At 55.7% G+C, this 57,671-nt stretch carries 49 protein-coding genes, 2 tRNA genes, 1 rRNA gene and 3 pseudogenes (1 of these 55 running past the window's edge); 24 read left to right on the plus strand and 31 right to left on the minus strand.

Features of this window, described 5'->3' with window-relative positions:
* A 16S ribosomal RNA gene (locus A3220_RS12005) occupies window positions 1-699 on the minus strand; the annotation flags it as partial.
* Window positions 700-1,109: 410 nt separating this feature from the next.
* Between A3220_RS12005 and A3220_RS12010 the strand changes: the two genes are divergently transcribed.
* Window positions 1,110-1,712: a cytochrome c peroxidase gene (locus A3220_RS12010; protein WP_252860469.1), complete on the plus strand. Its 603-nt coding sequence runs from the start codon at window positions 1,110-1,112 to the stop codon at window positions 1,710-1,712.
* A 40-nt stretch (window positions 1,713-1,752) separates the two neighbouring features.
* On the opposite strand, the gene A3220_RS12015 is transcribed toward A3220_RS12010, so the two are convergent.
* The 6 genes from A3220_RS12015 to A3220_RS12040 form a co-directional block, all read right to left on the minus strand.
* Entirely contained in the window at window positions 1,753-2,745 is a 993-nt protein-coding gene (locus tag A3220_RS12015) for an adenosine deaminase (RefSeq protein ID WP_062375054.1), read from the minus strand.
* Between the two features lie 31 nt (window positions 2,746-2,776).
* Complete coding sequence (gene cydC, locus A3220_RS12020) at window positions 2,777-4,483, minus strand: thiol reductant ABC exporter subunit CydC (protein WP_062375055.1); 1,707 nt, start codon at window positions 4,481-4,483, stop codon at window positions 2,777-2,779.
* Window positions 4,480-6,156 (minus strand): thiol reductant ABC exporter subunit CydD, encoded by a 1,677-nt coding sequence (gene cydD, locus A3220_RS12025; protein ID WP_062375057.1) that lies wholly within the window; start codon window positions 6,154-6,156, stop codon window positions 4,480-4,482. The genes cydC and cydD overlap by 4 nt, the downstream gene beginning before the upstream one ends.
* Before the next feature lie 3 nt (window positions 6,157-6,159).
* Complete coding sequence (gene cydB, locus A3220_RS12030) at window positions 6,160-7,161, minus strand: cytochrome d ubiquinol oxidase subunit II (RefSeq protein WP_062375059.1); 1,002 nt, start codon at window positions 7,159-7,161, stop codon at window positions 6,160-6,162.
* 3 nt (window positions 7,162-7,164) lie between these two features.
* Entirely contained in the window at window positions 7,165-8,580 is a 1,416-nt protein-coding gene (locus tag A3220_RS12035) for a cytochrome ubiquinol oxidase subunit I (RefSeq protein WP_044628268.1), read from the minus strand.
* A gap of 220 nt (window positions 8,581-8,800) precedes the next feature.
* Window positions 8,801-9,775, minus strand: coding sequence for a calcium/sodium antiporter (locus tag A3220_RS12040; RefSeq protein WP_062375060.1), 975 nt, complete (start codon window positions 9,773-9,775; stop codon window positions 8,801-8,803).
* Between the two features lie 227 nt (window positions 9,776-10,002).
* Here A3220_RS12040 and A3220_RS12045 point away from each other — a divergent pair, with 227 nt between their 5' ends.
* The 8 genes and pseudogenes from A3220_RS12045 to A3220_RS12080 all read left to right on the plus strand — a co-directional run bounded on the left by A3220_RS12045 (window position 10,003) and on the right by A3220_RS12080 (window position 18,385).
* The gene (locus A3220_RS12045) at window positions 10,003-11,346 is read left to right on the plus strand and encodes a paraquat-inducible protein A (protein WP_062360354.1); all 1,344 of its coding nucleotides are present in this window, start codon (window positions 10,003-10,005) and stop codon (window positions 11,344-11,346) included.
* On the plus strand, window positions 11,339-13,021 hold the full coding sequence (gene pqiB / locus A3220_RS12050) for an intermembrane transport protein PqiB (protein ID WP_062375062.1): 1,683 nt from the start codon (window positions 11,339-11,341) through the stop codon (window positions 13,019-13,021). The genes A3220_RS12045 and pqiB overlap by 8 nt, the downstream gene beginning before the upstream one ends.
* A 15-nt stretch (window positions 13,022-13,036) precedes the next feature.
* Window positions 13,037-13,624 (plus strand): ABC-type transport auxiliary lipoprotein family protein, encoded by a 588-nt coding sequence (locus A3220_RS12055; RefSeq protein ID WP_044628271.1) that lies wholly within the window; start codon window positions 13,037-13,039, stop codon window positions 13,622-13,624.
* Window positions 13,625-13,896: 272 nt separating this feature from the next.
* Window positions 13,897-15,154 (plus strand): annotated as a pseudogene (locus tag A3220_RS12060) (DEAD/DEAH box helicase).
* A 76-nt stretch (window positions 15,155-15,230) separates the two neighbouring features.
* The gene (locus A3220_RS12065) at window positions 15,231-15,731 is read left to right on the plus strand and encodes a hypothetical protein (RefSeq protein WP_044628273.1); all 501 of its coding nucleotides are present in this window, start codon (window positions 15,231-15,233) and stop codon (window positions 15,729-15,731) included.
* Window positions 15,732-15,741: 10 nt separating this feature from the next.
* A complete protein-coding gene (locus tag A3220_RS12070) occupies window positions 15,742-16,944 on the plus strand; it encodes an MFS transporter (protein ID WP_062375064.1) in 1,203 nt (400 codons plus the stop codon).
* A gap of 30 nt (window positions 16,945-16,974) precedes the next feature.
* Window positions 16,975-18,045 carry an asparaginase gene (locus A3220_RS12075; RefSeq protein ID WP_062375067.1) on the plus strand — a complete coding sequence of 357 codons (1,071 nt, stop codon included), beginning with the start codon at window positions 16,975-16,977 and terminating at the stop codon, window positions 18,043-18,045.
* Window positions 18,046-18,145: 100 nt separating this feature from the next.
* On the plus strand, window positions 18,146-18,385 hold the full coding sequence (locus A3220_RS12080; protein ID WP_044628276.1) for a DUF2789 domain-containing protein: 240 nt from the start codon (window positions 18,146-18,148) through the stop codon (window positions 18,383-18,385).
* Window positions 18,386-18,394: 9 nt separating this feature from the next.
* Here A3220_RS12080 and A3220_RS12085 read toward each other — a convergent pair whose 3' ends face one another.
* On the minus strand, window positions 18,395-19,063 hold the full coding sequence (locus tag A3220_RS12085; RefSeq protein WP_052509912.1) for a VTT domain-containing protein: 669 nt from the start codon (window positions 19,061-19,063) through the stop codon (window positions 18,395-18,397).
* Window positions 19,056-19,472, minus strand: a complete 417-nt coding sequence (locus A3220_RS12090; protein ID WP_039182150.1) for an SRPBCC family protein — start codon at window positions 19,470-19,472, stop codon at window positions 19,056-19,058. Before A3220_RS12090 ends, A3220_RS12085 begins: the two co-directional genes overlap by 8 nt.
* Before the next feature lie 199 nt (window positions 19,473-19,671).
* On the opposite strand from A3220_RS12090, the gene queC reads away from it, so the two are divergent.
* The 4 genes from queC to A3220_RS12110 are packed head-to-tail and all read left to right on the plus strand — an operon-like array spanning window position 19,672 to window position 22,155.
* Window positions 19,672-20,382, plus strand: a complete 711-nt coding sequence (gene queC / locus A3220_RS12095; protein WP_062375068.1) for a 7-cyano-7-deazaguanine synthase QueC — start codon at window positions 19,672-19,674, stop codon at window positions 20,380-20,382.
* Window positions 20,382-21,044, plus strand: coding sequence for a 7-carboxy-7-deazaguanine synthase (gene queE / locus A3220_RS12100; protein WP_062375070.1), 663 nt, complete (start codon window positions 20,382-20,384; stop codon window positions 21,042-21,044). The genes queC and queE overlap by 1 nt, the downstream gene beginning before the upstream one ends.
* Window positions 21,044-21,877, plus strand: coding sequence for a 6-carboxytetrahydropterin synthase (locus A3220_RS12105; protein ID WP_062375072.1), 834 nt, complete (start codon window positions 21,044-21,046; stop codon window positions 21,875-21,877). Before queE ends, A3220_RS12105 begins: the two co-directional genes overlap by 1 nt.
* Window positions 21,874-22,155 carry a YkgJ family cysteine cluster protein gene (locus A3220_RS12110; protein WP_044628280.1) on the plus strand — a complete coding sequence of 94 codons (282 nt, stop codon included), beginning with the start codon at window positions 21,874-21,876 and terminating at the stop codon, window positions 22,153-22,155. Before A3220_RS12105 ends, A3220_RS12110 begins: the two co-directional genes overlap by 4 nt.
* Before the next feature lie 4 nt (window positions 22,156-22,159).
* Here A3220_RS12110 and A3220_RS12115 read toward each other — a convergent pair whose 3' ends face one another.
* Together A3220_RS12115 and A3220_RS12120 are read right to left on the minus strand one after the other, a co-directional pair.
* On the minus strand, window positions 22,160-26,065 hold the full coding sequence (locus tag A3220_RS12115) for an AAA family ATPase (protein ID WP_062375142.1): 3,906 nt from the start codon (window positions 26,063-26,065) through the stop codon (window positions 22,160-22,162).
* Window positions 26,066-26,094: 29 nt separating this feature from the next.
* The gene (locus A3220_RS12120; protein ID WP_062360372.1) at window positions 26,095-26,751 is read right to left on the minus strand and encodes a tRNA-(ms[2]io[6]A)-hydroxylase; all 657 of its coding nucleotides are present in this window, start codon (window positions 26,749-26,751) and stop codon (window positions 26,095-26,097) included.
* 525 nt (window positions 26,752-27,276) lie between these two features.
* On the opposite strand from A3220_RS12120, the gene acnB reads away from it, so the two are divergent.
* The 3 genes and pseudogenes from acnB to A3220_RS12135 all read left to right on the plus strand — a co-directional run bounded on the left by acnB (window position 27,277) and on the right by A3220_RS12135 (window position 32,475).
* Complete coding sequence (acnB, locus tag A3220_RS12125; protein WP_062360374.1) at window positions 27,277-29,880, plus strand: bifunctional aconitate hydratase 2/2-methylisocitrate dehydratase; 2,604 nt, start codon at window positions 27,277-27,279, stop codon at window positions 29,878-29,880.
* A 151-nt stretch (window positions 29,881-30,031) separates the two neighbouring features.
* The gene (gene rraA / locus A3220_RS12130) at window positions 30,032-30,526 is read left to right on the plus strand and encodes a ribonuclease E activity regulator RraA (RefSeq protein WP_062360376.1); all 495 of its coding nucleotides are present in this window, start codon (window positions 30,032-30,034) and stop codon (window positions 30,524-30,526) included.
* Between the two features lie 6 nt (window positions 30,527-30,532).
* Window positions 30,533-32,475: pseudogene (locus A3220_RS12135) on the plus strand (glycerophosphodiester phosphodiesterase family protein).
* Window positions 32,476-32,490: 15 nt separating this feature from the next.
* On the opposite strand, the gene ggt reads toward A3220_RS12135, so the two are convergent.
* Window positions 32,491-34,278 carry a gamma-glutamyltransferase gene (gene ggt, locus A3220_RS12140; protein ID WP_062360380.1) on the minus strand — a complete coding sequence of 596 codons (1,788 nt, stop codon included), beginning with the start codon at window positions 34,276-34,278 and terminating at the stop codon, window positions 32,491-32,493.
* 151 nt (window positions 34,279-34,429) lie between these two features.
* Window positions 34,430-36,814, minus strand: a complete 2,385-nt coding sequence (gene ppsA / locus A3220_RS12145) for a phosphoenolpyruvate synthase (RefSeq protein WP_062360382.1) — start codon at window positions 36,812-36,814, stop codon at window positions 34,430-34,432.
* A 236-nt stretch (window positions 36,815-37,050) separates the two neighbouring features.
* On the opposite strand from ppsA, the gene A3220_RS12150 reads away from it, so the two are divergent.
* Window positions 37,051-37,884: a pyruvate, water dikinase regulatory protein gene (locus A3220_RS12150; RefSeq protein WP_044628288.1), complete on the plus strand. Its 834-nt coding sequence runs from the start codon at window positions 37,051-37,053 to the stop codon at window positions 37,882-37,884.
* Between the two features lie 12 nt (window positions 37,885-37,896).
* On the opposite strand, the gene A3220_RS12155 is transcribed toward A3220_RS12150, so the two are convergent.
* From A3220_RS12155 to A3220_RS12170, 4 genes are all read right to left on the minus strand, one after another.
* The gene (locus tag A3220_RS12155) at window positions 37,897-38,475 is read right to left on the minus strand and encodes a hypoxanthine-guanine phosphoribosyltransferase (RefSeq protein WP_054640851.1); all 579 of its coding nucleotides are present in this window, start codon (window positions 38,473-38,475) and stop codon (window positions 37,897-37,899) included.
* Window positions 38,476-38,522: 47 nt separating this feature from the next.
* Window positions 38,523-39,533, minus strand: a complete 1,011-nt coding sequence (nagZ, locus tag A3220_RS12160; protein ID WP_062360384.1) for a beta-N-acetylhexosaminidase — start codon at window positions 39,531-39,533, stop codon at window positions 38,523-38,525.
* Between the two features lie 82 nt (window positions 39,534-39,615).
* Complete coding sequence (locus tag A3220_RS12165; protein WP_054640850.1) at window positions 39,616-40,131, minus strand: L,D-transpeptidase; 516 nt, start codon at window positions 40,129-40,131, stop codon at window positions 39,616-39,618.
* Window positions 40,109-40,786: a TetR/AcrR family transcriptional regulator gene (locus A3220_RS12170; protein WP_044628292.1), complete on the minus strand. Its 678-nt coding sequence runs from the start codon at window positions 40,784-40,786 to the stop codon at window positions 40,109-40,111. The genes A3220_RS12165 and A3220_RS12170 overlap by 23 nt, the downstream gene beginning before the upstream one ends.
* 228 nt (window positions 40,787-41,014) lie before the next feature.
* Here A3220_RS12170 and lexA point away from each other — a divergent pair, with 228 nt between their 5' ends.
* Complete coding sequence (lexA, locus tag A3220_RS12175) at window positions 41,015-41,692, plus strand: transcriptional repressor LexA (RefSeq protein ID WP_044628293.1); 678 nt, start codon at window positions 41,015-41,017, stop codon at window positions 41,690-41,692.
* A gap of 21 nt (window positions 41,693-41,713) precedes the next feature.
* Here the strand turns inward: lexA and A3220_RS12180 are convergent, their stop codons facing one another.
* Together A3220_RS12180 and purU are read right to left on the minus strand one after the other, a co-directional pair.
* Window positions 41,714-42,385: an energy-coupling factor ABC transporter permease gene (locus A3220_RS12180; protein ID WP_054640849.1), complete on the minus strand. Its 672-nt coding sequence runs from the start codon at window positions 42,383-42,385 to the stop codon at window positions 41,714-41,716.
* A 19-nt stretch (window positions 42,386-42,404) separates the two neighbouring features.
* The gene (purU, locus tag A3220_RS12185; RefSeq protein ID WP_054640848.1) at window positions 42,405-43,259 is read right to left on the minus strand and encodes a formyltetrahydrofolate deformylase; all 855 of its coding nucleotides are present in this window, start codon (window positions 43,257-43,259) and stop codon (window positions 42,405-42,407) included.
* 274 nt (window positions 43,260-43,533) lie between these two features.
* Between purU and A3220_RS12190 the strand changes: the two genes are divergently transcribed.
* Window positions 43,534-45,135, plus strand: a complete 1,602-nt coding sequence (locus A3220_RS12190) for a ribonuclease J (RefSeq protein WP_044628296.1) — start codon at window positions 43,534-43,536, stop codon at window positions 45,133-45,135.
* Window positions 45,136-45,144: 9 nt separating this feature from the next.
* On the opposite strand, the gene moaE is transcribed toward A3220_RS12190, so the two are convergent.
* The 10 genes and pseudogenes from moaE to A3220_RS12240 form a co-directional block, all read right to left on the minus strand.
* Window positions 45,145-45,621: a molybdopterin synthase catalytic subunit MoaE gene (moaE, locus tag A3220_RS12195; protein ID WP_074210515.1), complete on the minus strand. Its 477-nt coding sequence runs from the start codon at window positions 45,619-45,621 to the stop codon at window positions 45,145-45,147.
* A 3-nt stretch (window positions 45,622-45,624) separates the two neighbouring features.
* A complete protein-coding gene (gene moaC, locus A3220_RS12200; protein WP_062360390.1) occupies window positions 45,625-46,425 on the minus strand; it encodes a cyclic pyranopterin monophosphate synthase MoaC in 801 nt (266 codons plus the stop codon).
* An 18-nt stretch (window positions 46,426-46,443) separates the two neighbouring features.
* Window positions 46,444-46,992, minus strand: coding sequence for a molybdopterin-guanine dinucleotide biosynthesis protein B (mobB, locus tag A3220_RS12205; protein WP_054644961.1), 549 nt, complete (start codon window positions 46,990-46,992; stop codon window positions 46,444-46,446).
* Between the two features lie 22 nt (window positions 46,993-47,014).
* Complete coding sequence (locus A3220_RS12210; RefSeq protein WP_054640846.1) at window positions 47,015-48,244, minus strand: uracil-xanthine permease family protein; 1,230 nt, start codon at window positions 48,242-48,244, stop codon at window positions 47,015-47,017.
* Between the two features lie 88 nt (window positions 48,245-48,332).
* Window positions 48,333-48,962, minus strand: coding sequence for a uracil phosphoribosyltransferase (gene upp / locus A3220_RS12215; RefSeq protein ID WP_044628300.1), 630 nt, complete (start codon window positions 48,960-48,962; stop codon window positions 48,333-48,335).
* Window positions 48,963-49,059: 97 nt separating this feature from the next.
* Window positions 49,060-49,744 (minus strand): annotated as a pseudogene (gene ung / locus A3220_RS12220) (uracil-DNA glycosylase).
* 1 nt (window position 49,745) lies between these two features.
* Window positions 49,746-50,225 carry a xanthine phosphoribosyltransferase gene (gene gpt, locus A3220_RS12225; RefSeq protein ID WP_044628302.1) on the minus strand — a complete coding sequence of 160 codons (480 nt, stop codon included), beginning with the start codon at window positions 50,223-50,225 and terminating at the stop codon, window positions 49,746-49,748.
* A gap of 6 nt (window positions 50,226-50,231) precedes the next feature.
* Window positions 50,232-50,777 (minus strand): adenine phosphoribosyltransferase, encoded by a 546-nt coding sequence (locus A3220_RS12230; RefSeq protein WP_044628303.1) that lies wholly within the window; start codon window positions 50,775-50,777, stop codon window positions 50,232-50,234.
* A 34-nt stretch (window positions 50,778-50,811) separates the two neighbouring features.
* Window positions 50,812-52,110 (minus strand): NCS2 family permease, encoded by a 1,299-nt coding sequence (locus A3220_RS12235; protein WP_054640844.1) that lies wholly within the window; start codon window positions 52,108-52,110, stop codon window positions 50,812-50,814.
* Between the two features lie 197 nt (window positions 52,111-52,307).
* Window positions 52,308-52,934 (minus strand): riboflavin synthase, encoded by a 627-nt coding sequence (locus A3220_RS12240; protein WP_054640843.1) that lies wholly within the window; start codon window positions 52,932-52,934, stop codon window positions 52,308-52,310.
* A 460-nt stretch (window positions 52,935-53,394) separates the two neighbouring features.
* On the opposite strand from A3220_RS12240, the gene A3220_RS12245 reads away from it, so the two are divergent.
* The 4 genes from A3220_RS12245 to A3220_RS12260 all read left to right on the plus strand — a co-directional run bounded on the left by A3220_RS12245 (window position 53,395) and on the right by A3220_RS12260 (window position 56,523).
* Window positions 53,395-54,438, plus strand: coding sequence for a methionine ABC transporter ATP-binding protein (locus tag A3220_RS12245; protein ID WP_054640842.1), 1,044 nt, complete (start codon window positions 53,395-53,397; stop codon window positions 54,436-54,438).
* Entirely contained in the window at window positions 54,419-55,072 is a 654-nt protein-coding gene (locus tag A3220_RS12250) for a methionine ABC transporter permease (RefSeq protein ID WP_044628308.1), read from the plus strand. The genes A3220_RS12245 and A3220_RS12250 overlap by 20 nt, the downstream gene beginning before the upstream one ends.
* 113 nt (window positions 55,073-55,185) lie before the next feature.
* The gene (locus tag A3220_RS12255; protein WP_054640841.1) at window positions 55,186-55,980 is read left to right on the plus strand and encodes a MetQ/NlpA family ABC transporter substrate-binding protein; all 795 of its coding nucleotides are present in this window, start codon (window positions 55,186-55,188) and stop codon (window positions 55,978-55,980) included.
* Between the two features lie 72 nt (window positions 55,981-56,052).
* A complete protein-coding gene (locus tag A3220_RS12260) occupies window positions 56,053-56,523 on the plus strand; it encodes a GAF domain-containing protein (RefSeq protein ID WP_054640840.1) in 471 nt (156 codons plus the stop codon).
* Between the two features lie 53 nt (window positions 56,524-56,576).
* Here the strand turns inward: A3220_RS12260 and A3220_RS12265 are convergent.
* Window positions 56,577-56,653: transfer RNA gene (locus A3220_RS12265), tRNA-Val, on the minus strand.
* A 25-nt stretch (window positions 56,654-56,678) separates the two neighbouring features.
* A tRNA-Val gene (locus A3220_RS12270) sits at window positions 56,679-56,755 on the minus strand.
* A gap of 182 nt (window positions 56,756-56,937) precedes the next feature.
* On the opposite strand from A3220_RS12270, the gene A3220_RS12275 reads away from it, so the two are divergent.
* Window positions 56,938-57,671 carry the 5' portion of an endonuclease/exonuclease/phosphatase family protein gene (locus A3220_RS12275; RefSeq protein ID WP_054640839.1) on the plus strand. Its footprint extends 337 nt past the window's final position, so 734 of the gene's 1,071 nt are visible here — the first part of the coding sequence; its start codon is at window positions 56,938-56,940; its stop codon lies off the right edge, out of view.

The following is a 57,671-nucleotide window of genomic DNA, read 5'->3' on the forward strand; positions in this document are numbered from 1 at the left end:
ATCTCTACGCATTTCACCGCTACACCGGGAATTCTACCTTCCTCTCCTGCACTCTAGCTTGACAGTTCCGGATGCCGTTCCCAGGTTGAGCCCGGGGCTTTCACAACCGGCTTATCAAGCCACCTACGCGCGCTTTACGCCCAGTAATTCCGATTAACGCTTGCACCCTCCGTATTACCGCGGCTGCTGGCACGGAGTTAGCCGGTGCTTCTTCTGCGAGTGATGTCTTTCCTAGCGGGTATTAACCGCTAGGCGTTCTTCCTCGCTGAAAGTGCTTTACAACCCGAGGGCCTTCTTCACACACGCGGCATGGCTGGATCAGGGTTGCCCCCATTGTCCAATATTCCCCACTGCTGCCTCCCGTAGGAGTTCGGGCCGTGTCTCAGTCCCGATGTGGCTGATCATCCTCTCAGACCAGCTACGGATCGTGGCCTTGGTGAGCCGTTACCTCACCAACTAGCTAATCCGACATAGGCTCATCCCATAGCGGGAGCCGGAGCCCCCTTTCTCCCGTAGGACGTATGCGGTATTAGCCTGGGTTTCCCCAGGTTATCCCCCACTATCGGGCAGATTCCTATGCATTACTCACCCGTCCGCCGCTCGTCAGCATCCAGCAAGCTGGATCTGTTACCGCTCGACTTGCATGTGTTAGGCCTGCCGCCAGCGTTCAATCTGAGCCATGATCAAACTCTTCAGTTTAAGATCAATGCAATCCTTACTCGCTGCCCGAAGGCAACAAAAGCGGATCAAACTTGGCTCAAGGTTCAAACGAATTTGAAAGATGTGAACATCTTTCTTGTGCGCTTGCCTTGATATTTGGTGATTTATCACCCTCACCGGCAAGCGCCCACATGAATTACCTGATCAAATTGTTAAAGAGCTTTTCGAAGGGCGTTGCCGTTCGATGTGGGCGTATTTTACGCATTTAAATCAGCGCGTCAACACTTTTTTTCGCATTAGTACTCTGACCGAGAAAGCCTCACATAAAGACTTAACATTTGACCCAGCGCAACCTTCCAGAATCGGCCCTTTTTTAAGCTAATACTCACGTCACACCACCGCTAATTGTCGGCGTGTCGTTAAAAAAGAGCCAGATGAGAGAGGGAACTATGCGTAACAAATATGAAGTGATTTCAGCGCTCGGCGCCACTCTATTGCTTTCTGCTAGCGCAGCGCAGGCAAGCGATGGCCTAGATGATAAATTTTCAGCCGCATACCCTGATCAAGAAGACCCGATCAACGCTGATAATTTAGGACAAGCATTAGCCGCTTTCCAGCGAACGCTCAACACCCCGGATGCGCCCTTTGATCGCTATTTAAGAGGGGACATGGACGCGATTAGCGAACAAGCGAAAAACGGCATGGTAGCTTTTGTTGATAATGGCTGCATTGCCTGCCATCGCGGCGCCAACTTTACCGATAGCCAGTTCCACGCCATTCAGGTGCCGGGGTCGAAAGATTTGGGTCGCTACGTGGTGACCGGCGAAGAAAGAGACAAGTACCGCTTCCGCACCCCCACCTTGCGTAATGTCGGCGTCACTTACCCGTACATGAACAATGGTGCCACCGAAACGCTCGAAGAAGCCGTGGCCATCATGGGCCAGGAAATGCTGGGACGTGAGTTTGACGAACCCACCATTGATAACATCACGGCATTTCTGCACTCCCTGACAGGTGAAATGCCCGATTTCGAGGTGCCCGCTCTACCCTGATGCACTATGCCGCCGCCCATAGGAGCGGCGGCAGGCTGTATCAGGCTGCCTCCAGGCGCTTCAACAGTTCAGCGCGCCGCGCGTCGCTGACGAAGGCTTCTTCCATGGCATTGCGATTCAGCCATTTGAAGGTATCTTCTCCCCAGCCAAAGGCATCGACACAGGCGATATGATTTTCGAGCAGCCCACCACCAAAATAGGCAGGATCGTCAGAGCTGATGGTGACCTTCAGACCCGCTTCCAACAACGCCGGTAGCGGATGCTGATCCAATTGATCGACCACTTTCAGGCTGACATTGGAGAGCGGGCACACGGTCAGTACCGTCTGGGACTCCTTGAGACGCTGCACGACGTCTTCGCTTTCGAGACAGCGCACACCGTGGTCGATGCGCTGAACGTCCAACAGGTCCAGGGCTTGCGTAATGTAAGCGGCAGGCCCCTCCTCGCCCGCATGAGCCACACGCACCAGCCCAAGCTCCTTGGCGCGCGCAAACAGGGCCTGAAACTTCTCGGGCGGGTTGTCACGCTCGGCGCTGTCCAGGCCAATGGCATCCAGCATTTTCCAGTAGGGTGCCGCCTGCTCGAGAACGTGCAGTGCCTCGTCGGCTGGACGATCTCTCAGGAAGGCCATGATCATACCCACTGAAAGGTCTAGCTGGCTCTCGGCCTCCTGTTTGGCCCTGAGCAGTCCCGCCATGACCACCTCCAAAGGTACACCACGCTGCAGATGCGCCTGAGGGTCGAAGTGCATATCGATATGCAGCACGCCTTCCGAACGGGCACGCTTGAAATAATCCATGGCCAGGTCATAGAAGTCCTGTTCGCTGCGTAAGACGTTCATGCCCTGGTAATACAGATTCAGAAACCCTTGCAAATCCTTGAAATCATACGCTGCCTTGGCCTCTTCGACCGTGGCATAGGGGAGTTCGATGCCGTTACGTTCCGCCAGTTGGAACATCAGTTCTGGCTCGAGAGAACCTTCGATATGCAAGTGAAGCTCAGCCTTGGGAAGGTGTCGTAAAAAGTCGTTCATGGTCGCCGCCTATTTGCCGATTCGGTGAATATCAAAATGAAGTATCGTGAATTAACTTGCCGCCATCCAGCCGCCATTGATGAGCCAACCCCGGCACCAGGGCCGCATCATCCACTTGATGAACAAAGAAAATCGCCGTACGGCCTACCAACCAGGCGTCCAGCGAGGCCGCTACGTGCCGGGCCGTTGCCGCATCCACTCCCGCGAAGGGCTCATCCAGCAATACCACCGAGGGTGAGCGTAAAAAAAGCCTCGCCAACGCCACTCTGCGCGCCTGCCCGCCTGAAAGCTGCTGCCCTCTTTCTCCCACCTGAGTCGCCAGCTGACGAGGCTGGCGTGCCGTCCAATCTGAAAGCGCTACCTGGTCCAGCACCTGCCAAAGCTCTTCGTCTGTCGCGTCAGGCTTGGCGATCCGCAGGTTATCGGCCAGCGAGCCATCGAACAGGTCTATTTGCTGGGGCAGATAACCCATATGCGCTGCGCTACTTTCGAGGGTAACGGCCGAGGGTGCATGCTCCGCCACCCACACGTCCCCTTCAGTGGGAGAGATGCGGCCCATGATCAAATTGGCCAGCGTCGATTTGCCCGAACCCGAAATACCCATGATGGCACCACGTTGACCGGCGGGCAGGGTCAGGGAAACCTGGCATATCGCCCAGCCCGCCGCATCCGGATAACGGAACATGACCTCACGCAGTTGCAGGGCATGGCCACCCTCGTCATCCGGAAGAGAGCCCACACGCGTTTGCCCTTGTGTCGCCTGCAGGGCATTCAGCCGCTGGGCCGCCCCGTGGCTGGCGCCAAACCGCACAAAAGCGGCAGGCAGGCTGGCCAGCACCTCATTGATACCAAACACGGCAATCACGGCCATGACCATGATGGGGCCCACCACGCGCTGCTCGGCCAGTGCCAGACTCCCCAGCCAGAGCACACCGATGATCAACAGCCCCGTTACCGCCATCAGTAGCGCATTTCCCAGCGCAGACTTCACGGCCAACTGACGCTGGTTATCCAGCGCTTGCTGTTCGTGAGCTCGTATTTTCCTGCGGTACCAGTCACTGGTTCGGTAGCTCATCAGCTCAGCAGACGCCTGTACCTGATCCAACACCAGCCGCCGAAGCTCCTCCTGATCATTCACTTGCCGATGGCTGTTGGTGAAACCCAGCCTGGCAAAGCCCAGGGTGATGACCAGCCACAGCAGCGTCAATACACAGGCCACGACGGCTCCGACCAGCGGCAACCAGATAGCGATGAAACCTGCGACGATCCAGACACTCAACAAGGCCACTACTGGCGGCACCAGCAGGCGTAGATACAGGCTATCCAAGGCATCGATATCCGACGTCAGGCGACTCAACCACTCACCGGCTCGCCGACGCCGCAACGATGCGTCATCCAGGCGCGTCAAGTCACCAAAGACGCGATAGCGTAAATCCGCCAGCAGCGTCAGCACGGTATTGTGGTTGTAGAGCCGCTCGGTATATCGAGCGACGGTGCGCAGCAAGGCAAAAAAACGAATGCCGCCGCCGGGCACATAAATATCCAGCGATGACGGCAACCCGGCAGCCAACGCAATGCCCGCCAGGGCACACGCCGCAATGAACCAGCCGGACAAACCCAGCAGGGCAAGGCCCGCCAGCAACGTTACCCATACCAGCAGCGCACCCACGAGGAAGCGCTGCCTGCGCCTTAACATGAGCGCCAGCCATGGGCTCAGGTCATTGTGCAGAAACTTCATGGCGCCACCTCGTGAAGCTGGCCGTCTCGACACACCCAGTGGCGAGTGGCAACGGCCATCACCGCAGGGTGATGTGTTGCCATGACTAACGTTCGCCCTTCCGCCGACCAGGCCAGCAGTGCGTCGATCACGCTCTTTTCCGTCGCCGAATCAAGGCTGGCCGTGGGCTCATCCAACAACACCAGCGGTGCCTGGCTGAGAAATACCCGAGCCAGGGTCAAGCGCTGCGCCTGACCTCCCGACAAGCCGACCCCACGCTCCCCCACCACCGTCTCCAGGCCATGGGGCAAGGCAACCAACAGTTCCCCCAGGCCAGCTTTTTCCAGGGCCTCCTGCATGGCAGCCGGTGTCGCCTCAGGCGCCGCCAGGCGCAGGTTATCGGCCAACGAGCCATGAATGATGCAGGGTGATTGATCCAGCCACGCCACTTGCTCGCCCTGGCGGAATCTGCAAGCGCCACGCAGAGGCGCCATGAAACCGGCCATCAGCGCCAGCAAGGAAGACTTGCCACTGCCTGACTCTCCGGTAATGACCACCACATCCGCCTGACGTATCGTGGCCGAGACGCCCGTCAAGACCGCCGAGTGCCGACCATAGCCCACCTCGGCATCCACCAATTCAATCAATGCATCTGGTTCGGCGGGGGCGTCAAACCGAGTCGGCACCACGTCAGGCTCATCGAGGATGGTCACGATACTCTCTGCCGCCCCCAGCGCCGCAGCACGGTCGTGATAATGCTGCGAGAGGGTGCGCAAGGGCTGGAAGAACTCCGGAGCCAGAAGCAACACCGCCAGACCACTGAACAGGGTCAGCGAGGGGGAAGGACCGTAATCGATATAGCCCAACAGACCAAACCCCACGTACATGGCGACGACGGCAATGGCCACCGAGGCAAAAAACTCCAATACCGCAGACGAGAGAAATGCCAGCCTAAGCGTGCGCATACTCAGGCGGCGATACTGGTCGGTGGCATACCAGACGTCCTGCTGGGCAGCACGCGTATGACCAAACAGCTGCAGCGTCGTCATGCCGCGTACGCGGTCGACGAAATGCGCCGAGAGCCTGGCAACGGAAGCGAACTGCTCCTTGTTGAGACGCTCTGCCCCCATACCGACCAGCGCCATGAACAGCGGAATCAATGGCGCAGAGAGCAGCAAGAAGATGGCCACTAGATAATCGAGCCAGCCCACCACCGCGGCAATCAGCAGTGGCAGCAATAGCACGATGCGCATTTGCGGGAGGAAGCGCGCGAAATAGCCATCGAGGGCTTCGATGTGCTCGACCGACTGGGTCGCCAGGGCCCCGCTCTGCTGCCGAGTCATCCAGACCGGGCCTAGCGCGGCGACCTTGTTCAAGACCTGCTCCCGAGCGTACTGCCGGATGCGCAAGCTGGCAGTTGCACTGAACGACTCTTGCAGGGCAAGAAACAGTGAGCGCAACGCCACGGCGACCACCAGGCCGAGCAGCACGGGCACCAGCGTGACAGGTGAGCGGCCATGAACGACCAGTTGCTCAATCGACCACGCCAACCCGATCACCAGCAGGATTGTCTGAGCGCCGGACAGCACGCCGAAGCACGCTGCCAGCGCTAGCCGAGCACGCTCACGACGAGCCAGCGTGCTCAGCCAACGGCGCGGCGTCAACAAATTCGACTGGGCCGCAGGAGGGGCCATGAATCAGTGATACCCTTCGCCAACACGCACCTTGCCGCGGAAGACCCAGTAGGTCCAGGCGGTGTAGGTCAGGATGATCGGAATGACGAACAGCACACCGATCAGCAGGAACAGCTGAGACTCGGGGGCGGAGGCGGCATCCCACAGCGTGTAGTTCGGTGGCACGATGACGGGCCACTTGCTGACGATCAGTCCCAGGTAAGTGAACACGTAGATGCCGATGGTGGCCACGAAGGGAATGCCCTCGTCACGACGTTTCACGGAGCGATACACCATGAAGGCCGACAGCAGCGCCAATGCCGGGAATATCCAGATCAGCTGCAAATGACCGAACCAGCGCTCCCAAACCACCGGATTCACGAACGGTGTCCAGATGCTGATGATACCGAAGACGCCCAGTACCAGCGCCAACAGCAGCGGCGTCACCTTGTAAGCCCACTCCTGAATATGCCCCTCGGATTTGAGGATCAACCAGGTGGCTCCCAGCAACGCATAACCAGCCATCAGGCCGAAGCCGGTCAGTACCGAGAATGGCGTCAGCCAATCGAAAGCGCCACCTGCAAAGGCAAAGTTTTCGACATGAAACCCCTGAATGTAAGCACCGACCACCGCCCCTTGAGCGAAAGCGGCCACGCCGGAGCCCCAGCAGAAAGCGCGGTTCCACCAGCGACGATTGCGCCGGGACTTGAAGCGGAACTCGAAGGCCACACCTCGGAAAATAAGCCCCGCCAGCATCAAGAACACGCCAATATAGAGTGCCGGCAGGAAGACCGAATAGACCAGCGGGAAAGCCCCGAGCAAACCGGCCCCCGCCAGCACCAGCCACGTCTCGTTGCCGTCCCAGACCGGCGCCACGGAGTTCATCATCACATCCCGGGCGTCTTCGTCCGGGGCGAAGGGATACAGAATCCCAAGCCCCAGATCGAAACCGTCCATCAACACGTACATCATCAACCCGAACCCGATGATGCCTGCCCAGATTATCGTCAGATCAAACATTTCCATGTCTCAGTTCCTCACCGGGTCGACATCGTCATCAAAGGGAGTTTCCGTGGCCGACAGTGGACGCATGGGGCGTCTGAAATTGTCGCCTGCCGTTTCACGCTCTTCATTGGGCAGCATGCCGTTACGCACCACGCGGGTCAGATAGTAGATACCGGCATAGAACACCACCGCGTACACTAGCACGTAGCCCACCAGCGTAAACAGCGCCATGGGGCCGGTCAACGAAGGCGTAACGCCTTCCGCATGGGCCATCATGCCGTATACCAGCCATGGGGCACGTCCTGACTCGGTCACGATCCAACCAGCCAGCACGGCGACGAACGGCATGGGGATCATGTACACCAGCGTCTTGAGGAACCCGGTGTGCTGATGGAATTTGCCTTTGCGACGCAGCAACAGTCCTATCAGGGCGGTGGCAATCATCAACAGTCCGATCCCCACCATCACGCGGAACGCCCAGAAGACGATCCAGACCGGCGGCTGCTCTTCAGGAGCAAATTCATTCAGCCCCTGAATAACCCCATCCGTAGAGTGGGTCAGGATGAGGCTGGCAAGATTGGGGATGCCGATTTCAAAGCGATTGGTTTGCGCTTCCTGGTCCGGAATGGCGAACAGCAGCAACGGAACGTTGCCAGAGGTTTCCCAATGCCCTTCCATGGCCGCCACTTTGGCCGGCTGATGCTCCAGAGTATTCAAACCATGGAAGTCCCCCACGACCGCCTGGGCTGGCGCCAGAAACAGCAGTAACCAAAGGCACATGGAAAGCGCTCGACGGTTGGCTTCCGGGTCGCGACCACGCAGCAGGAACCAGGCACTCACACCGGCCACCACGAAGCCACCGGTCAGAAAGGATGCCATGGCCATGTGCGCGAAGCGGTAAGGAAAGGAGGGATTGAATATCGCTTCGGTCCAGGAAACCACGTGGAACCGATAGTCGATGAGTTCTACCCCTGCCGGCGTATGCATCCAGCTGTTGGCAGAAAGAATCCAGAACGACGAAATGAAAGTACCGATCGCCACCATGATGGCAGCAAACAGGTGCACCCCTTGTGGCACCTTGCCTCGGCCAAAGAGCAGGACACCGAGGAATGCCGCCTCAAGGAAGAAAGCGGTAACGACCTCGTAGCTGAGCACCGGCCCGAGGAAGTTGGAGGCCGCCTGGGAGAAGTTGCTCCAGTTGGTGCCAAACTGGAAAGACATGACGATCCCGGAGACGACGCCCATTCCGAAAACCACGGCAAACACCTTGGTCCAGAACAGTGCCAGGCGGTCCCAAGCGGGGTTGTTGGTCTTGAAGAACAGCCCATGAAGCAGCGCTATGTAAGACGCCAGCCCGATGGTGAAGACCGGAAAAATCGCATGAAACGATACAACGAAGGCGAACTGCATTCGCGATAGTACAAGGGGGTCGAGTTCCATCACACGCTCCTAAGACCTGGATTAAAATCCCATCAATGGGTGTCACAAGCTTAGTTGAGCCTTAATGGCGCTGCATTTTAGTTATAAGCACTAAGCTTATTCTTTACATGTGTTGTAGTTTAACGTTTCGACCGCCGTTATACAGCGATAGTTTGCCTGAAAAGCTGTGTCGCGTTGACGCATACTCCTCAGACAAACCACCATTTTTCGGTGCAATCGTTTAAGACATCACCACAATGCTGACCATATAGCCTGTGTAGGCGATAAAAATGGCGAAGAGAACACCGCCTTCAACGCGGTTGATACGCCGTGGGCGACCACGCCAAGAAAATGCGAAGAGCACCATCATAAGCGTCATAAAGGTCATGACACTCCAATCACGCACCAGCACCTCACGACCCGCTTCAATAGGTGCAATCACTCCCGCCAGCCCAACAACGGCCATACTATTAAACAGGTTAGAGCCCACCACGTTGCCCAGCACCATATCGTGCTCTTTACGCCGCAGTGCGCTGATTGAAGAAGCCAGCTCCGGCAAAGAAGTACCTACGGCGACTACGGTTAAACCGATAATTAAATCACTGACTCCGAAAGCTACCGCGATCTCGACAGCTCCCCATACCAGCAGCCTCGAACTGGCAATCAACAGCACCAAGCCAATCAGCGTCCACATGATGGCCTTACCGCGCGACATCGGGTTGCTATCAAGACTTTCGGTCACTTCACCCAACAACGGATCATCCTCCTGACCTCGAGAACGAATAATGCTGATCGCAATAAATATGCCCAGCGCCACTAGCAGCACAATAGCTTCAGCACGGGAAATCCAACCGTCGAAAAGCATATAGCCGGTAAGCAGCATCACCGCTACCAACAGGGGCATTTCTTTACGGATAACACCTGAATGAACAGCTAACGGAGAGATAAGTGCGATAAAGCCCAAAACCAAACCAATATTGGCAATGTTGGAACCGTACGCATTCCCCACCGCCAGGCCTGGGTTGCCTTGCATCGCTGCCAGCATCGACACCATCATTTCCGGTGCAGAAGTACCAAAACCGATTACCAACATACCAATCAGCAGCGGCGACAGCCCCAGCCACCGCGAAGTTGCCGCAGCGCCATCAATAAATTTTTCTGCGCTCCAGATGAGCAGGACCAAGCCTACTACCACAGCAATAAAGGCAAGTAACATTTCAGTTCCTTGATGTCATAATGTTAGGCACTATCGCGGCTGCATCCTTGTCTAACTCTGGTATTTGGTCAAGTACTGCTTGCAAGTAGTTATCAGGTCACCTAGGTTGACACATACCATATACCATATACCATATACCATATACCATATACCATATACCATATACCATCGTATTGGTTCTAACCGTATTATGCACAGAGAGTTTGCTGTTGCCCCATTACGCCTTTATGAAACGGCCTTCGCTGCCGGTTAATACACCCCAGGTTGATTGCTCCCCCCCTGAAACTCGCACCCAGCGAAGGCGTTTGCGTGCGTGCCATGAATGTGACTGGGTATCTGCGCTCCCCCCCCTGAACTCTGGTGAAAAAGCCACCTGCCCTCGCTGCTCGCATGTGTTAGTGAAGCGCCACCGCTATCCTGCTCAGCGCAGTATGGCGCTAGCGTTAGCCTCATTGGTCGCATTAATAGTCGCGGTATCTTTTCCTTTTGTCAGTTTCAGCGTTAGCGGTGTTGGCAACCGCATTGATCTATCGCAGACCGCCACCACGCTGATTGCTTTCCACCAGCCGATAGTAGCTATTGCGGTCATGATGACTATTGTCGTGCTGCCCGCCGTATATCTTGTAAGCGTCGTCTGGCTTCAGTTTGGCTTACTGCAGTCTCGCCCTATGCCTTTTAGCCGTGACATTGCCCGCTCCCTGGCACATCTAACCCCATGGATGATGGCCGATGTATTCATCATCGGCGCACTGGTAAGCTTAATTAAAGTTGCTGGCATGGCGCAGATTGAACTTGGCATCTCCTTTTGGGCATTCTGCTTGTTCGCCATACTGTTATTAATGACGGTGCAGTCCATTGACGCTGACTGGATGTGGTTCTCATTGGAAGGCGAACCCCTTGCTCCTGAAGGCACGCTCACTGGCACCACCGCTGCTAGCCAGCATGTCACTGGCTGCCCCACCTGCGGATTGATTAATCGGATTCAGCATGGAAAAGAACGCTGTGTTCGCTGCCATGAAAAACTGCATAAGCGCCTACCACATAGCTTACAGCGCACCTGGGCGCTTCTCTTTGCAGCCAGCATCATGTATATACCTGCCAACCTTTACCCCATCATGACCACTACCAGTTTGGGCAGCTCAACACCCTCCACTATCGTTGGCGGCGTTGTTCAGCTCATTCAAATGGGGTCCTGGCCGGTGGCTGCAGTGATTTTTATCGCCAGTGTGATTGTGCCTGTTGGCAAACTGGTGGCACTCGCATGGCTATGCTTGATGATTAAGCGCAGCAACGAGCTCAACGCACAGAGCCGTACCCGCCTCTATCGATTAACTGAATTTATTGGACGCTGGTCAATGGTTGACGTATTTGTCGTGGCCATTTTGGTCGCCCTCATCCGCGCCGGGTCATTAATGTCGATTACACCAGGTCCTGCCGCGCTAGCTTTTGGTGCCGTCGTAGTGCTCACCATGCTGGCTGCCATGACATTTGACCCTCGCTTAATCTGGGATACCCACACTCCACGCCCTCTTCGCCGTAAAGCGGCCACCAAGGAACCTGTTGATGGCTAATGATCCAACGCCTCAGAATACCTCAAACGCTGAAAACAATGAGTTACATAAAGCCAAATCGTCGCCACAAACTCGGCTATCGCCTATTTGGATAGTTCCTTTGGTGGCCGTCATTATTGGGCTGTGGCTGGTTTATGATAACTACTCAAGCCGGGGCACCATGGTGACGCTGACCATGGACAGCGCAGAAGGTATTGAGGCGGGCAGTACGCTGATCCGCAGCCGCAATATTGAGATTGGCCGCGTACAGAGCGTTCGTTTGTCTGATGACCTGTCTCACGCGGTGATGATGGCTCAAATTCAACCCGAAGCCGAAGCCATGCTCCGCGAAGACAGTCGCTTTTGGGTCGTTAAGCCACGCATAGGGCGCGAGGGGATCAGCGGCCTGGGCACGGTACTCTCGGGGGCTTATATACAGCTTGAGCCTGGGCAATCAGAGGAACCTAAGCGAGAGTTTGAGGTAAGCGATATCCCACCGGTCGCGCCTGCTGGGCAAGCAGGGTTACAAATTAGCCTTGTCAGCCAATTGGGCAATTCGCTGCGTGTTGGGGATCCCGTCTCTTATCAAGGTTACACGGTAGGGCGCGTAGAAGACGCTCGCTTCGATGCAGACACACGTACCATGCACCACCAAGTATTTATCGAAGAGCCCTACGCCCAGCTCGTGACCGATAGCACCCGCTTCTGGACCGCTAGCGGAGTGGATTTCCGCCTGGATGCTGACGGCGTGCGGGTCAACGTAGAATCGCTGGAAGCTCTGCTGGGTGGCGGTGTCACCTTTGGTGTGCCTGAAGATCTTCCCATGGGTAAGCCGGTAGAAGCCAATACACGTTTTAACCTCTATGCTGATGAAGATACTGCCCGGGAAGGCACATTTAACCGCTATCTAGAGTATGTATTGCTTGTTGATGACACGGTTCGCGGGCTATCACGAGGCGCACCGGTCGAGTTTCGTGGCGTCCGAATTGGTACCGTGGCAGCAGTACCCTGGAATTTTACGGCGCCACAGCCCGATTCGCGGGCTCGTTTCGCCATCCCTGTGCTCATCCGCATCGAACCACAACGCTTAGGGATCGAAAACACCGATATCGACCTGGAGGAGTGGGATAACCGCTTTAAGCGCATGTTCGGCTTAGGCCTTCGGGCATCACTCAAGAATGGCAACCTGTTAACGGGTGCGCTGTTTGTGGACCTTAACTTCCGGCGTGACCTTGCCGACGAATACGTCGCGGAAGTTTTCTCCGAGCGGACCGTATTCCCGACAGTAGCGGGCGGTTTTGCACAGATTCAGGCTCAGGTGACTAGCCTGCTTGAAAAACTAAACGCCTTGGAAGTAGAACCGTTGATAGCCGGGCTGGACCGCAACCTGCAAGCTTCTGAAAGTGTACTGAACGAAGTGCGTGCAGTCAGCGCGTCTATCAATCAGTTGCTCAATGATCCAGAAACGCAAGCCATCGGGAGCAACCTCAACGGCACGCTGGAAGAGCTGCGCAGCACCCTTCAAGGGGTCTCGCCTTCATCGCCCGCCTATCAAGAGCTTACCGGCGCCATTGAGCGTTTGGATCGGCTGATGCGTGACCTACAACCGCTCACTCGGACGCTGAACGAGAACCCACGCGCGCTGCTGTTCGACAATTTAGAAACGCAGGACCCGATTCCTCGTGCTCCCCGTTAAGAAGGATTGAACGTCATGTTACGCCGATTACCGCTACTACTGCTGATCATCAGTTTGAGCTTGCTGCTTTCCGCCTGCGCTAGCAGTGTCTCTCCCCCTGCACGCTATATGCTTCCTGCCAGCCCAGCAGTGAACGCACCGGCTAACGCCCAGGCCACACTGCAAGTGCGCACACCTCGACTAGCCCACTATTTAGACGTGGACGGGATTGTGATGCAGTTAGACGACATCACATTAAACGAAGCGCGGGAGCACCAGTGGGCGGAGGGTATTGGGCGCCAGCTTGAACGCGCCTTACGGGCCGAATTGGCAGATCAGTTACCCAGCGTGCAAGTGGTACGAGCAGAAGGCAGCAGCCCTGGGGCGCTCACCCTGTCCATGGAAGTGGATCAATTCCAAGGCCGCTTTGACGGTGTCGCGGTAGCCAGCGGCCAGTGGCAGCTTCGAGATACCGATGGCGAGTTGCTCGCACTCAAAAGCTTCACTGCAGAAACCACTCTTGAACAGGATGGCTACCCTGCCCTGGTCCGTTCGTTGGGCGAAAGCTGGGAGAGTGTTGCTGCACAAATTGCTCAGCAGGTTCGACAAGGCGGCTACTTCTAAACCTTTATTGCAATCGCTAGGGGAACAGCATTGGTGTGAGACTTTCGTGTTACACTCTTTGCCAATAAATGACATCACTGTCAGCGCTACCCTGTCACCCCCTTGTTATGCCTGGTATGGCGTTACAAGACGTATAAATGCCCGTCGCGGCACAGCGTATTATCTGGCAAACTTCGCTGCCGCGACGGTGTACCATCCTCGCTTTTTGAACATTACGCCTAGCAACGCCGCCGAGCTAGTGGCGCCGATTGCTATGCGATTGCGGAGAACGCATGAGTTTTTCTGATCTTGGTCTGCATGACGATTTATTGCGCGCGGTAACTGCGCAGGGCTATACACAGCCTACGCCTATTCAACAACAGGCCATCCCCATCGTTCTTGAAGGTCGCGACCTTCTTGCCAGCGCACAAACCGGTACCGGCAAAACCGCTGGCTTTACGCTACCGATGCTACAGCGCTTGGCAAATGGCAAACGCCCCGGCAAACGCCAGGTTCGCGCACTGGTCCTCACACCCACCCGCGAACTGGCTGCACAAGTGGGGGAAAGCGTGGCTGCTTATGGGCAGCACCTCTCACTACGTTCACACATTATTTTTGGTGGCGTGGGCCAGCAGCCCCAAGTCGACGCTTTAAGAGCCGGCCTGGACGTTCTAGTAGCCACCCCTGGGCGCTTGCTTGATTTGCACCAGCAAGGGCATGTCGACCTCTCCGCCATTGAAATTCTGGTGTTAGATGAAGCCGACCGTATGCTAGACATGGGCTTTATCCACGATATCAAACGGCTATTGCGTCTGGTGCCGAAACAGCGCCAAAACCTGCTGTTTTCTGCCACTTTCTCTAACGAGATCCAAACGCTGGCCCAGCAACTGCTGAATAACCCTGCCCTCATCGAAGTGGCTCCGCGCAACACCACGGCAGAAAAAATTGAGCAGGCCATCTACCGCGTTGATCGCGACAAAAAAACGCGATCTATTGGCCCACCTGATCCAGCGCCACAACTGGTTCCAGGTGCTGGTGTTTACCCGCACCAAGCATGGCGCTAACCGGCTAGCTGAACAGCTCTCCAAGCAGGATATTCCCGCGATGGCGATCCATGGCAACAAAAGCCAAGGGGCACGTACTCGGGCGCTGGGTGCTTTCAAGAGCGGCGACCTACAAGTGCTGGTAGCCACCGATATTGCGGCACGCGGGCTAGATATTAATGAACTTCCTCACGTGGTGAATTTCGATCTGCCCAACGTGGCTGAAGACTATGTCCACCGTATTGGGCGCACAGGGCGCGCGGGTAGCAATGGCGAAGCGGTGTCTTTGGTGTGTGTCGATGAACACGGCCTACTCAAAAACATTGAGCGCCTGATTAATCAAACGCTGCCGAAACATATTGAGCCAGGCTTTGAGCCAGACCCCAATGCCAAGCCAGAACCGATCGAGAATGGCCGCCGCGGTCAGCGCCAGCCAAGGGCTAACCGCAAGCCTGGCGGCCAAGCTGCCAATGCTGGTGGCGAGCGCCGCCGTCGCACTCGCCGGTAGCCCGAACGCCCGGAATATGCGAAGGTAGCGCCTCGCTTATTCCGGCGTTTTTGCTGAATTAATTCATGGAGTGATTATGGCGTCTTCACAACTCATGGCAGATTATCGCCAATGGCTGACTTTTCAGCGTCAGGAGCAACTCAGCCGCGAGCATCAAGGTATTTCTCAGCGCCTAGAGGACGCCCGCGCCTCAGCTAATCAGGTCTTGCAGGCCTATCGCAGCATGGCTGAAAAAGCCTCAAACGAAGGTGCCTGTTATCGCACTCTGTTTTTACGCGAACGCGATAACGCCTCACTCCCCTGTGAAGGTTGGTTATTTGTACGGCGCGTACTAAGCGAAGGCAACAGCACCCGCGTTCGAGTCACACTATTGGAAACTTTTACCCTAGAAGATGGCATCATCGCGCCAGGTGATAAACCGGCACGCAAGCTAACGCTGGAAATTTACGACAAGCTTGATATCAATAAAGGCATGCGTACCCAGGCACGTGTTGATTGCTTGGATACCACGCAAGATTATCACTTCATCACCTTGCTAGATGCGGTGCGAGGCGACCTTCGCCCCTACTTAAAATAAGCGCCGCTTCATGATCTCACGCCACGCTTGCCGATTCATTTTGCTGATGTTTATGGTGGGGCTAAATTTACGCCCTGCCATGTCCTCGGTCGCCCCCCTGCTAAGTCGGCTGCAAGAAAATGCGGGGCTTTCCGCCTCAGCGGCGGGCTTGCTAACCACGCTCCCCGTTCTTTTTCTTGGCTTAACCGCCCCCTTGGCACCAATGATTGGCAACCGTATAGGGAGTGAGCGTGCACTTAGTGCCGCATTACTCCTGCTGGCCAGCGGCTTGCTGTTACGGGTTCTGCCTTTTCCTGGATTGCTTTATCTAGGTACCGCCATGGCCGGTAGTGCTATTGGCTTGGCGGGCACGCTGTTACCCGCGCTAGTCAAGCGTGAGCTGCCTCAAAATGCAGATTTGCTCACCGGGCTCTACACCATGGCACTCTGCTTGGGGGGCGCTCTAGGCGCTGGGCTCAGCGTGCCGTTAATGCAGTGGCTGGGCAACTGGCAAGCCAGCCTAGTCAGTTGGTCACTGCTCGCACTAGCTACATTCATCGTATGGATCAGCTATGCGCCATCTCCTGCGCCAAAACCAACGCTTAACCTGCCCACCGGCATCCCCCTCGTGTCGCTACTCAGGCAGCCGCTAACCTGGCAGGTGATGCTCTTTATGGGCATTCAATCTTCTATGGCATATATCGTTTTCGGCTGGCTGCCAACTCTTCTGATTGAGCGCGGATACAGCGAGGCAACCGCTGGCTGGACGATGGCCGTTTCCATTATGTGCCAACTGGTCTCAGCACTGAGTGCGCCTTGGATTGCGCGATTGCATCACGACCAGCGCCCGGCCCTACTGCTGGTATTGGTATGCACAGCCTTAGGGCTTGTCATGTTGTTAGCCGCTCCGTTGGCATGGCGATGGCCCGGTGCCGTGTTGCTGGGGCTTGGGCAGGGCGGAAGTTTTAGCCTTGCATTAAGCTTATTGGTACTGCGAACCGCAAACGAACGCCTTGCAGGCCAGCTTTCTGGCTTGGTGCAAGGGGGTGGCTATACCCTGGCCGCATTGGGGCCCTTTGGGGTTGGTCTGATGCTCCAAGCCGGTGCTACCACGCAGCATATTGCTTGGCTACTGATTGGATTGATCGGCGTTTGCTGCGGCTTTGCGTTCTTTGCGGGACGCAAACGGCAGCTTGATGACCAAAGCGGCCAACTACAGGTATATCACCGCTAACCACTTCTTAGCTTTCAACAGGATACAGCGATGAGCCAGGCTCCTCTCCTTGCAGATGCTCAAAGCAGCCAAGAGCGGTTGCTTGTGATTTACACCGGCGGCACGATCGGTATGCAGCCTCAGGCTAACGGGCTCTCACCTGCCGGTGATTTTCCTGAACGCTTGGCCAGAGCACTGAGCCAGCTGCCGTTGCGGGACCAACAAATGCTCCCTGCTTATGATGTCATCAGCTACTCACCTCTGATTGATTCCAGCGCGGCGACCCCAATGACATGGCAGCAGTTAGCCGCCGACATCGCCGAGCGCTTTACAGAGCATCGTGGTTTTGTGGTGATTCACGGCACCGACACGCTAAGTTGGACCGCCGCTAGCTTAGCCTACCAATTGCAGGGCTTAGATAGGCCTGTGGTGTTGACGGGTGCCATGGCTCCCCTAGAGGCTCCTAACAGCGATGCCTTACAAAATCTCTACGGCGCCCTACGATTTGCTACCCATCCCGAACTACAGGAAGTGGCCATTTATTTTGCCAACCGCCTGCTCAGAGGCACGCGCGCCATCAAACAGCACAGCGAGGCTGTCGAGGCGTTTTCCTCACCCAGCTACCCACTGCTGGGCGAGCGCATCGGCGACGACTTTATTCTGTTCCCCAGCCGCGGCTTGTCTTACCAGCAGCGCGGGGCTCCGCGCTTTGAGCTGGTGGACTACCAGCCTGTCGCCAATGGCGAGGTGGTTCGCATTACCCTCTGGCCTGGCATAGCGCCCTGGCAATTAGAGGCGTGGCTTAGCCATCCAAACGTAAAAGGCGCGCTGCTACAGCTATGGGGCGCAGGCAATTTACCGGATAACCCCGCACTACTAGAGGTGATTGCCAAGGCGAGCGGAGAAGGCAAACTTATCGCCGCCATCAGCCAATGCCCACAAGGAAGTGTGCATATGGGGGCTTATGCAGCAGGGCACGGTCTCAACAATGCTGGGGTGCTATCCGGCGATGACATGACGCCCGAGGCCGCCTACACCAAACTGGTGCATGTACTAGCGCAACCAATTTCATTAGAGGATCAGAGGCGACGGTTTTTAACGACGCTAGTGGGCGAACGTTAAATGATCTAGCCAGCACTACACTGGCATAGTGGATTATTCCCGCTATGGTTAAACAATGTCCTTAAGGTGTATTAACCACCCACTGGATAGGAAGCCACTTATGGATCAACCGGTACATCACTTTAGCGAACTATTTGAGCAGTTAGGATTACGCTCGGATGCTGAATCCATCGAACGCTTTATTCAGCGGCACTCACCGTTGCCCAAGGAGATGCCACTGGCAGACGCCCCCTGCTGGAATGAGGGCCAAGCGGATTTTCTACGCGAAGCAGTGGAAGAAGATGCCGACTGGGCCGAGGTCGTCGATCATCTGGATGCCTCGATGCACAAAGCCGAATAGGCCTTCGCATCACGCCTGCTCCTGCGCCGCTTCCAGGCGGCGCCGGTACCAGGCCCCCGCCAGCAACAAAGCCGTCAACGCCAGAAGCGGCAGCAGTACGTCCATCTGCAGCGGGTCTTCTTCTTCGATGGCTTCCAGCGCACCGTAAATGGCACTGCTGTAGACAGCCCATTTCACGGCCAGCCCCAAGGCTGCAGCCAGCAGATAACGCCCCAGGGCAATATGCCCCAAGCCTGCCGCAAAATTGATCACTGAATGTGGAAAGCCCGGCAACACACGCATGGCACATTGCGTCAGCAGATCGCTACGCGCTTTCAGCGTGTCCATAACCTTGAGGGTCAGCCCCTTGGGCTGCCAACGCTCGCCGACCCGTGCAGCAAGCAGATATGCTCCCCAGGCACCCGCGACGCTGCTGATGGTCAACATCACCGTAGCGACCAAGGGGGGATAAAAGGGGGCAATCAACCACAGTCCAATACTGCCAGGCAAGCCAATCGCCAGGGTGACCGCCATGGTCAGCATGACCGTCACCACGACCACGGGATGATGAGACATGGTCGCGGCCCAGCGTTTCACCGCCATCAGGTCCGGAGAGTACCAAAGCCATATGTAGGCCAGCATGGCAGCCACCGCAAACGCGGCCGCCCAACGCCAGGAATAGAGAGATAATTTACGCATTGAGGCGTGCTTCAACCCGCTCGAGAATTTGCCGACTGACCTTTCCGACCAGCGGTTTGGCCGCCTTGTTCACCGCTTTTTCCATCAGACGATTGCGGATGTCATAGCTCAGCGTCAGCGACACCTCAGTCCCTTCGGGTACGGCACGCAGCTGATAGCGCCCCTGGTTTTTGACACCTTCCAGGGATTCCCAGGCCAGCACCGTTGGAGGATCGATATCGGTTACCTCCACGTCAAACGCCCAATCCATGCCCACTGCCCGCACGTGCCAGCGGTAGCGGTTTTCGCCAAGACGATCGATCGAGCGTATCAGGTCCGAATAATCCGCAAAATCTTCCACTCGGCGTAACAAGTCAAATACGCGCTCCGGGGAGGCTCTAACGATTTCACTATGTTCTATGGTGGCCATGCGTCCATCTCTTGCTCTAGCGGCTGTAGATGAGTAGCTTATCACGCCAATTCCATTGGCACACCGGATGCCACCACCCAGAACACTGGTCAGCAAGCGCGGCATTGCGTAAACTGCCCGCCTTCCGGACCGGACCCCGGAACACCGCCCTGCTGCTTGGGCAGGCACGACATAAATTCTCCGACCATGAGTACCCAGCATGTCATCCACTGCATCATCCGGCGCCCAGGCGCCATCCACCGTCGTCATCTACTCCGGCGGCATGGACTCCTATACCGTCCTTCACCGTGCGCTACGTGAGGGCCTCGCTGTCCATGCGCTATCCTTCGATTACGGTCAGCGCCACCGTCGTGAACTGGACGTTGCACGTCAGGTATGTGAGTCCTTGGCCATCCCTCATCAGGTCGTCGATATTCGCGCCATCCACGGGCTGATCGACAACTCGGCATTGACCAACGCTGCGTTGACCATGCCTCAAGGGGAGTACGATGCCGACTCGCTCCACAGCACCGTGGTGCCCAATCGCAACATGATTCTGCTGTCGTTGGCCATTGCCAAGGCAGTCAATATCGGTGCCAGCCGCGTGGATTATGGCGCGCACGGCGGCGATCACATGCTTTACCCCGACTGCCGCCCGGCCTTCGTCGAAGCCATGAACGATGTAGCGCAGATTGCCAACTTCGAACCCGTCACCGTCCATGCCCCTTATCTGGCCTCCAGCAAAGCCGACATCCTGCGTGATGGGCTCGCCATGGGCCTGGATTACCGCCATACCTGGACCTGCTACGAAGGCCAGCAGCTCGCCTGCGGCCAGTGCGGTAGCTGTCGCGAGCGGTTGGCCGCCTTTGCGGCTAACCACAGCGTCGATCCTCTCGACTACGCCATCGACACTTCACAGGTGGCGCACTGATGTATCACGTTAAAGAAGCCTTCTACACCTTACAGGGTGAAGGCGCCCAGGCAGGTCGTGCCAGCGTGTTCTGCCGTTTTACAGGCTGTAATCTTTGGTCAGGCCGGGAAATAGATCGAGCGAACGCAAAATGTACCTTTTGCGACACCGACTTTAACGGTACCGACGGAGTTAATGGCGGCCGGTTTAACACAGCCCAGGCGCTGGCAGAACACATCAAAGCGCTGTGGCCTCAGGAAGCTAACAACGCCGTGCCATACGTGGTATTTACCGGCGGCGAACCGCTGCTACAGCTCGATACCGAGCTCATTGCCACGCTGCATAGCGAAGGCTTCGAAGTGGCAGTGGAAACCAACGGTACGGTGCCCGCTCCTGCGGGCATTGACTGGCTCTGCGTTAGCCCTAAGGGTAGCAACCCGCTAGCGATCACCCAAGGCGATGAGTTGAAACTGGTTTTCCCCCAGGCCGATGCGCCACCGGAGCAGTTTTCTCACCTCGCCTTTAGCCACTTCTTTTTACAGCCGATGGATCTCAGTGCCGTCGCTCAAAAGAGTATTGTCACCGACGGCGCAGCGACCGTTCAGGCCACCACCGCGTACTGCATGGCCAACCCACAGTGGCGGCTGTCACTGCAAACGCACAAAATCGCAGGATTCGAGTAATGGCGCTATTTGTTAATCATCTGACCCATATCGATGTCTCTCTTTGGTGCCCCACGAAAGGGTTGGTTGGCTGTAGCTGGCAAGTGGATGCTCAACTAGAGGGTGAACTAGGCGAGGACGGAATGCTGTTCGACTTCGGTGAAGTAAAGCCGTGGATCAAACGCACCCTGGATAGCGGACTGGACCACACCCTACTGGTGCCCACCCAAGCACCCGGTGTTGAGGTCAGCGAATGCGATGAAGGACTCTGCATTCGCACCGCCACACCCTACGTGATGGAAGTTCGTGGACCGACAGAGGCATTTACCCTACTTCCCTGGGCATCGATCACTCTAGAACGGGTGACTCAGTACCTCAGCGCCCAACTCACCGAGCAGCGGCCAGCCAATGTTGAACGCGTGACGCTCACGCTAAGCGATGAGCTTATCAATGGTGCTGCCTATGGCTATAGCCATGGATTAAAACGTCATTCGGGTAACTGCCAGCGCATTGCCCACGGGCATCGCTCTCGCCTGCATATCTTCCAGGAACAACAGCGACAGCCGCAGTTGGAACAGCAATGGGGAGCGTGGCTGGATAATCGTTATCTTTTGGAAGAGGCAGATATAGCAGAGCATAGCGAGTCACAGCTCACCTGCCGCTATGAAGCAGCCCAAGGCAGCTTCTCAATCACCTTGCCATCTGAGCGCTGTAGCGTGCTGCCAAAGCCCACGACGGTAGAAAATATTGCCCTCTGGCTGGCCGATCAGATCGCCAAGCAAACGGGGACCGCCACTCACGTATACGCCTTTGAAGGAATCGACAAAGGCGCGACAGCACAAGCGAGCCCATGAGTGAGTTGATCACCAGTGACAGCAGCGCCACATGCCGAGCAGGCTGCGGCGCTTGCTGTATAGCTCCGTCTATTACATCGCCGATACCCGGAATGCCCGAGGGCAAACCGGCGGGGGTGCGCTGCGTTCAACTCGACGCCAACAACTTATGCACGCTGTTTGGCAGCCCGCTGCGCCCGATGGTGTGCGGGCAGTTCGATTATGACCCCACCGTGTGTGGCGAGCACCGCGATGAGGCGCTCGCCACGCTGTCGTGGCTAGAAGAGAGCACTCGCTAAACGTTTAAGCCTCGTTTTCAGCACTCAGCGAGTGGGGCAAACGGCGACCCAGTAGGCTAACCCAGCGCACCAGCACCGGTGCATCACTGTGGCTAACCTCGCTCAATAGGCGACGGAACGCCTCTTTTGCCTGCTGATCATGGGGTGAAATCCGCGTAAGCCAAAGCTCCAAGGCCGCTAACTCTTGATGGCGGTTGCCGTGTTCCCGTGACTGCACAATCGCCATTTCGGCAAGCGCCTTTACTTCACTGGCCGGGTGCCCCAGCAAGTCACGCACTCTGGCCAGTTGAGTCGCCAACTCGGGCAAAAAGAGCGTGGTGCGCTCTCGGGCAATCACCAAACATTGATCCAGATACTCCTCGGCGGCCTTTAACTCGCCAAGTTCAATACAGGCATCTGAGTACCAAAGGACGGGGCGCTGGAAACGATCTCGCCCATTCAGCTCAGCCATCTGGTCCAGACTATCTCTTAATTGAACTAAACCAGCGTGATCCCCCGCCATGGCCCTCTGCCAACCCAACACACCTTGGGCGGAGAGTTGCCACAGCTGAAGGTCCGGCGTGCCCGTCATGGCGGCCGCGCGCTCAGCATGGCGTGCCGCAAGATGCACATGCCCTAATTGGCGATAGAGCGCTGCGGCAAACATTAACGCCATGGCAAGCGTTCCCGGATGACCAATTTTCTCAGCAAGACGGATGGCTGACGAGACGTGACGCTCGGCGCGCTGATAGTCGCCACGTAAACAGAGTGCCCAGCCCTGGAAGCAGGCAGCTGTCACTTGCGGGTGATCCGAGAAGGGCAGCCACTCGATCATCATTTGCGCATTGAGCGGGTCGATTTCATCCAGGTGGTCATGGGCCTGCTGAATTCGTCCGGCCCAGTACTCACAGTGCGCCCGGGCATAGTCGGCCAAACGGCGATAGCGCGGGTCTTCCAGACGTTCGGCAATATCCGCCAAGGCAGAGGCAAGTGCAAACGCGTCGGCATGGGCGTAGCGCTGGCTGCGGCCTACCCACAGCCCCCACTTGACTAGGAAAATTTGTTCTAAATCTTCCGGGTCGTCCGGCGAATTACCACCGGATTGACGCAGCAGCTCCCGGGCGCGCACAAAGCTTTCGTGGGCAGTGGGCGAGCCATGGCCTTCCAGCGCAAACGCTGCCTGCCCACGCACGGTAAGCAGGCTGACCTCACGCTCCACTTCATGGTCAACGTGGCGCAAACTGGCCAACCCGAAGTCGGCCATCCGCAGCGCCGTACGGTTCGCGCTCACCTTCAGCGCTTCACGAGCAGACAGTTCGAAATAGCGCGCGCCTCGAGCGTAGTGGCCGCTGCGGCGCAGATGGGTGGCGAAATCCCCCGGATGACGGCTGATCCACACAGGGAAACGCTCCTCAATCAGCGTAACGACCTGCTGGTGCAGCTTGACCCGTACATCCCGAGGGCAGGAGAGATAAGCCGCTTCTTGTAGTAGCTGATGGCTAAACTGGTACTCGTGCTCGCCGCTCTCTTTATCAACCGGCTCAATAATTTCCAGCAGGCGCATATGCTCTACGGCTTGAGAAATCCGCGCTTTATCCCAGCCACTGCATTCAGCCAGGAAGTCGAGGCGGAAGCGTTTGCCCAGCACCGCCGCAATATGGGCAATTTCCCGATCCCCTTCCAGCTGATCGATACGGCTGGCCAGCAGGCCAAGCAGCCCTTTGGGCAATTCATCGAACTGAACACTACGCCCTTCGCGACGATCCATATCCAGGCGACGGCAAATCTCCTGCATATAGAGCGGCACGCCATCGCATCGCTCAATAATTTGGTTACGCAGTCGAGGGCTTAAATGCATACGATAGCGGCGCGATAGCTGGGAGAGCAGCCGAGAGGACTGCAGCGCATCGAGCTTGCCGAGGGTAATTTGCTGATCCCAATGCAGCTTCACTGGTAGCGCTTCACGACCGTGATGACTGGCCACCAGCATAAAGGCCGTATTGATGGACAAACGAGCTTGTAAACCGGCCAATACTTTGAAGGAGGGTTCGTCCAACCACTGTAGATCATCAACCATCAAGACGAGAGTCTGGGCGCCAGCGCGCTGGTCGATCAGACGGTGCAGCAGTTTCACGACCAACTCTACCGCTTCCCCGCTTTGGGTAAGCTGAGTAATTTCCTGAACGCCCCTAACCCCCAGCGCCTCTTCCAACAGCTGTTGGCGAGCATCGTCTAGCGCTGTATCACCCAACGATGCCTGCAACTCATGCAATGCTTCTTGAGTAGGCGTGGCGCCTAGATGCCACGCCAAGAGAGAACGGGCCACCCCGTAAGGCTCTAACACCGACAAGCGTGTGGTTGGCTGCCAACAGATAGCGGCGTCGCGGCTAAGTTCAAGCTGACGAAAACCAACCATCAGCGCCGATTTTCCCATGCCTGAGGCCCCCCGCACCAAGACACTTTGCCTTAAGCCGATACCCGCTCTTGCCAGCGCATCACGCAGCGTACGCAGAGACGTTTCGCGGCCGACCAGACTGGGCGGCAGCGCATCCCGGCCGCCTTCATTCTGGCCTAACACCAGCGCCCGCAAGCGCACTCGACCATCGCTTGCCATCAAGCGCGACACCAAGCGCGGCTGCAGGTCCAGCGCCGGGGGCATGTGCTGGCTGGCTTCTTGAGAAATCACTAGTTCACTACCTTCAGCAGCGCCCATTAGCTCAAGGGAGACCTGTGTGACTTGGCCAAGCGGGTCAGCCAACTGGCGTTCAGGCAGATAGACCACACGGCCGCTATGTAACCCAGCCGCCAGCTCAAACGAAGGCGCTTCCCCTTCCCCACTCCAATGGCGCTGAGTTTCCTGCGGCAGCGCTTGGCGGCAGTGTTCATAGAGCGCTACCAGCTCGGCAAGCTGATGCGCAGGGCCGTGGGTGCCGAAACACGCCAGTCCCAAACCGCCGGTGGCCCCAGGCAGCCAGAAGCCACCTAAGTGATGGCACTGCTGCTCTAGCCAGCGCAATAGTTCCAGCTGAAGCGCTAGACAGTTACGAGTTGCCGCCCGGTCTTGCCAGTCGCCTTTCAGACGTAAGCGAATCGCCATGACCGACAGTTGGCGAAGCTCAATCTCATCTTCACGCAGCGGCTTACTATCGGCTGCCAGTGCACGAGAAAAAGCGCCCTGGGGCGACAAGGCTCGCGGGTCGTGGTGGCCGTCCGACCAGTAGCTGGCCAACTGTAAGAAACCGGGCTCCGGCTGCTGGCCCGACAGCGCGAGCAACTGCAAATAGCTGTTGTACTGTTCATGAGCAGCGGCCATTTGATTTTTTTCGGCCAGTTGACGCACCAAACGTTCATGGAAAGGCCCATAGCCTGAAAAGCGGCTCACCAGGCCTTCCAGCATGTCGTCTGGCGTTTCGTCATGAGCCTCAAGCACTTGCTCGGCAAACCGGATCACCCGCTGACGCCACTCATTGCGCACCTGCACTAGCCAGCGCTGAAATTCGCTGCAACTTGCCAACTGCAACTCTTCAATTAGATCGCCTTGGTAGCATGACATCACCTCCTCAAGGGTTTCTAAATCCTTGGGGCCTTCTAGCAACTGCTGCAGGTCATGTAGATCTACCTGCCAGTGGGCAGGTAAATGAAAGGCGATAGTCTGTCGCGATACGTTCAATACCTGATCGGCGTTATCACCCATGGACTGACGCAGGCAGTGCAACGCGTGGCGCAAGTTGGTACGACCTGACGAAAGCCCCTGGTCTGGCCAGAGCAGCTCAGCCAGTGCCGCACGATTGACCGACTGGCGATGCAACAAAAGATACACCAACAGGGCCTTAACTTTGTCGTAATTGAAATGAGTGAGTACATCCTCCCCCTGGGTTAAGGAGAAGTGACCAAACAAGGTCAGCTGGTCTGTCTGTTGAGCATCGCGCATGATACACATCCCGCCTAACTAGCAGCGCCTTAAGCGGGCACGCCGCTATGGAAACGAAACGCCGTATCCGGAGTCGTCATCAGCTCCGCTTCACGTGCGACAAAGAAGGCAATACGGTCATCAATCGGCTCAGCGGTCTGTTGACGCGCCAACAGCAGATAATCTTCAAAATGGCGCCCTTCTGACTTCACCAGCGTGCGGTAGAACTTCGCCAGTTCTTCGTCTAAGTAAGGGATAAGGCGGGCAAAGCGCTCACAGCTTCGTGCCTCAATTAATGCGCCAATAATCAGTACATCGATTAAGCGCTCAGGATCGTTACTGCGTAAATGTTTGCGCAGCCCCTCGGCATAGCGCGAGGCAGTGAGGTGATGATAGGCCACACCACGCTTTTCCATCAGGCCCACCACTTGTTCAAAGTGCAGCAGCTCTTCGCGGGCAAGCTGAGACATTTTGCTTAATAAAAGCGGCTGATCGACATAGCGGTAAAGCAGGCTCATTGCGGTGGAAGCCGCCTTCTTCTCACACTGCGCATGGTCAATCAGCAGCGTTTCAGGATTGGCAAGCGCCCACTGCAACCACGCATCAGGCGTTGGGCAGGCAAGAAACTGATGCAGACTTTCTGGTAGCAAATCATCCGCTGAAAGGGAGTGATCTGCTGTTTTTAGTGCCACTAGTTGTATAGACATAATACCGCTACCGAGCGTTTATCTCACTATTGTATAACACATAAACGCCGTTGGCGTTTGTTCCCTAGCTATCCGAAGGCCACTTACTTAATGGCGCCTCAATTCTCATATAGCATATTTCTAATATATAAGCCCAGCTTATTTGGCGCTCCACACACCGCCTAAACCACTTCACTACGTTACTTAATAACGAATTAATCGTATGCCTATGGTAACGCGGCATCACAATAATCACACCCGCGCTTACCTCAAAACACCCCTGCTGGTAAAAAACTTTCAGATTTTGGGCACATTAACTAAAAAAAGCCGCAAGAAAGGAGCTCAATATCAGCGCCTCAACATAAAGTACAAGCAGGCACTTAGCTTGGCTTCTTAACATTGTCGACAGTTTCCCGTAGAATCCCTTTCATCCACCAGACGCTGTTTGTCAAGCGTCTGTCACGTGTCCGAACGCCTCACCCACCGTGCTAGTAGTCGTTCGGCACCACTGATTCATCACTACGAAGAAGATGAGAGGGCCCCAACGTGCTTGAAGCTTACCGCCAACATGTCGAGGAACGCGCCGCAGAGGGCGTCCCGCCTAAGCCCCTGACCGCCGAGCAAGTCGCGGCCTTGATCGAATTACTCAAAGCGCCCCCGGCCGGTGAAGAGGAATTCATTCTCGACTTAATCACCAATCGCGTTCCTCCCGGTGTCGACGAAGCCGCCTACGTCAAAGCTGGCTTCTTGACGGCCATTGCCAAAGGGGAAGCGACCTCTCCGCTGATCGATAAAATTCACGCGGTCAAACTGCTGGGCACCATGCAGGGCGGCTACAACATCGCCACCCTGGTCGAGCTGCTGGACGATGCCGAGCTCGCCAAGGAGGCCGGCGAACAGCTCAAGCACACCCTGCTGATGTTCGATGCCTTCCACGACGTGGAAGAGCGCGCCAAGGCCGGCAACGCGGTGGCCAAGGACGTCATGCAGTCCTGGGCCGAGGCCGAGTGGTTCCTCTCCAAGCCGGCACTGGCCGAGAAGATCACCCTCACCGTCTTCAAGGTGCCGGGCGAGACCAACACCGACGACCTCTCCCCCGCGCCGGACGCCTGGTCGCGCCCCGATATTCCACTGCATGCCAACGCCATGCTCAAGAACGAGCGCGAAGGCATCGTGCCTGAAGTGCCCGGCACCACCGGCCCGCTGAAGCAGATCGAGGAAGTGAAGGCCAAGGGCTTCCCGGTCGCCTACGTGGGCGACGTGGTCGGCACTGGCTCCTCGCGCAAGTCGGCCACCAACTCCGTGCTGTGGTTCTTCGGCGACGACATCCCCTACGTGCCCAACAAGCGCGCCGGCGGTTTCTGCTTCGGCGGCAAGATCGCCCCGATCTTCTTCAACACCATGGAAGACGCCGGTGCCCTGCCCGTCGAGATGGATGTCTCCAAACTCGAGATGGGCGACGTGATCGACGTCTACCCCTATGAAGGCAAAGTGTGCAAGCACGGCACCGACGAGGTACTGACCACCTTCGAACTCAAGACCCAGGTGATCCTCGACGAGGTGCGCGCCGGTGGCCGTATCCCGCTGATCATCGGCCGTGGCCTGACCGGTAAAGCGCGCGAGTCGCTAGGCTTGGCGCCTTCAGACGTTTTCCGACTGCCCGATCAGCCGGCCGATACCGGCAAAGGCTTTACGCTAGCGCAGAAGATGGTGGGTAAGGCTTGCGGCATGGACGGCGTTCGTCCCGGCATGTACTGCGAACCGAAGATGACCACCGTAGGCTCCCAGGACACCACTGGCCCGATGACCCGCGACGAGCTGAAAGATCTTGCTTGTCTTGGTTTCCAAGCCGATCTGGTCATGCAGTCCTTCTGCCACACGGCGGCTTATCCGAAACCGGTTGACGTAGACACTCACCACACCCTGCCGGACTTCATCATGAACCGTGGTGGCGTCTCGCTGCGCCCCGGCGACGGCATCATCCACAGCTGGTTGAACCGCATGCTGCTGCCGGATACCGTGGGCACCGGCGGTGACTCGCACACCCGCTTCCCGCTGGGCATTTCGTTCCCTGCCGGTTCTGGCCTGGTGGCCTTCGCCGCTGCTACGGGCGTCATGCCGCTGGACATGCCGGAATCCGTTCTGGTGCGTTTCAAAGGCAAGCGCCAGCCGGGCGTCACCCTGCGCGACTTGGTTCACGCCATTCCGTTGTACGCCATCAAACAAGGCCTACTGACCGTCGAGAAATCCGGCAAGAAAAACGCCTTCTCTGGTCGCGTGCTGGAGATCGAAGGCCTGGAAGACCTCACCGTTGAGCAGGCATTTGAGCTTTCCGACGCGTCCGCTGAGCGTAGCGCCGCTGGCTGTACCATTACGCTGTCTGAAGAGAGCGTGACCGAGTACCTGAAATCCAACATCACGCTGCTGAAGTGGATGATTGCTAATGGCTACGGCGACGAGCGCACCATCAGCCGTCGTATCGAAGGCATGGAAGCGTGGCTGGCCAACCCGAGCCTAATGCGCGCCGACAAAGACGCCGAGTACGCCGAAGTCATCGAGATCGACCTCTCTGACATTAAAGAGCCGGTTCTTTGCGCCCCGAACGACCCGGATGACGCCCGCTTACTGTCTGATGTTGCCGGTGAGAAAATCGACGAGGTGTTTATCGGTTCGTGCATGACCAACATTGGTCACTTCCGCGCGGCAGGTAAATTGCTCGAAAAACAGCCTGCGGGCAGCCTGAAAACCCGCTTGTGGCTTGCGCCACCGACCAAAATGGATCAGCACCAGCTGACCGAAGAGGGTTACTACGGCATCTATGGCCGTGCAGGCGCCCGCATGGAAATGCCGGGATGTTCACTGTGTATGGGTAACCAGGCACGCGTTGCAGCGAAGAGCACTGTGGTGTCCACGTCTACACGTAACTTCCCGAACCGTCTGGGCGATGGTGCAAATGTTTACCTCGCCTCGGCAGAGCTAGCAGCGGTTGCTGCTGTAGAAGGTCGTCTGCCGACCGTTGATGAGTATCAGCGTTACATGGGTGAGTTTGACGCCATGGCAGGCGAGATCTATCGCTACATGAACTTCCACGAAATCGAGGAGTATCAAAAAATCGCCTCGAACGTGATTCCGGTAGCCCAAGAGGCTTAATCGCCAGTGGCACCGACCCATCGCCGATGCTCGCAACATCGCAGCCTGGGTAATCCCTCGCTGAGCCGATGACAGAGCGCCCCTTCCTATTGAGGTTGGGGCGTTTTTTTATGACGCTGTGAACATAGCGCTGTAACCATAGGAGTAACTCATGACAACGACAACCCAAATGGTCACCCCCGATCTATGCGACGCTTACCCCGACGTAGAGGTGCTAGAGCCCCTCTTTGCTAACTTCGGCGGTGTCGACAGCTTTTATGGCCCAATTCGCACGGTAAAGTGCTTCGAAGATAACTCAATGGTCAAACAGGCTGTAGCGGAGCCTGGCGAAGGTGCCGTACTGGTTGTGGATGCCGGTGGCTCTCATCGCTGCGCGATGTTAGGCGATATGCTGGCAGAGCAGGCAGCGCAAAATGGTTGGGCAGGCGTATTGATGTACGGTTGCGTGAGAGATGTCGACATTTTGGCCACGCTTCCTTTAGGCGTGCAGGCACTCGGCAGCCACCCGCGTAAAAGCGAAAAGCGCGGCGAAGGCCAGCGGGATATCGCCGTAACGTTTGCGGGCGTTACTTTAAGAGTTGGCCAGTGGCTGTATGCTGATAATAACGGCATTATCATCGCCGAGCAGCCCTTAAAGCTCTCCTAATCCCGCTTGTCAAGGGTGGCAGTTAGTGCCACCCTGATGCTTCACTCTGACACTTTTGTGACTATGCAGCCGCTCACTCAATTAGGCAACGCCCTTCTTCGCACTCTCCGAGATCACCTCCGTCCGCTCATAGCTTATCACTTGCTGTTTACCCTACTGGCCTCTGCCTTATTGGTACCGGCCGTTGCCTGGGTATCGCAACGCTTTTTGGCACAGCTAAACCGCACGGTGGTCACCACGGATGCACTCTTAGCGCTGCTCTTCAGCCCATTAGGGCTATTGGTCATGCTGGTGGGCCTTGGCTTTACGTTTTTACTCATTTACTGGCAGCAGGCTGGCATGTTGCAAGTGGCTGTCCGGCCAAAAGATAACCATTACCGGCTAGCGTTCGAGGCGCTCTGGTTGAGCACACGACGGCTTCCCGCTCTGGCGGTGCTGGTGATTCTCCAGGTCGGGGCTCACCTATTGCTGCTTGCCCCTTTTATGATGGCGCTTACCTGGCTATACGATCTATGGCTTAGCGGTGTCGACCCCTACTATTTGCAGCGCATTCGCCCTCCTGTGCTGTGGTACTTTTTAGCTTGCGCGACACCGTTGGTGGTTATCTGGATGATCTTAGCAGCGTGGCTGTATCTGCGCTGGCTGCTGGCACTGCCACTAGTGTCGCTGGAATCTTGCTCACCGTATCAAGCACTCACGCGAAGCGTTTATTTAACACGTGGCTGGCACCGCTCTATTGGAGTGGCTGTGCTCACCCTGCTACTGATCATTATTAGCTTACCCATTATTACCACATGGCTGTTTGACACGCTGGTCACGCCCTTATTGTGGTGGCTACCAGAGCACAACACGGTGCTGATTCCAGCGATGCTGGCCTATTTAACCGGCTATGTGCTGGTAACACTCACCATCACTTTCCTCGGTATTGCTACTAACGCTCTGCTGTCCGCCTGCCTCTACTTACAGCTGGCCCATCACGAACCACGCCCTGCGCCGCCTTCCCACGATGCCCACCCTGGACGCATGGCATGGGCGATTGAACTTAGCGTGCTGCTGCTCGCAGGGCTACAGGCGTGGTGGATTCTTAACAGTTTTGAGATTCGCGATAACGTGGCCATCATCGCCCATCGCGGAAGCTCCATGGTGGCACCGGAAAACACCCTTGCTGCCGTGTCTCAAGCGCTGGAGGATGGCGCTGACGCCGTAGAGCTGGATGTTCGCCTGAGTGCCGATAATCAGGTCATGCTCTATCACGACCGAACGCTCGCCCGCCTCACCAGTGATCCTCGAGAATTTGGCGACCTCACCCGTAGCGAACTCAGCGAGTTTGATGTGGGTAGTTGGTTTGGCGACGCCTTTCAAGGGGAGCGCATAGCGGGGCTGGATGAAGCGTTGGCCGCCGTCCGCGGGCGCGCATCGCTGATGATCGATATGAAAGCCTACCGGGACAAGAAGAGAGGCTGGCACAAGCAGTCATCGATGCACTGGGGCAGGAAAGCGACATACGCTATCGCTGCTGGGCCACCCAGCACGAAGCACTAACAGCCGTGACGGCCTGCGGCTTTCCTAACGCACTGATGGATATGCGTCTGGCGACCACGTCGCCTGCACTGGTGCGCTACATCAAGCAACAGGCCCCGGGGCTGCGTGTTACTCTGCTAGCACAGCTCATTCTTCCAGGCACCCTAGACCGACGCCAATTTGATGCATTAGGCCTGCGGCATAACCGCATTAGCGCCCAAGAGGTGCGCCTGGCGGCGCTTTTCGGTTACGAGATTCATGCCTGGACGGTCAACGATCGGGCGCGCATGTCGGCGCTGATAGACCTCGGCGTTGATGCCATCATTACCGATTATCCTGATCGCTTGCACGCCTTAACAGAAGACCGCCGTGCGCTAAGCGACGGCGGTCTTATGCTGGTCAAGCTACGCAACTGGTTACGTCAGTAACAGTCGGGGCGTCGTTTACTCACCCATCACGACGCCTTCCCGACGCGGGTCGGCACCACCAAACAGTGTGCCATCCTCCAATCGCCGAATCGCCTGAAGGCCGCTCGTGAGCTCACGTTCGCTCACGTTGTGACCCCGCTCACGCAGCGATTCGATGATCTCTTCAGGGAAGCGACCCTCCTCTAAGTAAACATCACCACCCAACGTAATCGCATGGGGAAGACTCAGCGCTTCCTGAGCGTTCAACCCCCAATCGCGCATCGCTGCCAATGTCCGAGCAGTATAGTGGATGATCGCGGCGCCACCAGGGGAGCCGAGGCTCGCCACCAACGCACCGGTTTCCTGATCAAATACCAAGGTGGGGCTCATACTAGAGCGTGGCCGCTTACCAGGCTCCACTCGGTTAGCCACCGGCTGCCCGTCCACCTCAGGAGTAAAAGAGAAATCCGTCAGCTCGTTATTCAATAAATAGCCGCCAGGCAGGTCAGTGCCGCCATCTGCCAGAATACGTGAACCAAAGGCTTGCTCAATGGTGGTCGTCATCGCAATCGCATTGCCATCGGCATCCACAATGCTGATATGGCTGGTGCCATACTCAGGTTGCTCGGGCTGGCTGGCAAAGCTAACGGTCAATTCACCTGGATTGCCCGGTTCGGCGCTCTCACCCATGCTCTCTTCACCGATTAGCTCGCTGCGTTTACCAAGGTAGTCAGGCGCTAGCATGAGCGACCAGTCACCGCCCGGTGCCTCGACAAAGTCAGGGTCAGCGATGTAGCGGCCCCGGTCAGCAAACGCCAGCCGCGAGGCTTCTAGAAATTGATGCAGCCAGCCACTACTGGTCACGCCATTTTCCAGCGGCGCCTCCAACAGCGGTTGCTGGTCCAGCATACCGAGAATTTGCATGATCGTTAGATGGCCAGAAGAGGGAGGAGGAAACCCGCACACTTCCCACTGCTGCCAGGGGGTGCATAGCGGCTCACGCTCAAGAGATTGGTAACCACTGATGTCATCAAGCGAGATCTTACCGGGTCGAACCGGATGCGACTGCACCTGCTCAACGAGATCCTCCGCGACCTCACCTTCATAAAAGGCAGCGCTGCCCTCTTCTGCAATGCGACGCAAAATAGCGGCTAAGGCAGGATTTTTTAGTGTGGTGCCCACTTCCAGGGGCTCTCCATCGGCGGAGTAATAAAACGCTTGAGCCAGGTCGTTTTCGCGCAGATATTCGTCATTAGCCAGGCTGGTGTGCAGCCGCTGGCTCACCGCGAACCCCTCTTCCGCCAGTGTAATCGCGGGGGTAAAGAGTTCTTGCCAAGCCAACTGGCCGTGCTCAGCATGGGCCTGTTCCAACATACGCAAGGTACCGGGCACGCCCACCGACAACCCGCTGGCGACCGCTTCCATAAAAGGCAGCGGCTCGCCATCTTCCATAAAGAGCTCGCCGGTTACGGCGGCAGGCGCCGTTTCACGGCCATCATAAGCCTGTACATCAGCACCATCAAAGTGCATCAAAAATGCGCCGCCACCAATCCCACTGGATTGCGGCTCCACCAGAGTTAATACCATTTGTACGGCGACCGCCGCATCAATGGCATTCCCCCCAGCCTTGAGCACCTGATAGCCCGCGTCGGTAGCCAGCGGGTTAGCCGCCGCCACCGCGAAGGAGTCTGCCGCCCATCCCGGCTTCTCCTCAAAGCCTGACCCTACTTCCGGTGTAATGGAGGGTGTTTCGTAACCAAACCCCCAACTCACCATTGGCGCCAGCAGTAAACCAGTGAGTGAGAGTGCCCTTTTTGGCAGCATAACCTTTCTCCTTAAACCGTGTCTCAGACGTGAATCACCAAGGCGTAACCGCCTTTTGAGCGCTCAAGCAATAGCGTAGCCTATAAAACGACTGCGCCCGGCACAATGGCCAGGCGCAAAATAGCAAGCACGCTAATCAAGCTGAAGGAGGCTAAGCAATAGTTTCCCCCGCCAACATGAACCACGTTTCCAGCACTGCATCGGGGTTGAGTGACACGGAGTCAATGCCCTGCTCCATCAACCACTTGGCAAGATCCGGGTGGTCCGAAGGGCCTTGGCCGCAGATCCCCACGTACTTACCTTTCTCTTTACAGGCCTTAATAGCCATGGCCAGCAGCTTTTTCACCGCGGGGTTACGTTCGTCAAACAAGTGCGCGACGATGCCCGAGTCTCGATCCAAACCCAGCGTTAACTGGGTAAGGTCATTCGAGCCAATGGAGAAGCCATCGAAATACTCGAGGAACTCGTCCGCCAATAGCGCGTTGGCAGGCAATTCACACATCATGATGACCTTCAAACCATCAGGGTGCTCATCACCGCCACGCTGCAAACCGTTAGCCGCTAGCAGATCGACTACTTCACGCGCTTCATCCGTGGTGCGCACAAACGGCACCATGATTTCGACGTTGGTCAGCCCCATGTCGTCACGCACACGTTTCAGCGCGCGACATTCGAGCTCGAAACAAGGACGAAATGCCTCGGAGATATAGCGAGAAGCCCCACGGAAACCCAGCATAGGGTTCTCTTCACCGGGCTCGTAGAGTTTGCCGCCTATCAGGTTTTCATACTCGTTGGACTTAAAATCCGACAACCGAACGATCACGCGCTGCGGATGAAAAGCAGCAGCTAGCGTGGAAATTCCCTCCACCAGCTTATCGACGTAGAAGCTCACCGGATCGGCGTAACCAGCAGTACGTAGATCGATCACCTGCTGTAGATCAGCAGGCAGCGTATCGTACTCAAGCAGCGCTTTCGGGTGCACACCAATCATGCGATTGATGATGAATTCAAGACGCGCCAAGCCAACGCCTGCATGGGGCAAACTAGCGAAACCGAAAGCGCGATCCGGGTTGCCCACGTTCATCATAATTTTAAACGGAATCTCCGGCATGGAATCAACGCTGGACACGTTGCAGTCAAAAGCCAGCAACCCTTCATAAACGTGGCCGGTATCCCCTTCCGCACACGAAACCGTAACGTCAATGCCTTCTTGTAGCTGCGTGGTCGCATCGCCACAGCCAACCACCGCAGGAATGCCCAATTCCCGGGCAATAATCGCCGCGTGGCAGGTACGCCCACCACGGTTAGTCACGATTGCCGAGGCGCGCTTCATGATGGGCTCCCAATCTGGGTCCGTCATGTCGGTGACCAAGATGTCGCCTTCTTGAATTTTGTCCATCTCGTCTGGGCTGAGGACAATCTTAACTGCCCCGCTGCCGATACGCTGGCCAATGGCACGGCCAGTAATCAGCGTGCGCCCTTTCTCACGCAGTTGGAAGCGCTCAAGCTTACCGCCCTCCTGCTGTGACACGACGGTTTCAGGACGCGCTTGAACGATATAGAGCTTGCCGTCATCGCCATCCAATGCCCACTCAATATCCATCGGGCGCTGGTAGTGTTGCTCAATGGTCACTGCTTGACGAGCAAGATCCATCACCTGCTCATCGTTGATGCAGAAGCGGCCACGGTCTTTGAAAGGCACGTCAACGGTTTCAACAGATTTACCGGCGCTGGCATCTTGGCCGTAAACCATCTTGATCAACTTGGACCCTAACGTGCGGCGCAGAACGGCCGGGCGGCCAGCAGCCAGGGTGGGCTTGTGAACATAGAACTCGTCAGGATTGACGGCTCCCTGCACCACGGTTTCGCCCAGCCCCCAAGAGGCCGTGACAAAAACGGCATCACGGTAGCCAGATTCGGTATCCAGGGTAAACATAACGCCTGATGCGCCGGTTTCAGAGCGCACCATCTTTTGAACGCCCGCTGACAGCGCAACATTCTCGTGGGCGTAGCCACGATGCACACGGTAGGAGATGGCGCGATCGTTAAACAGCGAGGCAAACACTTCATGCACCGCATGTTTGATATTGGCAAAACCTTCAATGTTCAAGAAGGTTTCCTGCTGCCCAGCGAAGGAGGCATCGGGAAGGTCTTCCGCCGTGGCGGAGCTGCGCACGGCTACTTTGAGGCTTGGATGTTGCGTTTGGAGCTGTTCGTAGGCATCGCGAAGCGCGGCTTCAAAGCCAGGCGGCAGCGGTGTATCAATGATCCACTGACGAATCGTTTTTCCTGCCTCAGCCAGTGCTTTGACATCATCGACATCTAAACGAGCAAGCTTGTCATTAATGCGGTCGTTCAGACCTTCGTGAGAGAGAAACTCGCGGTATGCGTGAGCAGTGGTCGCGAAGCCGCCTGGCACCGTGACGCCTACACCCGATAAATTGGAAATCATTTCGCCAAGCGAAGCGTTTTTACCACCCACGCGTTCGACGTCTGCCATACCTAGCTGATCGAACCACAGAATGTACTCTTCCACGCAACCCCCTCGCTTTTAGACTTCGTTACGACCCGTTGGGACGACACTAATAGACGTTGTCACCCTAGCACTGCGGCAGCGTATTCGCCATTGGTCTAACAGCGAAGGGAGTGGAGGATTTTTACAACAAATACACAAAATTAGCGTTTTATGTAGTATCGACTAGGCGTTGTGCTCATCGTTTGCACAGCACACAATAGCTTATCTATGAACATGGCAGACTGGCGGATCAGGTTATGAAACGAACAGCTTTCTTTATTTCGGATGGCACCGGCATCACCGCAGAAAGCTTAGGGCGCAGTCTCTTAGCGCAGTTCAGTGATGTGGAGATCAATATGCTGACTAAACCGTATATTGATACGGTTGAAAAAGCACAGGCACTGGCACAGATTATCGAATCGACCGCCGTACGCGATGGCTGTAGACCGATTATCATTGATACGATTGTGGATCAACAGATTCGTAACGTTATCCGCCAAGCGTCGGGGTTTAAGGTCGATATTTTTTCGACGTTTCTAGAACCCCTTGAGCAGGAGCTGGAAACGCACTCTTCCTACAGCGTCGGCAGAACACACTCCATCGGTAGCGACGACGTATATATGGATCGCATCCACTCGGTTCACTTTGCACTCGATAACGACGATGGAGCACGCACCCACCAATACGACAAAGCCGATATTATTCTAGTGGGGGTTTCCCGCTGTGGTAAAACGCCGACCTCACTCTACTTGGCGCTGCAGTTCGGCATTCGCGCCGCGAACTATCCGCTCACCGAAGATGACCTGGATGAAGATGGCAGCTTGAAGCTACCCAAAGCGCTGGCACCTCATCGGCACAAGCTGTTTGGCCTTACCATTGATGCACGCCGACTCTCGGCCATTCGTAATGAACGCCGCCCCAATAGCCGCTATAGCTCGATGGATCAGTGCTTACAAGAAGTAGAGCAGGCAGAATCGCTGTACCGGGCAATGCATATTCCGTTTATTGATACGACGCGATTTTCAATAGAAGAGATCTCTACGCGCATGATTGCGGAAACCGGCCTAGCGAGGCGGTTCTCACCCCGCTAGGATTGCGCTAGCTTACATGCCCTTGGGAGCAAAAATTCCAGGGGCATTACGCCAGTAGCCTTTGTAGTCCATACCAAAACCAAACACGTAACGGTCGGCCACTTCTAGGCTGCAGTAATCTGCTTTTAATCCCGGAACGGCTTTGCGGTCGTGCTGCTTGTCGACCAACACTGCGGTAGTCACACTGGCCGCCTGGGCTTCTTTGCAGTATTCCAGAATGGCCGCTAGGGTTGCGCCTTCATCGAGGATGTCGTCAACAATCACTACATGTCGGCCCGCCATGGGAATTTCAGGCGATACGCGCCAGAAAAGCTCACCGCCGCGCAGCTCGTTGCGGTAACGGGTCGCATGTAAATAGTCCACTTCCAGCGGAAAACCAAGACGCGTCAGCAGATGCCCCGTGGTAATGAGCCCGCCATTCATAACGCAGTAAAACACCGGTAGCTTGTCGCCCAAGTCTCGCGTGATCTCTTCCGCCATGCGATCCAACGCTCGCTCAACCTGCTCTTGTGAAATCAGGCAGTCGGCGTTATCCATCAACTCACGCATAGAATCTAACGATTCAAGCGCTTCTTTATCCAACTTGGACATGCTACTTCTCCAAAAACATCTAATAAGAAAACGGTATAAAAATGGAATTAATTCGCTAGCGCTTCGAGCTTGGCATGCGTGCGGCGCCAACGGCCGAGTGCAGCCAGTGCATCCAGTTCAGGCCTAGCACGGCCGTAACGCAGCTTGGCAGGCCGTTTATTCAGCACCCCTTGGCAGGCCCCTAGTACCTCAATGGCTGCCGCTCGGTCATTGCAGATCAGCAACATATCGCAGCCAGCGGCCAGCGCCGCTTTGGCACGCTCAGCCGGGCCGCCTGCCTCATGCGCCCCCGTCATGCTTAAATCATCGGAAAAAATACACCCTTTGAACCCCAATGATTCACGCAGCATGCCTAACCAGTTGGGTGAGAACCCTGCAGGGCGAGTATCAAACGCTGAATAAGTCACGTGGGCAGGCATGACACCGTTCAACACACCCGCTAACTCGCGAAACGGCACGAGGTCTCGGGCTTTCAGCTCGGCCAGGGGTCGCTCATCCACTGGCAGCGCAATATGGGAATCCGCCGCCACTCCGCCATGGCCAGGAAAATGCTTACCAACTGCCGCCATGCCAGCTTCATGCAAGCCTTCGATAAAGGCGCGCCCTAGTTGGGCGACATGCTCTGGATCGCTGCTGAAACTACGGTCGCCAATGACGCTGGAGATACCGCTCTCAACATCCAACACTGGCGCAAAACTCATATCCAACCCACAGGCGGCCATTTCCATCCCCAGCAGCCAGCCTGTGTCTTTGGCTAAGGTGAGCCCTGCTACTGGGTCGCTGGCATACAGATCGCCAATTCGCGCCATGGCGGGCAGCTTGGTCACCCCTTTTTTGATCCGCTGGACTCGACCGCCCTCTTGGTCAATACCTAGCAGTAGATCACCACGCACACGACGAATACTGCTGCAGAGCTGCCGCACTTGGTACGCATCTTCGACATTACGGGCGAACAGGATAACGCCGCCCACCGCAGGGTCTTTTAGCAATGTCTTTTCAGCGTTGGATAACTGCGGCCCTTCTAGGTCAAGCATGACCGGGCCAATGGGTTGCGTCATGGGGAGGATCCGACAAAAAGGGCGCCATTTTAGACTAACCGCTTAGCGTGTCAAAATTCTGGCAGGACGCCCGGAAGTGGGCTTAATGCAACCAAACCGGCGTACCGGGTTGGGCGTGTGCAAACAGGTAGTGTAAATCGTGATTTCGCAGGCGGATGCAGCCGTGAGAGGCAGCCACACCCATCGGTTGTTCTTCAGGCGTGCCGTGCAAATAAATGTAGCGCCGCTGGGAGTCCACGTCAGCGCCGCGGTTAACGCCGCGCTCCAGCCCGCAGAGCCACATAATGCGCGTTAGAATCCAGTCTCGCTCAGGGTAATTGGTCGCCAATTCAGGCGAAAATACTTCGCCAGTCCATCGGCGACCACGAAATACCGCATTATCAGGCAAGTCCTTGCCGATAGACGCACGGACATAGTGCCAGCCCAGCGGTGTTTGGCCGCTACCCTCTTGCTGCCCTACGCCAGCAACCCCAGTGGAGATCGCGCACTCATAGTTCACTTCCTTTCCCTGCCACCAGCGCAACCGCTGCCGCTGGGTGTCAATCTCCACCCAACCAGATTGGGAAGGCGGTAATTCAGCTAGCCTGGGCGTTGCCATGGTTTCCCTCTTCAACCGCAGCCGGTAGCGGCGCGTTCATCGCAGCAACAACGACTGGACGTAGCCGCCGCACAAGGTCACGCACCGTCACCTGCTCTTGATAATCCTTTGCAGCAATATCACGCAGGGCATCCAGTCCTGAGAGCGTAAATATCACTGTGCCTAGCATAAAGTGTAGCCGCCAAAAGCGCTCGGCGTCCGGCAGCTCAGGCGTGGCTTTACGCACCAGCTCGGTAAAACGGGTAAATACATCGCCATACTGCTGCTGAATATAGCGACGCAGATGCCCTTGCGCCTGACTGTAGGCTAACCCTAGTAGCCGCATAAATACCTTCAGGCTATTACGTTCGGCGGGCACTGCCAGTACCGTAGTGGCCATGGTCTCTAACAGCACTTCTAGAGGAATAGGCTGGCCTTGATAGTGAGCTTCTAGCTCGTCCAGTGCGGTGTGAAAACGCTCTGAAAATGGATCGAGATAGCGGGAAAACACCGCTTGAATTAGCGCTTTTTTGGAACCAAAGTGGTAGTTCACGGCCGCCAAATTAACCCGGGCCTTGCTGGTGATATTACGCAGCGACGTCTCGGCAAAGCCTCGCTCTGCAAACAGTACCTCTGCAGTATCTAAAATACGCGTTACCGTATCCGATTGGGCCATAGCGCCCTCCAAAAAACAGGTGTTTTAAACATAGCTGAATACTATGTCATAACCCCTGCTGGCTCAATCTCTTATCCAAAGGGTAGTAAGCGTTAACTAAACACTTAACGACTGTCTCGGTTGGGTGTAACTCGTCATGTACTGGACAGAGCAACATACTGTATACTTAAACACATACTGATTAAGCCGACATGTAGCTACTGTCTTTTCACTGTTTTGGAGTTTGGTATGTCGCGTCCACTCACAGCACGTCAGCAGCACGTATTTGATTTTATTGTTAAGACCATGGGTGAGCTTGGCTACCCCCCTACCCGCGCCGAAATTGCCAAAGCGCTGGGATTCCGCTCGCCTAACGCAGCAGAAGAGCATTTGCGTGCGCTCGAGCGCAAAGGCGCTATTCGTATAATTCGCAATACATCACGAGGCATCCGCTTACCTAACCAGGAGCCGCAGGAGCTTACTGAAACGCCAGCGGCTGCAGCACCTGCTACTAATGAGCCGCTGCCCAATGGGCTTCCTGTGATTGGTGAGGTCGCCGCTGGCAGCCCTATCCTTGCGGCTGAACATATTGACCGTTACTGCCCGCTGCCCGCTGAGTACTTCACGCCTAAAGCAGATTACCTGCTACGGGTGCGCGGCCTATCCATGAAAGATGTAGGCATTCTTGAAGGCGACCTTCTGGCCGTGCATCGCACTGACCGCGTTCGCGATGGGCAAATTGTCGTGGCACGACTAGAAGACGAAGTAACAGTCAAGCGTTTTAAACGCCAAGGGCATCAAGTAACACTGATTGCCGAGAACGCAGATTTCGCACCAATTGAGATCGACCTACGCACTCAGCAGCTTGATATTGAAGGCGTGGGTGTTGGTGTTATTCGCGGTGGTAATGGGCAAGCGCTTGGCTAGTTGCCCAACCTGTAAGGCAGGCTACTGCAAGTCGATATAGCGGTGGTCATTAAAGGTGGCCACCCAGCTTGGGTGGTACACTAGTAAAATACTCAGCAGCATACCGGTTATAAATGCCTCTGACGGCATCAGTAACGGTAAAAAGCGGGCATACTCTTGGGCGAGATAGACGGCCTCGGGATCAGTGCCCGCTACGATAATCAGCGCAACAGCAGATAGCCCTCCCCCTAAGGTCGCCAAGGCCGTTCCAAAAAAGCCACAAGCAAATAAAAACACCATCAAATTATCAGGCAACCGACGGTCAACGATTCGCCATACAAAACCGGTCACGGTCGCAGGCACAATACCTGTCACCAGCATATTTGCCCCCATTAGCGACCAATCGTTTCTGCCAATAGCTACCATGGCGACATTAATCATCACGTTGCTGATCAACGCCAGCGGCATTTTAAAGACTAGCGTCATCAGCACCGTAAACACCAAGTGAAGCGTTAACCAGTCCACCGCTTGCGCACGCAATTGCCACATCAACATGACGGCCAACGTAGCTGCCATCCAGCGGTGCTGAAGCGCTGTATCCTCAAGTAGTGGCCGCCAGGGGCGCAGGCATAAGCACCAGACGATGACACCCAACGATAAAAGCCACGTCATCACGAGTGCCCACGGTGCCAATACGCTTTGTGCAAACGACATAGCGCCCCCCTTCTGCCGATTAGCTAAAAACGACCGTTTTGTTGCCGTGAATTAGCACGCGATCTTCTAGGTGCCAACGCAGCCCCCGCGCCAATACCGCTTTTTCCACATCGCGACCAAAACGTACCAAATCAGTAGGCGTGTGACAGTGGCTGACCCGGTGAATGTCCTGCTCAATTATGGGGCCTGCATCCAGCTCTTCTGTCACATAGTGGCAAGTTGCCCCAATCAGTTTCACGCCCCGCTCATAGGCTTGATGATACGGCTTGGCACCCGCAAAGGAAGGCAAGAAGCTGTGATGAATGTTAATCACGCGCCCTGCATACCGTTCACAAAGCGAAGGTGGCAGAATTTGCATATAGCGTGCCAGCACTATGCAGTCAGCGCGGGCAGCATCAATCTGCTCCTGCACCTGTTCAAAAGCCTTTTGTTTATTAGCCGGGTCAACTGGTACATGATGATAAGGGATGCCATACCATTCAGTCAGCGAGCGCATATCATCGTGATTAGAGATAACGCCGACAATATCGCAATCCAACTCACCTGCCTGCCAGCGGTAGAGAAGGTCCACCAAGCAGTGGGATTCCCGAGACACCATCAACACCACACGGCGGCGCTTTTGGGTATCCACCAGCGACCACTGCATATCAAATTCAGCCGCCACCGGCTCAAACGACGTGCGCAGTGCTTCCGCCGACATACCCAGAGAATCCGCCAGAATCTCGTAACGCATAAAAAAGCGGCCAGTCTCTAAGTCAGAGTGCTGGCTGGCTTCGGTAATTGAGCCGCCTTGTTGAGCAATAAAACTTGAGACACGCGCCACGATGCCCACTTGATCTGGGCAGGAAACAACTAAACGATAGTAATGAGACATAACAAACACTCTTAACGTATTTAACGGCACGCTCGCCAAGCACCTGCCTACCAGCAGGTAAACCACATTAGCGGCGGTAGTGTACCGTAAGCACGATGAGGAAGCACCGTGGTCAGGTGCCGCGATGATTGTTACCCGCCCCCCGCTTCCCGTATAGTTAAGGAATTACTTTCTAGGCTTTTCATAACTGATGCATCCATCCCGCGTTCAACTTCGTCCCCGTCGTCGCCCGCCCCTGCGCCTACTCCCGCTAGGTGGATGTGGTGAAATTGGAATGAATCTTACGCTGTATGGATACGACGACCAGTGGATCGCCGTAGATTGCGGCATGATGATTCGCCAAGACCTGCCCAACTCGCCGCTGCAAGTACCTAATACCGATACCCTAGAGGCACTGAAGATCACACCTAAGGCGCTGTTTATCACCCATGGTCATGAAGATCATATTGGTGCGGTGGCGTGGCTATGGCCCAAATGGGGTTGCCCTATCTTTGCCACTCCTCTCGCAGCAGGGCTATTGCGTTACAAATTCGCCGAACACCAGCTCAGCAGCGCCTCCATTGAAGTGATTGAACCAGGCGATGCGGTGGAGAGCGGGCCATTTACACTGCGCTACTTGAGTGTTACCCACTCCATCCCCGAAAGCTGCTCCATCATGATGCAGGCGGGTGATTACCGCATACTGCACACCGGCGACTGGAAACTCGACCCCAACCCACTGATTGGCGCCCCCGTGAACGCTGCCCAGTTTAGAGCACTGGCGCCGGTGGATCTTCTGGTAGGTGACTCGACCAATGCGCCAATGCCAGGGCAGTCGGGCAGCGAGGGGGATGTTGCCAAGGCGCTTTCCACCACATTGAAAGCGTGTAAAGGCCGCGTGGTAGTGTCCTGTTTTGCTAGCAACCTAGCGCGCGTACTGGCCATTGGCTTAGCGGCCCAAGCGTGTGGCCGTCGCGTTAGTTTGATGGGCCGCTCAATGGAGCGCATGGTCAGTGTTGCTAGAGGCCTTGGTTATCTGGATAACTTCCCCCCCCTGGTGCCACCCCATGATTTGGGCTATCTACCACCGGAGGAGGTCGTGATTATTGCCACCGGTAGCCAAGGCGAGCCTCGCGCTGCCTTGCAGCGTTTAGCGCAGCGTCGACACCCCTTTGTGGACTTGGAACCCGGCGATAGCGTGATTTTTTCCGCCAAAACAATTCCAGGCAATGAGCGCCCTATCGAGCAGCTTAAAAAACGTTTACTGCAACTCGGTGTCACGCTGTTCGACGAAATGAACCACCCCGAGCTTCATGCCACCGGCCACCCCGCTCAGGAAGAGCTGAAAAAGCTCTACCAGTGGGTGAGGCCCAAAATGCTACTGCCGGTACATGGTGAAGCGCGCCATCAGGAGGCGCACCAAGCGCTTGCTGAGGAGCTAGGTATCAGAGCGCCGCTAGCACCGGTGAATGGCGATATGATCGTGCTTGACCACCAAGGGCTGCGCTGCGAAACGCGCTACCCACAGCCGCCTTGCATTGTTAACCAAAATAGCGTCGTGCCTCACCCTGGCCTTGAGAGCAGCCATCCCACTGCCCGTCGTGGCAGTCTGTTTCTAGCGCTACCGGTAGCAGCAACAGAAACGGGATGGTGTCGTATTGGTCGTCTGATGCTTGACGCCAACGGCGCAAGCCCTATGGATGAAGATAGCTTCAGCGAGTGGCTGGATGAGCAGCTAGAAGAGATTGAGGCAGACACCTTGGCTGATTTGCGCCATGCGCTGCAGCCAAGGCTGGTGCACTGGCTGGCTAACCACTTGCAACATATGCCAGACGTGCACCTGCAGATCATGGCCGCTGAAATGCCGACCATCGAAGAGTTAAACGACGAGCCTTAAACACAGGTGTTACCAGCGTTCAGCATCCTGCTGATCGGTGTGGCGCTCTTTAACCCAGTACGCCCCCTGCTTGGAGTGCTCTTTCTTCCAAAACGGCGCCTGGGTTTTTAAATAATCCATAATGAAATCGCAGGCCTCAAACGCATCGCGGCGGTGCGCGCTTGCCACCAGCACTCTAACGATAGGGTCGCCCGGGGATAAGTCGCCCACCCGATGAATAACACGCACCGCCTGCAGCGCCCAGCGCTGCCAGGCTTGCTCAGCAATTTGCGTTAAGGTGCGCTCAGTCATTCCTGGATAGTGCTCAAGGGTTAACCCCGTTACGTCGGGCGTCTCGTTAAAATCTCGCACTAACCCGGTGAACGTCACAATCGCACCAATGTCGGTGCGCTGGCGCAGCGCGCTCTCATAGCCGTACGCCATTGAAAACGGAGCGGACTGCACTTCTACCGCGATGTCTGGCAATGTCGGCTCGCTAACAGACACGGCTTAGCCTCCCGTTACCGGTGGAAAAAAGGCCACTTCGTCATCATCAGTGATACGAGCGCTATCATTTGCCATCACTTGGTTAATGGCACATAGAGTGCGCTGATCAGCCAGCACGGAAAAGCGTGCATCCTGGGCGCTAAGCGCAGCTTTTAGCCCGGCCACATCGCGACTTGGCAGCTTATCAAGCCCAATGGCCAGATCGCTCTCACCGACCCGCTCACGCAGCTCTGCCAAAAACTTGACGCGCACACAGGGCGAGGCACAGCGCTCACCTAAGCTTACCTCTCCCACTGCGCCTTCACCGGTGACAATGGGCGTGACCATCTCACGCTCCCGCTGATAGTCACCACGCAATCCGCCTCGCTTGCTGTCGAGCTGCACAGCTTCAATGCGCATCTCTTTATCAACGGCTTTACACATATCGTAAAGCGTCAGGCAAGCAACCGAAACGGCCGTCAACGCTTCCATCTCGACGCCCGTGCGCCCGTTCAAGCGACACATGGCCGATACATTCACCCAGCCATTTGCATGGTCAATATCGAAATCCACCGCTACTTTGGAGAGCGCCAGCGAGTGGCAGAGCGGAATCAGTTCATGAGTTCGCTTCGCTGCTTGAATACCCGCAATACGCGCTGTTGCGAGTACATCCCCTTTGGGCAGCGCCCCATCGCTTAATAGCTGCAGAGTATTGGGCTGCATCACGATTCGCCCAGAGGCAACAGCCTCACGACGGGTCTCGCGCTTATCGCCGACATCAACCATATTCGCTTCGCCGTGCGCGTTCAGGTGGGTTAACTGCATGGTGTCACCTTTTCATCATCAAGCCAGAGTGCGGCGTTGTTGGTCGGCCCACTCACTTACCCAGCGAGCAATCTCTTCACAATTATTTAAAGCCAAGCGGGCCACCGATGGCCTAAGAGCCACCGGCGGCTCAGCAGTAAGCGCAGCCGCCTGCACCCACTCATCGCATAAAATAGCCGGATCGCCTATTCCGTCTCGGTAAAGCACCAGCTTGGGAATAGGCCATGCTTTGAAGCCTTCCACAATCACCAGATCAGGGTGATGCGGCGCCATTAGGGTAAGCAAATAGGCTAAATCAGGCTCCTTCTGCCCTGGCGTCTCCTGCATCAGTGCAAAACGTTGGCGCGATGCAATCAGCATAGGAGTGGCCCCGGCGCTACGCAGCTTGTAGCTGTCTTTACCCGGCTGATCCACATCAAACTGGTGGTGGGCATGTTTAATCACCGCTACCGAAAGGTCCTTTTCGCGCAGTAGAGGTAACAGCTGCTCTAGCAGCGTGGTTTTACCGGTCCCACTCCAGGCTGCCACCCCTAATACGGGAAACGAGCATCGTAGGGCATCACTCATAAGTCACCATTCGCGCCACGGGTTACTCATCCTCTTTTTCTGCGGGCAATAACCAGTTTAACGCAATGCCTACCAAAGCGGCTAAGCTAACGCCCTGCAAAGTGAATTGCCCGCCACCAAACTGCATACCACCGATACCAAACACCAAAATAAGTGACACCACCACTAGGTTACGCGCCGCAGTCAGCGACTGACCTGCGCGCACCAGGGTATTCATCCCCACTACGGCAATAGAGCCGAATAGCAGCGTCATAATCCCCCCCATGACCGGCCCGGGAATTGTCTGCAGCAGCGCCCCCAATTTGCCAACAAAGGCAAGGATGATGGCAATAACAGCAGCCACAATCATATATTTTGGATTGAATGCCTTGGTTAGCGTCACAGCACCGGTAACTTCTGAATAGGTCGTGTTAGGCGGCCCACCGAACAGGGCTGCTGCCGTCGTTGCCAAGCCATCGCCCAGTAACGTGCGGTGCAAGCCAGGTTTTTCAAGATAGTTTTTACGTGTCACCGAGCCAATCGCCACCATATCGCCAATATGCTCAACGGCGGGAGCGATGGCCACTGGAATCATAAACAGGATGGCCGCCCAGTGAAAACTCGGCGCGGTAAAGTTGGGAATAGAGAGCCAAGCCGCTTCACGCACCGGAGTAAAATCAACCACCCCCATAATCAGCGCCAACGCATACCCCGTTGCAATGCCGCCCATAATCGGCACTAAACGCAGCAGCCCACGGCCAAACACCGCGAGCAATAAGGTTACTAACAGACTGGCCATGGAGAGAAAAATAGCTTGCCCATAGCTAATATTATCGCTGGTTTCACCGGTTGCCATACTGACCGCGACTGGCGCTAGCGCTAAACCGATCACCATAATCACTGGGCCCACCACGACAGCAGGTAGCAAACGATGCAACCAGGCGGTGCCCTTCAAGCGCACCGCCTGGGAAATGGCAACATAGACAAGGCCCGCGGCCATCAGGCCGCCCAGCGTGGCAGAAACACCAAAACTGGCGATTGAGCCTTGAATAGGAGCAATAAATGCAAAGGAAGAAGCTAGAAACACCGGCACCGTTTGTTTGGTCACGCCATGAAACACCAACGTGCCAATCCCGGCGGTAAAGAGTGCCACGCTGGGGTCTAGCCCGGTTAATAGCGGAACCAACACAAGCGCACCAAAGGCCACGAACAGCATTTGCGCGCCGGTAAGCAGCATTTTAGGCCACGACTCTTGACCAGCACTGTTTGTCATCACACCACTCCTGGGGGTCGGTTATTAGTAACGGAGGCAAAAAAATGCCCCCAACGCGAAGCGTAAGGGGCCTTTTGAGGCGGAGCGCTTAACGCGTTCCGAAAATCTTATCGCCGGCATCTCCCAAGCCGGGGACGATGTAGCCATTCTCATCGAGTCGGTCATCCACCGACGCCGTGTAAATCTCTACATCAGGATAAGCATCTTGCACCCGTTTAATCCCTTCAGGGGCAGCAACTAAGACAATCACTTTCATATGTTCACAGCCACGCTCACGCAGCATATCCAACGTGGCCACCATCGAACCACCAGTCGCCAGCATCGGATCAATCACAATCGCCATGCGCTCTTCGATGTCGTTGGCGAATTTAGCGAAGTAAGGTACCGGTTGAAGCGTCTCTTCATCCCGGTAAAGGCCAACAACGCTTACCCGTGCGCTAGGGATTAAATCCGTTACGCCCTCCAACATGCCTAGCCCGGCACGCAGGATCGGCACGATAGTGACTTTCTTACCTTTCAAACGACGGGTCGCAATGGGCTCGCCGTTCCAGCCCTGAATCTCATGGTCTTCCAGCTCCAGACCTTTGGTTGCTTCATAGGTCAAAAGCTTAGCCACTTCACCTGCCAGTTCACGAAAGCTCTTAGTGCTCAAATCAGCTTCGCGCATCAATCCCAGCTTATGTTGAACAAGCGGATGGTTAATGGCGTAGACACTCATGGGGCTTCCTCACTGCAGGGGATTCAGGATAGCGACCTAGGTCGCATCGACATGCTTACAAAATTGCGCGCCATTCTACCCGCAACTGACCATCAGGTTAAGGGGTTTCGGGCAATTGCCACTCAATTGGCGTCCGCCCTTGCTCCTGCAAGAATTGATTCGCCCGTGAAAAGTGGTGATTACCAAAGAAACCACGGTGCGCCGACAGGGGCGACGGGTGTGGTGACTCAAGTACCAAATGGCGAGAGGTATCGATGAGCGCTTTTTTCTGGCGAGCATGGCTACCCCACAGCAAAAAAAACGCAGGACTCTGCATGCTGACTCACGGTTTCAATAGCCCGGTCGGTAAAATGCTCCCAACCTTTTCCCCGATGCGACGCGGCGTTGCCCTGCTCAACGGTAAGCGCTGTGTTCAGCAGCAGCACCCCCTGCTTCGCCCACGACTCTAAAAAGCCATGACGCACTGGGGTAAAACCGACATCGCTTGCCAACTCTTTGTAGATATTGACCAGCGACGGCGGCACTTGCACGCCCGGCTGTACCGAAAAACAGAGCCCATGGGCCTGATTAGGCCCGTGGTAAGGATCCTGCCCTAGAATTACCACTTTCACCGAGCAGAGCGGCGTTAATTCAAAGGCGCGAAACCAGTTTGAGGAGTGAGGGTAGATCACTTTCTTAGCCGCTTTCTCTGCGGCCAAAAATGCTTTCAGGGCGGACATATAGTCAGCCTGAAAATCCTGCCCCAGCCACTGGCTCCAGTCTTCGGGTAGCGGGTTAGCCATATTACTTTTTCATTTGGTCAGCGAGAGGCTCTACGTAGGCAATGCCCATATCCCAAGGAAACTGAATCCAGCACTGCTGAGCCACTTCGGTCAGGTATTGATCCACCAAAGGGCGACCCTCTGGCTTAGCGTAAATCGTGACAAAGTGCGCTTTTGGGAGCATTTCGCGTACGGCGCGTGCCGTTTTTCCCGTATCGACGAGGTCATCAACCAGCAGCCAGCCGTCACCGTCGTGATCCACCCCTTTCATAATATCCAGACCACCTTGATCCATATGGTCGTAACTTTTGATGCACACGGTATCAATCAAACGGATATTCAGTTCGCGAGCAATCAGCGCAGCCGGAATCAAGCCGCCGCGAGTAATCGCCACAATGCCCTTAAAATCACGTTCGATTAAAAGATGGCAAAGTTGGCGCACGTCGCGGTGAATTTGGTCCCAAGAGACGGTGAAATGTTGATGGTAGCGTTCGCTGCTCATGGGGAATTACTCGTCTTCGTTAAAGGAACAGACCGCGAATACGCTATAGCCCGCATCGCGAATTTTCTGAGAACCACCCAGCTCAGGCAGATCAATGATAGTGGCTGTTTCCACCACCTGCCCACCGCAGCGCTGAATCAAATTCGCGGCTGCCAGCATCGTGCCACCAGTGGCAATCAAGTCGTCCATTAACAGGATCCGGTCGCCTTCCTGGAACGCATCAGCATGCAGCTCTACTTCTGAATGACCATACTCCAGCGTGTAGGTTTCGCTGATAGTTTTAAACGGAAGCTTGCCTTTTTTACGCACCGGCACAAAGCTGCAGCCCAACTCATACGCCAGCGGCGCACCGATAATAAAGCCACGGGCGTCAATGGCCGCGATGGCATCCAAGTTCATCTCCTGGTAGCGGTGCACGAAGCTATCGATCAGCTTGCGAAAGGCAGCGCTGTTTTGCAGCAGCGGAGTGATGTCACGGAAGTTCACTCCTTGCTCTGGCCAGTCAGGAACCGTGCGAATAACGGACTTAATATAATCGCCGTAGATGCTCATCGCGTCTCTCATTGATTAGTCAAAATGCGGGCAGTTAGCCCAGGAACAGGAACTTTGCTGCAAACAGCAGCGCCAGCACGACCACTGCCGGATTCAGGTCGCTGAATCGACCTGACAGGGTCTTGATGGCAACGTAGCTGATAAAGCCCAGGGCAATACCCTCGGCAATCGAGAAGGTCAGCGGCATGGCCAGCGCAGCGATCAGCACCGGCGCGGCGTCTGTGGGGTCTTCCCAGTTGGCATGTGCAAGACTACCCGCCATCAGTACCGCTACATACAGTAGCGCACCCGCCGTTGCATAAGCCGGAATAGAACCTGCCAGCGGCGCGAAAAATAGGCTGATCAAGAACAGTACGCCCACCACAACGGCCGTTAAGCCAGTACGCCCACCAGATACAATACCTGCGGTTGATTCGATATAGCTGGTCGTGGTGGAGGTACCCAGCGCGGCGCCCGCCATCGAAGCGGTACTATCTGCCATCATGGCACGACCAATACGCGGCAGCTTGCCGTCTTCATCCAATAGTTTGCCACGGTGAGCAACACCTACCAGCGTACCGGACGTATCAAACAGATCGACAAACAAAAAAGCGAAGATAACGCTGAGCATGGCTACATCTAGCGCGCCCACCAGATCCATCGCCATGAACGTCGGTGCAATCGAAGGAGGCATCGACATAATGCCACCGTACTGATTGTGACCCAGCACCATGGCCAGCACGGTGACACCAATAATGCCGATCATAACGGCGCCAGTAACACGCAGGTAAGCCAATGCGGTAATCACGAAGAAGCCCAGCAGCGCGTAAAGCGGCGCAGGCTCTGATAGGTCACCAAGGGCAACAAAGGTTGCCGGGTTTGCCACGACAATACCGGCATTCTTCAGTGCAATCATTGCCAGGAAAAGGCCGATACCCGCCGCGATGCCCAAACGTAAAGAGAGCGGAATAGAATTAATGATCCATTCGCGAATTTTAAAAATACTCAGCAGGAAAAAGGTCAAACCAGAGAAGAAGACGGCCCCTAACGCCGCTTCCCAGGTGTAGCCCATACCCAACACCACGCCGTAGGTAAAGAAGGCATTCAACCCCATACCCGGCGCTTGAGCGATCGGATAATTGGCCCATAGGCCCATCACGAAACAGCCAATCGCCGCGGCCAAACAGGTGGCTACGAACACAGCGCCGTAATCCATTCCCGCTTCCGAGAGAATGCTTGGGTTAACGAAGATGATATACGCCATGGTAAGAAACGTTGTAATCCCGGCGATCACTTCCGTTTTTACATTGGTCTTCTGCTCTGTGAGCTTGAAGTAGTTGTCCAGTGATTTCATTTAGTTTTTATCCTTCGCGCTTACGCTGAATGCGTCCCTTGATGCGAGAAAAGCCGCACATACTACCGAAAGGCACCACGCGATGCGAGCACCTCAAGTGCGGCTAGCTAAGTTGAGGAGAAGCCTCACACCTAATTTATTAGCAAACTTCAGGCCATGAGCTAACCGATTGGTCAACAAAGAGCCAAGATTTTCCACTATTGGCGGCTCGCCAGAACCCGCTCCACCGTCTCAACAATCACTTGAGTCTGCGGGTCAATTTCAATATTGACCCAGTCATTCATCAAACGGCTACCTAACATCGTGCGTGACAATGTTTCAGGGATGAGATTAACACTGAACTCCACCCCTACCCCATCGGCAGATGGGCGTACATCGCCAACGGTGAGGCTGATACCGTCGACACCAATATAGCCTTTTTCAAACACAAACTTGGCCGCTTTATCAGGCAACGCAAACCAGAGCCGACGGTTATTAGGAGCCTCTTCAATAGCTACTACCTTCGCCATACAAATAATGTGGCCTGACATGGAGTGCCCGCCAATTTCATCCCCAAAACGAGCTGCGCGCTCTATATTGACGCATTGGCCTGGCGTAATTGCACCAAGATTGGTCAATCTCAGCGTTTCGCGCATCAGGTCAAAGCTAACGCGCTCACCATCTATCGCCGTTACCGTCAGGCAAACGCCGTTATGTGCCACTGATGCACCAATCTCTAACCCGCTACGCATACTCTCTGGCAGAGCAACCACATGGGTGCGGAACTCCTCTAGTTCATGCACCTCAACGACCTCAGCGATACCTTGAACAATGCCAGTAAACATTGGCCCTTCCTTTCAATCTCAGGTTAGTAGGATGGCGTAGACCATAAAAACTCGCGCAAGCTTACTACTAATGACCCAACCTTGTGCAGCCAGTGGTTAGCAGACGCCTATTGATCATGGCTTTTTTGCTGTTAGCAAGCAGTTCAATCACCTCGAAACAGCAACAAAAACCAAAAACTATCAACTAAAAAGAAAATAAACCCGTATGCGAACTTAAAAACATGAAATAGAACGGATTTAATTGACAACCCATTCGCCACTCTTTAGACTTTCGCCGCAAATGTAATGACGCCGATTTGTACCCAGATTGCGGGCGTCCACCTGGCCTTTGGCGGGGTGAAGTGCAGCTAAAAGGGTGTGTCCAGCGTTGATGGCCACCCGCAAGGGTGGCCTTTTTTTGTTCCCCGCCCTACGCTTGCCCCTCGCACTCCGTCTTCGGCCTACCATTAAGGCAGACGCTATGATTGAACTTAGCAACGTTAGTAAAATCTATGGCAGCGGCGACAGCGCCGTCCATGCTCTTCAGAATGTTAATTTAACGATTCCCAAAGGCACGATACACGGCGTGATTGGTCTGTCCGGTGCGGGCAAATCGACGCTCATTCGCTGCGTCAATCTGCTAGAACGCCCCACTAGCGGTAGCGTTTTGGTGGATGGTCAAGAAATGACCGGTCTGCGCCGTCGTGAGCTCAACCATGCTCGCCATCGTATTGGTATGATTTTTCAGCACTTTAACCTGCTCACCACGCGGACCGTGTTTGATAATGTCGCCCTTCCCCTGGAGCTGATGGGCGAAAAGCGCAGCACTATCAAAAATCGTGTTTTACCGCTATTGGAGATGGTGGGCTTAGCCGATAAAGCGAAGCAGTACCCTGCCCAGCTTTCCGGCGGCCAAAAACAGCGCGTGGCCATTGCCCGCGCCCTGGCCAGCAAGCCCAACGTGCTGCTATGCGACGAAGCGACTTCAGCCCTCGACCCGCAAACGACCAGTTCAATCCTTGAACTCCTCAGGGATATCAACCATCAGTTGGGGATTACCATTCTGCTGATTACCCACGAAATGGAAGTGGTGAAATCGATTTGCCATCGGGTAAGCCTGATCTCTGACGGCAAGCTGGTAGAAGACGCGGAAGTCGGCGACTTCTTTACTGCGCCAGCCACCCAGCTTGGCCGCGACTTTTTGAACGACTTTCTACAGCTCAGCCCTCCCAAAGAGCTTTTGGAACGCCTGGAAGAGAGCCCCAGCGAACATACACATCCGGTGGTGCGGCTGACTTTCTCAGGCGATGCTGTCTCCACGCCGCTCATTTCTCGCTTGGCGCGTGAGTGCAGCGTCGATGTCAGCATTTTGCAGGCCAAAGTCGAGTCCATTCAGGACCGCACTCTTGGCCTAATGATTGCCGAATTACTGGGCAGCCATGAGCAAACCCAGCAAGCCATGTCCTATTTAGCAGCGCATCAACTACAGGTGGAGGTACTCGGCCATGTCCAGCGCAATGTTTGATCTTATTTTACAGGCCACGCTGGATACCCTTTATATGGTGGCAGTGTCCGGCGTCATCGCCACACTGCTTGGCCTGCCACTGGGCGTAATGCTTTATGTCACCCGCCCGCGACAAATTCTGGCGATGCCGGTGCTTAACCAAGTGTTGGGTATCATTACCAATATTGGCCGCTCAATTCCCTTCATCATTTTGATGGTGGCCATCATCCCCTTCACCCGCATGCTGGTAGGTACGTCTATCGGCATCAACGCCGCCTCCGTACCGCTGACCATTGCAGCAATTCCGTTTGTGGCTCGCCTCATTGAAGGCGCGCTCAACGAGATTTCTCCAGGGTTAATTGAATCGGCACAATCCATGGGTGCGACGCCTTGGCAAATTATTACCAAGGTGCTGATTCCCGAAGCTCGCGGCGGCATTATTACTGGCCTCACCATTACGCTCGTCACCCTGGTGAGCTACTCAGCCATGGCAGGCGCAGTAGGCGGCGGCGGCCTTGGCGACCTTGGCATTCGCTATGGCTACAACCGCTTCAACCCAACCATTATGCTAATCACTGTGGTGATTCTAGTGGTGCTGGTACAAGGATTCCAAAGCCTAGGCGACTATTTAGTGCGCAAAAGCGACCGTAAATAGTCATAGCCAGCGCCTTTCATCGACATAGCTAAATATAACAAAAACGCATTAGACTTGCGTTTCTTATTCCCTCATCATTGCACCACGATGCATAACGACACTGGAGTAACGCCATGCAAAAAGTCATTATCGGCAGCCTGACCGCGCTTGCACTTGCCATCAACGTTGCCAATGCGGAAACCCGTACCATTAAAATGGGCACCGTAGCTGGTCCTGAAACCGAAGTGATGGAAGTCGCCGCTCGCATTGCCAAAGAAGAGTACGACCTGAACGTCGAAATCATCGAGTTCACTGACTACGTAACGCCGAATGCCGCACTGGCCGATGGCAGCCTGGATGCCAACGCTTACCAGCACGAGCCCTACATGCAGGCGATGGTGAATGACCGCGGCTACGACTTTGCCATTGCCGGTTACACCTTCGTGTATCCCATCGGCGCTTACTCTGAAAAGTACGACAGCATTGATGAACTGCCGGACGGCGCACAAATCGCGCTGCCCAACGACCCTTCTAACGAAGGTCGTGCGCTGATTCTGATGCACAATGAAGGCCTGATCACCCTGAACGATCCGACCTTCCTGGAAGCGACGCCGATCGATATCGCAGAAAACCCGCGCGGCTTCCGCTTCCGTGAAATCGAAGCCGCCCAGCTTCCCCGCGTGCTTCCCGACGTGGATATGGCCTTCATCAACAACACTTTCGCCCAACCGGCTGGCCTGAGCCTGGACGATGCGCTGATCAAGGAAGGCCCTGAGTCTCCCTACGTCAACCTGATCGCAGTTCGCGGTGGCGATGAAGATCGCGAAGAGATTCGCCAGTTGGTCGACGCTTATCAGCGTGACGAAGTGATCGAGAAAGCCGACGAGCTGTTCAAAGGCGCGGCGGTACCGGGCTGGACCGACGAGTAACTCTCATCCGTTCGTCATTCATTATCAGGCCAGCCGAAAGGCTGGCCTGATGCGTTTCACCAAGGAGATGGTATGTCGACCACCGATTACACCCTGCTCAACCGCCAGCTAGAGGCCTTGCTAGACACACGCGACTGGCTGACCAACAGCGCCCAAACCTGCGCCTTCATTCAGCAAACGCTAGAAGCGCTGAACTGGGTTGGCTTTTATTTGCAGCGCGAACCGCAGCTACTGTGCCTTGGGCCATTCCAGGGCAAACCCGCCTGCCACCCCATCCCTTTTAGCAAAGGCGTTTGTGGGGCTGCGGCCCGTGAACAGGCAACGCAACGGGTCGATGACGTTCACGCGGTGGCTGACCACATCGCTTGCGACGCCGATTCACGTTCCGAGCTGGTCGTCCCCATCGTACACGACGGTTTCGTATGGGGCGTTCTGGATATCGACAGCCCCCAGCACGCGCGCTTTAGCCAAGAAGACCAGGCTGGCATCGAGGCGCTGGTGGCCACTTTCGTGCGGCAAACAGACCTTCCCCGCTTCGTTTGATGGCGCATTAAACAACAAAAAGCCCCACTCAATGAGCGGGGCTTTTTAGAATCTGGTAGGACCAGGCGGATTTGAACCGCCGACCTCCACGATGTCAACGTGGCGCTCTAACCAACTGAGCTATGGTCCTAGAAAGGATTTGCACATATGAAATTTGGTAGGACCAGGCGGATTTGAACCGCCGACCTCCACGATGTCAACGTGGCGCTCTAACCAACTGAGCTATGGTCCTGCTGTGCAACGGATGCGTATTCTACGGCTTCATAGCTGAATTGCAAGTAGTTTTTATTCTTCACACCCTTACCAACGAGTACCTTATCGCTGTTTCTATGAATAATGTCGGCACTTATCAAACCTAAGGACTAAGCTGGACATAGATTAATACTGATCGCCCGTGAAATAAGGAGGTAAGTTTTGCTAGGGCCTTTGCTAGGATGCATCGCCGTTTTACTGCTACTTTCCACGTTAATTGCTCGCATAAGATTGCGCTGGTGGTGGATACGCAGTTTTGAGTTTCCACGCCTGCAGATTGCCTTACTCGCTGGGGTATGTGCGCTAGCAAGCTGGATGCTGCTGGAGCCAGGTAAATGGCGAATGGCATCGACAGGCTTATCGCTGCTTACCCTGCTGATACAGCTGCGTTACATCATCCCTTGGACGCGTCTCTGGCCCGTTCAAGTGAAATCGACCCATGAGGCGCCAAGCAATCAAAAAATCACCCTGCTGATCGCCAATGTGCTTACTCCGAATCGCCAGGCGGATAAACTGCTCAGTATGATTGAGCAATACCAGCCCGATATTGTGCTAACGCTGGAGTCAGACCAGTGGTGGCAGGATCAACTAGATCAAGCGTTAGAGGATAAGTGGCCTAATAGCGTCAAAATTCCGCTCGATAATCTTTACGGCATGCATATGTACTCGCGACTAACCCTCAGCGAGACCGAGGTAAAGTGGCTGATTCAGGATGACATCCCCTCTATCCATACCTATGTCACGCTGGAAAGCGGCGACCGAATCCGCCTATATGCTCTTCACCCGCGTCCGCCAGCACCCAGTGAAAGCGAGAAGTCGCTCTGGCGCGATGCTGAACTACTGTTAGTTGGTAAGGAAATTCATCGCCACCCTTCTGCCACTCTGGTCGCAGGCGA

It is taken from the genome of Halomonas sp. KX33721 (assembly GCF_001596805.1).
GTDB classification, from domain to species: domain Bacteria; phylum Pseudomonadota; class Gammaproteobacteria; order Pseudomonadales; family Halomonadaceae; genus Vreelandella; species Vreelandella aquamarina.

Coding starts and splice junctions, on each gene's coding strand:
- A3220_RS12010 (WP_252860469.1), top strand. CDS start 1,110: ATGCGTAACAAATATGAAGTGATTTCAGCGCTCGGCGCCACTCTATTG.
- A3220_RS12015 (WP_062375054.1), bottom strand. CDS start 2,745: ATGAACGACTTTTTACGACACCTTCCCAAGGCTGAGCTTCACTTGCAT.
- cydC (WP_062375055.1), bottom strand. CDS start 4,483: ATGAAGTTTCTGCACAATGACCTGAGCCCATGGCTGGCGCTCATGTTA.
- cydD (WP_062375057.1), bottom strand. CDS start 6,156: ATGGCCCCTCCTGCGGCCCAGTCGAATTTGTTGACGCCGCGCCGTTGG.
- cydB (WP_062375059.1), bottom strand. CDS start 7,161: ATGGAAATGTTTGATCTGACGATAATCTGGGCAGGCATCATCGGGTTC.
- A3220_RS12035 (WP_044628268.1), bottom strand. CDS start 8,580: ATGGAACTCGACCCCCTTGTACTATCGCGAATGCAGTTCGCCTTCGTT.
- A3220_RS12040 (WP_062375060.1), bottom strand. CDS start 9,775: ATGTTACTTGCCTTTATTGCTGTGGTAGTAGGCTTGGTCCTGCTCATC.
- A3220_RS12045 (WP_062360354.1), top strand. CDS start 10,003: ATGAAACGGCCTTCGCTGCCGGTTAATACACCCCAGGTTGATTGCTCC.
- pqiB (WP_062375062.1), top strand. CDS start 11,339: ATGGCTAATGATCCAACGCCTCAGAATACCTCAAACGCTGAAAACAAT.
- A3220_RS12055 (WP_044628271.1), top strand. CDS start 13,037: ATGTTACGCCGATTACCGCTACTACTGCTGATCATCAGTTTGAGCTTG.
- A3220_RS12065 (WP_044628273.1), top strand. CDS start 15,231: ATGGCGTCTTCACAACTCATGGCAGATTATCGCCAATGGCTGACTTTT.
- A3220_RS12070 (WP_062375064.1), top strand. CDS start 15,742: ATGATCTCACGCCACGCTTGCCGATTCATTTTGCTGATGTTTATGGTG.
- A3220_RS12075 (WP_062375067.1), top strand. CDS start 16,975: ATGAGCCAGGCTCCTCTCCTTGCAGATGCTCAAAGCAGCCAAGAGCGG.
- A3220_RS12080 (WP_044628276.1), top strand. CDS start 18,146: ATGGATCAACCGGTACATCACTTTAGCGAACTATTTGAGCAGTTAGGA.
- A3220_RS12085 (WP_052509912.1), bottom strand. CDS start 19,063: ATGCGTAAATTATCTCTCTATTCCTGGCGTTGGGCGGCCGCGTTTGCG.
- A3220_RS12090 (WP_039182150.1), bottom strand. CDS start 19,472: ATGGCCACCATAGAACATAGTGAAATCGTTAGAGCCTCCCCGGAGCGC.
- queC (WP_062375068.1), top strand. CDS start 19,672: ATGTCATCCACTGCATCATCCGGCGCCCAGGCGCCATCCACCGTCGTC.
- queE (WP_062375070.1), top strand. CDS start 20,382: ATGTATCACGTTAAAGAAGCCTTCTACACCTTACAGGGTGAAGGCGCC.
- A3220_RS12105 (WP_062375072.1), top strand. CDS start 21,044: ATGGCGCTATTTGTTAATCATCTGACCCATATCGATGTCTCTCTTTGG.
- A3220_RS12110 (WP_044628280.1), top strand. CDS start 21,874: ATGAGTGAGTTGATCACCAGTGACAGCAGCGCCACATGCCGAGCAGGC.
- A3220_RS12115 (WP_062375142.1), bottom strand. CDS start 26,065: ATGCGCGATGCTCAACAGACAGACCAGCTGACCTTGTTTGGTCACTTC.
- A3220_RS12120 (WP_062360372.1), bottom strand. CDS start 26,751: ATGTCTATACAACTAGTGGCACTAAAAACAGCAGATCACTCCCTTTCA.
- rraA (WP_062360376.1), top strand. CDS start 30,032: ATGACAACGACAACCCAAATGGTCACCCCCGATCTATGCGACGCTTAC.
- ggt (WP_062360380.1), bottom strand. CDS start 34,278: ATGCTGCCAAAAAGGGCACTCTCACTCACTGGTTTACTGCTGGCGCCA.
- A3220_RS12150 (WP_044628288.1), top strand. CDS start 37,051: ATGAAACGAACAGCTTTCTTTATTTCGGATGGCACCGGCATCACCGCA.
- A3220_RS12155 (WP_054640851.1), bottom strand. CDS start 38,475: ATGTCCAAGTTGGATAAAGAAGCGCTTGAATCGTTAGATTCTATGCGT.
- nagZ (WP_062360384.1), bottom strand. CDS start 39,533: ATGACGCAACCCATTGGCCCGGTCATGCTTGACCTAGAAGGGCCGCAG.
- A3220_RS12165 (WP_054640850.1), bottom strand. CDS start 40,131: ATGGCAACGCCCAGGCTAGCTGAATTACCGCCTTCCCAATCTGGTTGG.
- A3220_RS12170 (WP_044628292.1), bottom strand. CDS start 40,786: ATGGCCCAATCGGATACGGTAACGCGTATTTTAGATACTGCAGAGGTA.
- lexA (WP_044628293.1), top strand. CDS start 41,015: ATGTCGCGTCCACTCACAGCACGTCAGCAGCACGTATTTGATTTTATT.
- A3220_RS12180 (WP_054640849.1), bottom strand. CDS start 42,385: ATGTCGTTTGCACAAAGCGTATTGGCACCGTGGGCACTCGTGATGACG.
- purU (WP_054640848.1), bottom strand. CDS start 43,259: ATGTCTCATTACTATCGTTTAGTTGTTTCCTGCCCAGATCAAGTGGGC.
- A3220_RS12190 (WP_044628296.1), top strand. CDS start 43,534: ATGAATCTTACGCTGTATGGATACGACGACCAGTGGATCGCCGTAGAT.
- moaC (WP_062360390.1), bottom strand. CDS start 46,425: ATGCAGTTAACCCACCTGAACGCGCACGGCGAAGCGAATATGGTTGAT.
- mobB (WP_054644961.1), bottom strand. CDS start 46,992: ATGAGTGATGCCCTACGATGCTCGTTTCCCGTATTAGGGGTGGCAGCC.
- A3220_RS12210 (WP_054640846.1), bottom strand. CDS start 48,244: ATGACAAACAGTGCTGGTCAAGAGTCGTGGCCTAAAATGCTGCTTACC.
- upp (WP_044628300.1), bottom strand. CDS start 48,962: ATGAGTGTCTACGCCATTAACCATCCGCTTGTTCAACATAAGCTGGGA.
- gpt (WP_044628302.1), bottom strand. CDS start 50,225: ATGAGCAGCGAACGCTACCATCAACATTTCACCGTCTCTTGGGACCAA.
- A3220_RS12230 (WP_044628303.1), bottom strand. CDS start 50,777: ATGAGCATCTACGGCGATTATATTAAGTCCGTTATTCGCACGGTTCCT.
- A3220_RS12235 (WP_054640844.1), bottom strand. CDS start 52,110: ATGAAATCACTGGACAACTACTTCAAGCTCACAGAGCAGAAGACCAAT.
- A3220_RS12240 (WP_054640843.1), bottom strand. CDS start 52,934: ATGTTTACTGGCATTGTTCAAGGTATCGCTGAGGTCGTTGAGGTGCAT.
- A3220_RS12245 (WP_054640842.1), top strand. CDS start 53,395: ATGATTGAACTTAGCAACGTTAGTAAAATCTATGGCAGCGGCGACAGC.
- A3220_RS12250 (WP_044628308.1), top strand. CDS start 54,419: ATGTCCAGCGCAATGTTTGATCTTATTTTACAGGCCACGCTGGATACC.
- A3220_RS12255 (WP_054640841.1), top strand. CDS start 55,186: ATGCAAAAAGTCATTATCGGCAGCCTGACCGCGCTTGCACTTGCCATC.
- A3220_RS12260 (WP_054640840.1), top strand. CDS start 56,053: ATGTCGACCACCGATTACACCCTGCTCAACCGCCAGCTAGAGGCCTTG.